Source organism: Pseudomonas sp. 1 R 17, from assembly GCF_900067035.1.
GTDB classification, from domain to species: Bacteria; Pseudomonadota; Gammaproteobacteria; order Pseudomonadales; family Pseudomonadaceae; genus Aquipseudomonas; species Aquipseudomonas marginalis.
The window spans coordinates 24,189-75,409 of sequence record NZ_FKLB01000065.1; the positions used below are offsets into that span (position 1 = coordinate 24,189).

38 protein-coding genes are annotated in these 51,221 nt (G+C 60.9%); 13 read left to right on the forward strand and 25 right to left on the reverse strand.

Annotated features, from left to right (window positions below; all coding sequences use genetic code 11):
• Positions 1 to 42: 42 nt before the first annotated feature.
• The 4 genes from BFP99_RS27360 to BFP99_RS27375 all read right to left on the reverse strand — a co-directional run bounded on the left by BFP99_RS27360 (position 43) and on the right by BFP99_RS27375 (position 4,112).
• Entirely contained in the window at positions 43 to 1,629 is a 1,587-nt protein-coding gene (locus BFP99_RS27360) for an ABC-F family ATPase (RefSeq protein WP_074846575.1), read from the reverse strand.
• Positions 1,630 to 1,850: 221 nt separating this feature from the next.
• A complete protein-coding gene (locus BFP99_RS27365; protein ID WP_065948677.1) occupies positions 1,851 to 2,177 on the reverse strand; it encodes a DUF2388 domain-containing protein in 327 nt (108 codons plus the stop codon).
• 71 nt (positions 2,178 to 2,248) lie between these two features.
• Positions 2,249 to 2,824 carry a hypothetical protein gene (locus BFP99_RS27370; RefSeq protein ID WP_065948678.1) on the reverse strand — a complete coding sequence of 192 codons (576 nt, stop codon included), beginning with the start codon at positions 2,822 to 2,824 and terminating at the stop codon, positions 2,249 to 2,251.
• A 49-nt stretch (positions 2,825 to 2,873) separates the two neighbouring features.
• Positions 2,874 to 4,112: an MFS transporter gene (locus tag BFP99_RS27375; RefSeq protein WP_065927753.1), complete on the reverse strand. Its 1,239-nt coding sequence runs from the start codon at positions 4,110 to 4,112 to the stop codon at positions 2,874 to 2,876.
• 154 nt (positions 4,113 to 4,266) lie between these two features.
• Here BFP99_RS27375 and BFP99_RS27380 point away from each other — a divergent pair, with 154 nt between their 5' ends.
• Positions 4,267 to 5,079: a class I SAM-dependent methyltransferase gene (locus BFP99_RS27380; RefSeq protein ID WP_065927752.1), complete on the forward strand. Its 813-nt coding sequence runs from the start codon at positions 4,267 to 4,269 to the stop codon at positions 5,077 to 5,079.
• Positions 5,080 to 5,216: 137 nt separating this feature from the next.
• On the opposite strand, the gene BFP99_RS27385 is transcribed toward BFP99_RS27380, so the two are convergent.
• Complete coding sequence (locus BFP99_RS27385; RefSeq protein ID WP_065927751.1) at positions 5,217 to 5,603, reverse strand: TIGR03067 domain-containing protein; 387 nt, start codon at positions 5,601 to 5,603, stop codon at positions 5,217 to 5,219.
• Positions 5,604 to 5,937: 334 nt separating this feature from the next.
• On the opposite strand from BFP99_RS27385, the gene lpxO reads away from it, so the two are divergent.
• Positions 5,938 to 6,837 carry a lipid A hydroxylase LpxO gene (lpxO, locus tag BFP99_RS27390; RefSeq protein ID WP_065948679.1) on the forward strand — a complete coding sequence of 300 codons (900 nt, stop codon included), beginning with the start codon at positions 5,938 to 5,940 and terminating at the stop codon, positions 6,835 to 6,837.
• A gap of 18 nt (positions 6,838 to 6,855) precedes the next feature.
• Here lpxO and ligD read toward each other — a convergent pair whose 3' ends face one another.
• On the reverse strand, positions 6,856 to 9,333 hold the full coding sequence (ligD, locus tag BFP99_RS27395; protein ID WP_065948680.1) for a DNA ligase D: 2,478 nt from the start codon (positions 9,331 to 9,333) through the stop codon (positions 6,856 to 6,858).
• 24 nt (positions 9,334 to 9,357) lie between these two features.
• Positions 9,358 to 10,197, reverse strand: coding sequence for a non-homologous end joining protein Ku (locus BFP99_RS27400; RefSeq protein ID WP_065948681.1), 840 nt, complete (start codon positions 10,195 to 10,197; stop codon positions 9,358 to 9,360).
• A 184-nt stretch (positions 10,198 to 10,381) separates the two neighbouring features.
• On the opposite strand from BFP99_RS27400, the gene BFP99_RS27405 reads away from it, so the two are divergent.
• A complete protein-coding gene (locus BFP99_RS27405; protein WP_065927747.1) occupies positions 10,382 to 10,696 on the forward strand; it encodes a hypothetical protein in 315 nt (104 codons plus the stop codon).
• A gap of 12 nt (positions 10,697 to 10,708) precedes the next feature.
• Positions 10,709 to 11,866, forward strand: a complete 1,158-nt coding sequence (locus BFP99_RS27410; RefSeq protein ID WP_065927746.1) for a PQQ-dependent sugar dehydrogenase — start codon at positions 10,709 to 10,711, stop codon at positions 11,864 to 11,866.
• A gap of 42 nt (positions 11,867 to 11,908) precedes the next feature.
• On the opposite strand, the gene BFP99_RS27415 is transcribed toward BFP99_RS27410, so the two are convergent.
• On the reverse strand, positions 11,909 to 12,388 hold the full coding sequence (locus tag BFP99_RS27415) for a nuclear transport factor 2 family protein (protein WP_065948682.1): 480 nt from the start codon (positions 12,386 to 12,388) through the stop codon (positions 11,909 to 11,911).
• Positions 12,389 to 12,442: 54 nt separating this feature from the next.
• Positions 12,443 to 13,006, reverse strand: a complete 564-nt coding sequence (locus BFP99_RS27420) for a TetR/AcrR family transcriptional regulator (RefSeq protein WP_065927744.1) — start codon at positions 13,004 to 13,006, stop codon at positions 12,443 to 12,445.
• A 125-nt stretch (positions 13,007 to 13,131) separates the two neighbouring features.
• On the opposite strand from BFP99_RS27420, the gene pssA reads away from it, so the two are divergent.
• The gene (pssA, locus tag BFP99_RS27425; protein ID WP_065948683.1) at positions 13,132 to 14,475 is read left to right on the forward strand and encodes a CDP-diacylglycerol--serine O-phosphatidyltransferase; all 1,344 of its coding nucleotides are present in this window, start codon (positions 13,132 to 13,134) and stop codon (positions 14,473 to 14,475) included.
• Positions 14,476 to 14,624: 149 nt separating this feature from the next.
• Positions 14,625 to 18,233: a hypothetical protein gene (locus tag BFP99_RS27430; protein ID WP_218064742.1), complete on the forward strand. Its 3,609-nt coding sequence runs from the start codon at positions 14,625 to 14,627 to the stop codon at positions 18,231 to 18,233.
• A gap of 36 nt (positions 18,234 to 18,269) precedes the next feature.
• Here BFP99_RS27430 and efeO (BFP99_RS27435) read toward each other — a convergent pair whose 3' ends face one another.
• Genes efeO (BFP99_RS27435) through efeU form a run of 4 tightly spaced genes read right to left on the reverse strand, consistent with a single transcriptional unit; the run spans position 18,270 to position 22,491 of the window.
• Positions 18,270 to 19,088, reverse strand: coding sequence for an iron uptake system protein EfeO (efeO, locus tag BFP99_RS27435; RefSeq protein ID WP_027607887.1), 819 nt, complete (start codon positions 19,086 to 19,088; stop codon positions 18,270 to 18,272).
• Positions 19,089 to 19,113: 25 nt separating this feature from the next.
• Complete coding sequence (efeB, locus tag BFP99_RS27440) at positions 19,114 to 20,418, reverse strand: iron uptake transporter deferrochelatase/peroxidase subunit (protein WP_065948725.1); 1,305 nt, start codon at positions 20,416 to 20,418, stop codon at positions 19,114 to 19,116.
• 14 nt (positions 20,419 to 20,432) lie between these two features.
• Positions 20,433 to 21,635, reverse strand: a complete 1,203-nt coding sequence (gene efeO / locus BFP99_RS27445; RefSeq protein ID WP_027607885.1) for an iron uptake system protein EfeO — start codon at positions 21,633 to 21,635, stop codon at positions 20,433 to 20,435.
• Positions 21,636 to 21,645: 10 nt separating this feature from the next.
• On the reverse strand, positions 21,646 to 22,491 hold the full coding sequence (gene efeU, locus BFP99_RS27450) for an iron uptake transporter permease EfeU (RefSeq protein WP_027607884.1): 846 nt from the start codon (positions 22,489 to 22,491) through the stop codon (positions 21,646 to 21,648).
• Positions 22,492 to 22,659: 168 nt separating this feature from the next.
• On the opposite strand from efeU, the gene BFP99_RS27455 reads away from it, so the two are divergent.
• The 3 genes from BFP99_RS27455 (at position 22,660) to BFP99_RS27465 (ending at position 27,612) form a co-directional block, all read left to right on the forward strand.
• A complete protein-coding gene (locus tag BFP99_RS27455) occupies positions 22,660 to 23,676 on the forward strand; it encodes an AraC family transcriptional regulator (RefSeq protein WP_065927739.1) in 1,017 nt (338 codons plus the stop codon).
• A gap of 100 nt (positions 23,677 to 23,776) precedes the next feature.
• Complete coding sequence (locus tag BFP99_RS27460; RefSeq protein ID WP_141690834.1) at positions 23,777 to 25,945, forward strand: hypothetical protein; 2,169 nt, start codon at positions 23,777 to 23,779, stop codon at positions 25,943 to 25,945.
• 62 nt (positions 25,946 to 26,007) lie between these two features.
• A complete protein-coding gene (locus BFP99_RS27465; protein WP_141690835.1) occupies positions 26,008 to 27,612 on the forward strand; it encodes a hypothetical protein in 1,605 nt (534 codons plus the stop codon).
• A 107-nt stretch (positions 27,613 to 27,719) separates the two neighbouring features.
• Here the strand turns inward: BFP99_RS27465 and BFP99_RS27470 are convergent, their stop codons facing one another.
• The 4 genes from BFP99_RS27470 to mexE all read right to left on the reverse strand — a co-directional run bounded on the left by BFP99_RS27470 (position 27,720) and on the right by mexE (position 35,115).
• Positions 27,720 to 28,967: an MFS transporter gene (locus tag BFP99_RS27470; RefSeq protein WP_065948687.1), complete on the reverse strand. Its 1,248-nt coding sequence runs from the start codon at positions 28,965 to 28,967 to the stop codon at positions 27,720 to 27,722.
• Positions 28,968 to 29,266: 299 nt separating this feature from the next.
• Positions 29,267 to 30,682 (reverse strand): efflux transporter outer membrane subunit, encoded by a 1,416-nt coding sequence (locus BFP99_RS27475; protein WP_065927736.1) that lies wholly within the window; start codon positions 30,680 to 30,682, stop codon positions 29,267 to 29,269.
• A complete protein-coding gene (locus BFP99_RS27480) occupies positions 30,679 to 33,858 on the reverse strand; it encodes an efflux RND transporter permease subunit (RefSeq protein WP_065927735.1) in 3,180 nt (1,059 codons plus the stop codon). Before BFP99_RS27480 ends, BFP99_RS27475 begins: the two co-directional genes overlap by 4 nt.
• Before the next feature lie 15 nt (positions 33,859 to 33,873).
• Complete coding sequence (gene mexE / locus BFP99_RS27485; protein ID WP_065927800.1) at positions 33,874 to 35,115, reverse strand: multidrug efflux RND transporter periplasmic adaptor subunit MexE; 1,242 nt, start codon at positions 35,113 to 35,115, stop codon at positions 33,874 to 33,876.
• Positions 35,116 to 35,458: 343 nt separating this feature from the next.
• Here mexE and BFP99_RS27490 point away from each other — a divergent pair, with 343 nt between their 5' ends.
• The gene (locus tag BFP99_RS27490) at positions 35,459 to 37,153 is read left to right on the forward strand and encodes a hypothetical protein (RefSeq protein WP_141690836.1); all 1,695 of its coding nucleotides are present in this window, start codon (positions 35,459 to 35,461) and stop codon (positions 37,151 to 37,153) included.
• Between the two features lie 175 nt (positions 37,154 to 37,328).
• Here the strand turns inward: BFP99_RS27490 and BFP99_RS27495 are convergent, their stop codons facing one another.
• Genes BFP99_RS27495 through BFP99_RS27505 form a run of 3 tightly spaced genes read right to left on the reverse strand, consistent with a single transcriptional unit; the run spans position 37,329 to position 41,415 of the window.
• Positions 37,329 to 39,542: a GMC family oxidoreductase gene (locus BFP99_RS27495; RefSeq protein ID WP_065948689.1), complete on the reverse strand. Its 2,214-nt coding sequence runs from the start codon at positions 39,540 to 39,542 to the stop codon at positions 37,329 to 37,331.
• Positions 39,539 to 40,051, reverse strand: a complete 513-nt coding sequence (locus BFP99_RS27500; RefSeq protein ID WP_065927731.1) for a sorbitol dehydrogenase — start codon at positions 40,049 to 40,051, stop codon at positions 39,539 to 39,541. Before BFP99_RS27500 ends, BFP99_RS27495 begins: the two co-directional genes overlap by 4 nt.
• The gene (locus BFP99_RS27505; protein ID WP_065948690.1) at positions 40,048 to 41,415 is read right to left on the reverse strand and encodes a cytochrome C; all 1,368 of its coding nucleotides are present in this window, start codon (positions 41,413 to 41,415) and stop codon (positions 40,048 to 40,050) included. The genes BFP99_RS27500 and BFP99_RS27505 overlap by 4 nt, the downstream gene beginning before the upstream one ends.
• Before the next feature lie 262 nt (positions 41,416 to 41,677).
• On the opposite strand from BFP99_RS27505, the gene BFP99_RS27510 reads away from it, so the two are divergent.
• Together BFP99_RS27510 and BFP99_RS27515 are read left to right on the forward strand one after the other, a co-directional pair.
• The gene (locus BFP99_RS27510) at positions 41,678 to 43,690 is read left to right on the forward strand and encodes an McrB family protein (protein ID WP_065948691.1); all 2,013 of its coding nucleotides are present in this window, start codon (positions 41,678 to 41,680) and stop codon (positions 43,688 to 43,690) included.
• Entirely contained in the window at positions 43,687 to 45,018 is a 1,332-nt protein-coding gene (locus BFP99_RS27515) for an McrC family protein (RefSeq protein ID WP_065927728.1), read from the forward strand. The genes BFP99_RS27510 and BFP99_RS27515 overlap by 4 nt, the downstream gene beginning before the upstream one ends.
• Here BFP99_RS27515 and BFP99_RS27520 read toward each other — a convergent pair.
• The 5 genes from BFP99_RS27520 to BFP99_RS27540 all read right to left on the reverse strand — a co-directional run bounded on the left by BFP99_RS27520 (position 44,982) and on the right by BFP99_RS27540 (position 50,242).
• The gene (locus tag BFP99_RS27520) at positions 44,982 to 45,509 is read right to left on the reverse strand and encodes a sterol desaturase family protein (RefSeq protein ID WP_065927727.1); all 528 of its coding nucleotides are present in this window, start codon (positions 45,507 to 45,509) and stop codon (positions 44,982 to 44,984) included. The two genes, BFP99_RS27515 and BFP99_RS27520, sit on opposite strands and share 37 nt — an antisense overlap.
• Positions 45,510 to 45,620: 111 nt before the next feature.
• Positions 45,621 to 46,091 carry a response regulator gene (locus tag BFP99_RS27525; protein ID WP_065927726.1) on the reverse strand — a complete coding sequence of 157 codons (471 nt, stop codon included), beginning with the start codon at positions 46,089 to 46,091 and terminating at the stop codon, positions 45,621 to 45,623.
• Positions 46,088 to 48,403, reverse strand: a complete 2,316-nt coding sequence (locus tag BFP99_RS27530; RefSeq protein WP_065948692.1) for an ATP-binding protein — start codon at positions 48,401 to 48,403, stop codon at positions 46,088 to 46,090. Before BFP99_RS27530 ends, BFP99_RS27525 begins: the two co-directional genes overlap by 4 nt.
• A 10-nt stretch (positions 48,404 to 48,413) precedes the next feature.
• Entirely contained in the window at positions 48,414 to 49,067 is a 654-nt protein-coding gene (locus tag BFP99_RS27535) for a response regulator (protein WP_065927724.1), read from the reverse strand.
• On the reverse strand, positions 49,064 to 50,242 hold the full coding sequence (locus tag BFP99_RS27540) for a sensor histidine kinase (RefSeq protein WP_065927723.1): 1,179 nt from the start codon (positions 50,240 to 50,242) through the stop codon (positions 49,064 to 49,066). The genes BFP99_RS27535 and BFP99_RS27540 overlap by 4 nt, the downstream gene beginning before the upstream one ends.
• Positions 50,243 to 50,406: 164 nt before the next feature.
• On the opposite strand from BFP99_RS27540, the gene BFP99_RS27545 reads away from it, so the two are divergent.
• A complete protein-coding gene (locus BFP99_RS27545; protein WP_065927722.1) occupies positions 50,407 to 50,925 on the forward strand; it encodes an SgcJ/EcaC family oxidoreductase in 519 nt (172 codons plus the stop codon).
• The last annotated feature ends 296 nt before the right edge of the window (positions 50,926 to 51,221 follow it).

Here is a 51,221-nt window from a genome sequence, read left to right on the forward strand (position 1 = left end):
TCGCCACAACAAGCATGCTCCCAGGGTTTCAGGTCGCTACTGTTAGAACACCACGCCTTGGCTGCGCAGGTAGTCGTCGTAGGTGCCGCTGAAGTCGATCACGCCGTTGGCGCTCAACTCGATGATGCGGGTGGCCAGGGACGATACGAACTCACGGTCGTGGCTGACGAAGATCAGCGTGCCTGGGTAGTTCTCGAGCGCCAGGTTCAGCGCCTCGATGGATTCCATGTCCAAGTGGTTGGTCGGTTCGTCCATGATCAGCACGTTCGGCTTTTGCAGGATCAGCTTGCCGAACAGCATGCGGCCTTGCTCACCACCGGAGATCACCTTGACCGACTTGAGGATCTCGTCGTTGGAGAACAGCATGCGCCCCAGGGTGCCACGGATCACTTGCTCGCCTTGAGTCCACTGGCCCATCCAGTCGAACAGGCTCATGTCGTTTTCGAAGTCGCTGGCGTGGTCCTGGGCGTAGTAGCCCAGTTCCGCGGCGTCGGTCCACTTGATGCTGCCGGCATCCGGGGTCAGTTCGTTGACCAGGGTGCGCAGCAGGGTGGTCTTGCCGATACCGTTCGGGCCGATGATCGCCACGCGCTCGCCGGCTTCAACCTGGAAGCTGAAGTCCTTGAACAGCGGCTTGCCGTCGAAACCTTTGGCCATGCGCTCGACGATGACCGCCTGGCGGTGCAGCTTTTTGGTTTGTTCGAAACGGATGAACGGGCTCACGCGGCTCGAAGGCTTGACCTCGGCCAGCTGGATCTTGTCGATCGCCTTGGCACGGGAGGTCGCCTGCTTGGCTTTCGAGGCGTTGGCCGAGAAGCGGCTGACGAAGGACTGCAGCTCGGAGATCTGCGCTTTCTTCTTGGCGTTGTCCGACAGCAGTTGCTCGCGGGACTGGGTCGCCACGGTCATGTACTCGTCGTAGTTGCCCGGGAACAGGCGCAGCTCGCCGTAGTCCAGGTCAGCCATGTGGGTGCACACGCTGTTCAGGAAGTGACGGTCGTGAGAGATGATGATCATCAGGCTGGAGCGCTGGGTCAGGATGTTTTCCAGCCAGCGGATGGTGTTGATGTCCAAGTGGTTGGTCGGTTCGTCGAGCAACAGCACTTCCGGGTCCGAGAACAGCGCCTGGGCCAGCAACACACGCAGTTTCCAGCCGGGGGACACTTCGCTCATCGGGCCGAAATGCTGTTCCAGGGGAATACCCAGGCCCAGCAGCAGTTCACCGGCACGGGATTCGGCGGTGTAGCCGTCCATCTCGGCGAATTCGGTTTCCAGCTCGGCCACGGCCATGCCGTCGTCTTCGCTCATTTCCGGCAGCGAGTAGATACGGTCGCGCTCGGCCTTGACCTTCCACAGCTCCTCGTGCCCCATGATCACGGTGTCGAGCACGGTGAATTCTTCGTAGGCGAACTGGTCCTGGCGCAGCTTGCCCAGGCGCACATTCGGCTCCAGCATGACCTGTCCGCCGGACGGATCGAGGTCGCCGCCGAGGATTTTCATGAAGGTCGACTTGCCGCAACCGTTGGCACCGATCAGACCATACCGGTTGCCGGCGCCGAACTTGACCGAGACGTTCTCAAAGAGCGGCTTGGCGCCGAACTGCATGGTGATGTTAGCTGTGGAGATCAATTACTTTACCTATCAATGGGTTGCGAGCGTGGCGGCAGGAGCCTTCAGGCATGCATCAACAGCGACATCAAGGCGCGAAACCCGGTCGCTGAGCAAAAAATGGGGGATGTGTGTTGGAATTTGGCGCGCATTGTCGCATATGTCAGGCGACAGTTGTATGGCGGTCGACGAGGGATGTTGAGCGCTTTGAATGTGGCAAGCCATTCTCGACGAAGCCGCGCTCAGTAAGTTGTTGCGATTGCCTGCGCGAGCTGCATGTCGGTCATGGGGCGCGTGTGAGGGGCCGAGCGGTAGTGTAGAGATGCCTGCTCAAACTGAGCGCCGCGAATTTCGCCCTCGGAGCCAATGAATGTAAGGGCATCATCCTTCGCTTTTTTCATTACTGAGGGCGAGTAGACCGTAAATGCCGTGGTCCCGCCGAGGACAATGGTCGGGAACAGGGTGGTGGCGCTCAGCGCTCTCTCGACCGGGTTCTCCACATACCATGCCATAGCGTTGGTGCTGATCGATGCCATGAGGGCGATTGCCAGCGTCTTCCAGGAATTCATTCTTCGATGCTTCCATTGCGGTCGAAGGACGCACGATAACAGAGTCGGCTGAGCGCCAGAAACCCGGCCCGTCAGCAATTAAACACAGGCGCATAACGCTCTTCGCGTTTCTTGAAGTGAATCGGGGCCATAGGGACTTTTTCACCGTTGACGAATATGTCCGGGAAGGTAAGCGTGAAATCATCCATGTCGCCTTGGCCCAACGCTGTCCCTTTGAACCCGCTGTGGAATGTTTTCCTGGGGTCGAAACCGGTTTTGAGTTGTTCAATGGTGACAGGATAGCTTTGCCCATTCGCCAGGGTGACCGTGACAACGGGCGACGCTGCACTGACCCAAAGCGTCGGGTCGGCCTGTTTGACGGCTGCTGTGCTATTGGATGGGTAGAGCCGTCCGAACAGGCGCAGTTCAGCAGCGGTTGAGCGCTGGTTACCCGGCCAGCTGGATGTGCCGGGTGGCGCAACATAGACCAGCACATGAACCCAGTTGAGTTCTTCTGCCAGTGGGGCATAGCTCATCGCCGCTTTCGGGCCGGGGCAGGTGCGCGAAAGCAGGGCGTTGCTGCCCACCGTCGACTCCGGATGCAGATAGGGCCCCGTGCTGCATCCTGCGAGCAGAAGCAGTAGCGGATACAGGAAGTATTTCTTCATAGGGGCAACTCCATTTGCTGTTTGGGTTCGGCGCACAGTGTCGCTTATATCAGGCCGCAGATGCGTGAGGCGCGAAGAAGGGTTTGGCCAGCGTCTCCGGCATCGCCAGCCATAACAGCGCCAACGCGACGCCCGCCACCCCGGCCAGGGTGAGGAAGGCCGCATTGTAGCCGGCCTGCTGCACCACAAAACCGGCCAGGCTGCTGCTCAAGGCCGCGCCCAGCCCAAATACGGTGGACAGCGCCCCCAGGCTGACGTTGAAACGCCCGGTGCCCTGGGTCAGGTCCTTGACGATCACCGGGAACAGCGCACCGAAGATCCCCGCGCCGATACCGTCGAGCATCTGCACGGCCACCAGCCAGTAGGGATCGCTGGACAGGGTATAGAGCACGCCACGCAGCGGCAGGATCATGAAGCCGAACAGCAACAGCGGCTTGCGCCCCCACACGTCGGCCTTGCTGCCCACCAGCCAGGCCATCGGCACCATCACCAATTGTGCGGCGACAATACAGGCCGAGGTCAGCGGCGTGGCCATCTGCAGGTTGATCTGCGAGAGCTTCTGGCTGACCAGTGGCAGCATCGCCGCATTGGCCAGGTGGAAGAGGGCGCAGCAGACGGCAAACAGCAATAACGGCCGGTTGGCCAGCAAGACCGCAATGCCGGACGGCTGCTCATGGTCGCTGTGGTGGGCAGGGTCGAAGCCCCGGGCCACCTCATGGTCGATCGCCTTGGCGGAGACGCAACTGACCGCGACGACGCTGGCCACTGCCATAAAGGCCATCAGGTAGAACACCACCACGGGTCCGAACAGGTACGCCAGGCCACCGGCCAACAGCGCCGCCACAGCGTTGCCGGCATGGTTGAAGGTTTCGTTGCGCCCGGTGCGCCGGGTGAACGCACGTGGCCCGGTAATGCCCAGGGAAATCGCGGAGATCGCCGGGGCGAACACCGAGGCAGCGATGGCACTGGCCGCCTGGGTCAAGGCAACCAGGCTGAATGAACTGACGAAGGGCAGCAGCAGGCAACTGCCGGTCACCAGCAGGGCGGCAACGGCAATCACAGCGCGTTTGCTGCGCGTGCGGTCGATCAGGGCACCCGCCGGGCCCTGGGTGATCAGCGCGGCGATACCTGCCAGGGTCATGACTACGCCGATACTGGCCGGATCCCACTTGTGCACCGCCAGCAAGTAGATGGCCAGGTACGGGCCGAGGCCGTCGCGCACATCCGCCAGGAAAAAATTCAGGCTGTCCAGGGACAGGGTATTACGCAGGTCGGCGTGTTTGGCCACGATCAGGACTTCGCAGGGGGCGTTCAAAGGCTGAACACTCATTGCGCTAGTGACCTGCGCGCAGTTCATTTAGTTTCGCCTGCTGCTGGGGTTTTAATCTGCGGGCTTGTGGCTTATTTTCTTTGCCTCGCCGTATGACTTATCTGGAGACGCAATGGACATGCCCTCAGCTCAACAGGCGATTGCCTGCAACAAGGACGCCTGGGATCAATCCGCCGACCTGCATAAAACCACCGAGACCTGGAGCGCCCTGCTTAACGGGGTCCGCGACCCTGGGTTTTCGTGCCTGGACCCCACCCTTACCGGGCTGTTGCAAGACATCGGCGTTGCCGGCAAAGAGGTGGTGCAGGTGTGCTGCAATAACGGTCGCGAAAGCCTGTCGCTGTTTGGCCTGGGCGCGTGCTCGGTGGTCGGTGTGGATCAATCCCGGGCGTTCCTGCAGCAGGCCCGTGAGCTTGCCGACGTTTCGCCCCACAACCCGGAATTCATCGAAAGCGATATCCACCAGTTGCCATCCCGCTTGCACGAGCGCTTCGACATTGCCTTGGTGACCATCGGCGTGCTGGGCTGGATGCCGGATGTGGCGCTGTTCATGCGCCATGTTGCGAGGACCTTGAAACCCGGTGGCACGCTGGTGATGTATGAAACCCACCCGTTTCTGGAAATGTTCGACCCGCGCGCGCCAGACCCACTGTTGCCGGCCAGTTCGTACTTCCAGCGTGAGCCTTTTGTGCTGCAGGAGTCGATTGTCTATGAGGGGCAGGGCGAAGTGGCGGGGCCGACCTCCTATTGGTATGTGCACACCCTGGGGGATGTGGTGAGCGCGGCGATTGCTGCGCAATTGCAGATCGACCATCTGCAGGAATATGCCCACTCCAATCGCGAAGAACTTTACGACCAGTACGAGCACCAGCCTGCCCAGTTGCCCCTGTGCTTCACGCTGGCCGCCACCAGGCGTCCCGCCTGAGCCGATTCGCACCAGGCAAAAAAAAGCCCGCGCACTGGCGGGCCAAGGGATTTACTGGAGTAGGTAGGCTTCACCCTATAGGGCTGAAAGTGAAGGCTTTGTGAAAATGCTGTCGCGCGTTCGGATGGCGCACAGCATCAAGCGCGGCGCACGAAAGTGCGCATGGTTTGGCCTGGGCCGGTACTGAACACGATGGGCCTGGGCATACCTTCATCCGCAGCAATGAACACAAATGAATCCCCCTCAAGGCGATAACTGGCGGGCAGGTGCTTACCGGCGTCATCGCCCAGGGCGTCCACCCAGGTAATGCTTTTGGGAACCGTGCTGCTGTCGAGGAAAAACCGGCCCGCCAACAACACCTCGCCACTGACGGTCTTCACTTCGAAGCGGTCGCCGCTGATGGTGGTTAAAGCACCCGGAGCGCTGTGGGCATCGATGGGATTGAGTACGCCACTGTCTTCGAGTGAGGTTTGCTCCCAGGCGCCTTGAAGGGCTTGACTATCCGGATCTGAAAGGGCTGACATACAAATTCCTTTTTGCTGAGGGGTAATTGCCGGACGTTGCCGGCGGTGCAGCCTTTTACCATCTTTCGCCGTTCGATGATCGGTGGTTGCCGTGCCCCAAGGCCTGCCCGTCAAGGCGTCTGCCTGGCACATTCACTAGACAGGTTTTCACAATTCTTGATTAACTTTTGGTTACAAACTGTGGCTAAATAACTGCCACGGACCACGTATCGGGTCATTACTCAGCCGGTCGTGCCAATTGTGTGAATTGTGATTTCAGACGCTGCTATCCATCCTCAGCCGTTGTGGGCGCGCAGGAGCAGCCTGTTTTCTTCTGACATGTGAACGAAATTCCTTGAAACTCATCATTGTTGTTCTCTACGTTGCCTCCATTGCGTATGTACACCTGCGTGGTCGGGTGCGGCATAAGCTGGGCCGCCAACTCAGTGATCATTCGACCTTCCTGGCCCCGATCAACTGCTTGCTGTACCTGTGCTCCAGGCTACCCGGCCGCCCCTACCTGTCACCCAGTGACTTTCCTGACTTGAGCCCCCTTGAGGCGCATTGGAAGGAGATTCGCGAGGAGGGCCTGAACCTCATGCACATGGGTGAAATCAAGCGCTCGGACCAGTACAACGATGTAGGTTTCAACTCGTTCTTCAAGTCTGGCTGGAAGCGCTTTTACCTGAAATGGTACGGCGAAAGCCATCCTTCGGCGATGAAGCTGTGCCCGCGTACCACCGAGCTGTTGCAGGGCATCGGCTCGATCAAGGCGGCAATGTTCGCCGAGTTGCCACCGGGCTCCAAGCTGGTGCGCCACCGTGACCCCTACGCCGGTTCGTACCGTTATCACTTGGGCTTGGTGACCCCGAATGATCCGGGCTGCTATATCAATGTGGACGGCGAGAACTATTACTGGCGTGACGGTGAGGCAGTGATGTTTGACGAGACTTACATCCACTACGCCGAAAACACCACGCAGCAGAACCGCATCATCCTGTTTTGCGATATCGAGCGGCCGATGAAATATCGCTGGGCTGCCACGTTCAACCGTTGGTTCAGTCGTAACGTCATGGCCGCTGCAGGCTCGCCCAACGATGCAGGCGACAAGACAGGCGGGCTCAATCGCGCGTTTAACCGGCTGTACAAGATTCGCTTGCGTGGTAAAGAGCTGAAAAAACGCAACCGCACACGTTACTACCTGGAAAAATGGGCGATCTTCGCGGCACTGGCACTCATCTTCATACTGATTTGAAGTCGACCCGGGCGTTAGTCACTCCGGTGGATTTGCGCCCAACTTTTCCCACATTTTTTTATTGATCTTCTGCCGATTGGCGTAGCCGGCCCAAGGATCAACCTTCAGCCCGTGCAAGCGTTGGTGCAGGTTGGCCACCGTCCATTGCTGAGCGCCGCGCAAGCCCTTCAATTCCTCGCGACTGACCGGCACCGACACCGGCAGCCCAGGGCGTGCGCGCACCGAATAAGCCGCCACGGTGCTCGCGCCTCGTGCATTGCGCAGGTAATCGATAAAGATCTTGCCTACACGGTTTTTCGGCCCGGAGGTGGCGGTGAAGCGCTCGGGCAGTTGCTCGGTCATGAAATGGGCAATGGCCTTGGCAAAGGCCTTTACGCTGTCCCAGCCATCCCGCCGCGCCAACGGTATGACCAGGTGCAAGCCTTTGCCGCCGCTGGTCTTGACGAAGGCTTCCAACCCCAGCTCGTCGAGTACCGACAAGGTGAGCTGAGCGGCTTCCAGCATGGTTTTCCAGGGCAGCGCCGGGTCCGGGTCAAGGTCCAGCACAAACAGGTCCGGGGTTTCGATCTTGTCCGAGGTGGCGCCCCAGGTATGCAGTTCGAGGGTGCCCATTTGCACGGCCCCAATCAGCGCTTTCGTCGTGTCGATCTCCATCAGGCGCGCATGGCCTGGATCCAGTGCCGGGTCCAGTTGCTTGATGTTCGGAATCGCCAGGCGCTCCGCGTGCTTCTGGAAGAACTGCTCGCCCTCGATGCCTTCCGGAGCCCTGAGCAGGGACACGGGGCGATGGCGCAGGAAGGGCAGGATCCATTCGCTGATGCCTTCGTAGAACTGCGCCAATTGCTGTTTTTGTGTGCCGCTTTGCGGGTCGATGACGCGCTCGGGGTGAGTGATGTTCACGCCGCTGCTGGGCTTCTGGCTTTTCAGCGCTTTGAGGGATTTTGCCGTGCGCGGCTGTTCATGGATGATCTGCCCTGCGGGCTTGTCGGTGCGCAACCCCACGAAGACCGCCTGGCGCACCACGCCTTCGCGGGTCCATTCGGCAAATTGCACTTCGCCGACCAGGCGCGGTTCCACCCAGTGCACACCCCGTGCCTGGGCGGCGGTGAGGGGTTTTTCCAGAGGCGATGCCTTGCGCTCCAGAGGGGTGAGTTGGGCGTAGATGTTTTTCAATGAGGCCTGGTCGAACCCGGTGCCCACCCGCCCGGCGTAGACCAGCCCGCCATCGTCATTGACTGCCAGCAGCAGCGCGCCGAAACCACTGCGCGAACCCTGGGGGCGGGTGTAGCCGACAATCACGAACTCCTGGCGCAGGCGGCATTTGAGCTTGATCCAATCGGTATTTCGAGTGGAGACGTAGGGGCTGCCCTTGCGCTTGCCGATCACGCCTTCCAAGGCCAGGTCGCAGGCGCTTTCGAAAATATCCTGCTGGTTGGCGGCAAACGCTTCGGAGAAGCGCAGCAGTTTGCTGCGGCTGCCGGACAAGGCGTCTTTGAGCGCGGCGCGACGCTCCTCCAGCGGCGCCTGGCGCTGATCGCTGCCGTTTAAAAACGGCGCGTCGAACAGGTAGTAGACAATGTCCAGGCTGCGGCCGATATCAAAGGCATTTTGCAGCGCCTGAAAGTCCGGCAGGCCATCACCATTGAGGCTGACCACCTCGCCATCGAGCCAGCTGTCCTTGAGCTTGAGGGCGTGCAAGGCCTTGGCCTGGCGTGGCAGGCGTTCGGTCCAGTCGTGGCCGTTACGCGTGAACAGGCGAACCTCGCCGTCGCGTATGCGGGCGAGCATGCGGTAACCGTCGAACTTGATTTCGTAGTGCCAATCGCCCTCGGGCGCGCGGTCAACCAGGGTTGCCAATTGCGGCGCGAATTGATCGGGTAAGGCGGCTGTGGCTTTCTGTGTTTTTGCGCGTGGTTTGGGCTTGGTTTTGCCCACGGATGCGCCGCTGAGCACGCTTTTGGGTTGGGCCTGGACAATGTCGTAGTCGGCGGCGGGGCGTGCCTGTTGGTCTTTTTCCTTGATCAGCAGCCACTGCTCCTTGTCGCCGCTGCCCTTGAGGCGCGTACGCACCAGCGCCCAGTCACCCGAGAGCTTTTCACCGACCAGGGTGAATTTGAGTTTGCCGGCGGCGTAGGCCTTGTGCGGGTCGTCGTGGGGCTTCCACACACCGCGGTCCCACACGATCACGTCGCCGGCGCCGTATTGGCCGGCCGGGATACTGCCCTCGAATCCGCCATAGCTGATGGGATGATCTTCAACATGGACAGCCAAGCGTTTCTGGCTCGGGTCCAGACTCGGGCCTTTGGGCACCGCCCAACTAAGCAGCACGCCGTCCAGTTCCAGGCGAAAGTCATAATGCAGGTTGCGCGCATCGTGCTTCTGGATCACGAAGCTCAGTGCCGATGCCTTGCGTTTACGGCCCGGTGAGCTGCCTGATGGCTCGGCGGTGACCTCGAAATCGCGTTTACGGTTGTATTCGCTCAGGGGCTTTGCCATGGGGTTCTCCTGTAGATGGCAGGCTCAAGAGGCCTTTTTGCCGGCTTTTTTTGCCGCCGGTTTTTTCGTCGTCGGTTTGCCGGCCAGGCTGCGTTTGAGCAGCTCGGTCAAATCGATCACATCGGCGGACTTGCGCTCGTCGCTGCCTTCCTGGGATTCGACGTCTTCGATCTTGCCGGCCTTGGCCTTCTTCGCCACCAGCGCCATGATTTTTTCCTGAAAACTGTCGCGATAGTCCTCGGGCTGCCAGTCTGCACTCATGTCTTGCACCAGACGCTTGGCCATGTCCAGCTCGCCTTTGGCCAGGCTCGGTTTGGTCACGTCGCTGGGGAGTTCCAGTTCATCCAGGCCGCGCACCTCGGCGGGCCAGCGCAGCATCACCAGCACCAGCGCCGACTCCAGGGGCATCACTGCCGCCAGGTGCTGCTTGGTATGCAGCACCACGTTGGCCAGGGCGACCTTGCGGGTTTTGTTCAGGGTTTCGCGCAGCAGCGCGTAGACCTTGCCACCGCGTTTGTCCGGGGCCAGGAAGTAGGGGGTGTCGATGTTCGGCAGCGGGATCTGGTCGCTGTCGACGAAGGCGATGATCTCGATGGTCTGGGTCGATTTAGGGTGGGCCGAGCGAATTTCCTCTTCACTGAGCACCACATAGCGGCCTTTCTCAAACGCCACGCCCTTGACGATATTCTCCTTGGTGACTTCCTTGCCGGTGGTCTTGTTGATGCGTTTGTAGCCCACCGGGTCCATGCTGCGCTTGTCCAGCCAGTCGAAATCCACGCCCTGGGCGGACGTGGCCGAGACCAGCGATACCGGAATATGAACCAGGCCGAAACTGATGGCGCCTTTCCAGATTGCCCGTGGCATACGTGCGATTCCTTAACAAGAAGCTGTGTTCTGGTGACTCGAAGGCTGCGTGAAAAGTTTCGCCGGGCAGATGCGCGGACAGATCTCGTTACACCTGATCAGAAACTATTTAGTTACGAAAGCCGAACCCAGGGCGTAGCGTGGTATCGAAAGCACGTACTCCTCGCCCCAGAGAGGCTTTGTCATGAACAGTTGTGTGCGTCATCTCGCGGTGCTGGTGTTGGGCCTGGCACTTGGGCCAGTTGCCCTCGCGCAAAACCTGCCCGGCAGAAGCGATTCCAATACCGGCCCGATCCACCGGGCCAATCCCAACAGCATGCAGGGCACCCAGCCCAATACGCCGGCGGTGCGTGGTATTCAGACCGTGCCGACGCCGCGCGCACCGACCCTGGAAAACGGTGGTATCGGCAATCGCTACCCGCAACGCGATGCGGCCCCCAGCCGCCCAGCCACCGACTCCAAAGCCCCCACCTATGATGCCAACGGCAATCGCCGGTAAGGACGCTGTCTTATGTTTATACGCAAAACCCTGCTCGCCACCCTGTGCGCCACCACCCTGCTTGCGCAGACGGCCGTTTATGCCGCCGATGGGCAGCAGTTCCCCAGTGAACAAGGCAGCATCACCGCGACCCCGATCGCCAAAGGCCTCGATCACCCGTGGGCCGTGGCGTTTCTACCCGACCAGCAAGGGTTCCTGGTGACCGAGCGTCCGGGGCGCCTGCGCCTTGTCAGTCCGGACGGCAAGCTGTCTGCGCCGTTGACCGGCGTGCCTGAGGTGTGGGCCAAGGGGCAGGGCGGTTTGCTCGATGTGGTGCTGTCGCCGGACTTCAAGCAGGACCGCATGGTCTACCTGACGTACGCCGAAGGCGGTGGCAAGGGCGGTACGGCCGGCACCGCAGTGGGGCGCGGGCGCCTGGCTAAGGACATGAGTGGCTTGACCGATTTCAACGTGATCCTGCGCCAGGAGCCGAAACTCTCCACCGGCAACCACTTCGGTTCGCGCCTGGCCTTCGACCGCGATGGCTACCTGTTCGTGACCCTGGGGGAAAACAACGACCGCCCGACCGCCCAGGACCTGGACAAGCTGCAGGGCAAAGTCGTACGGATCTACCCGGATGGCCGCGTGCCCGATGACAACCCGTTTGTCGGTCAAGCCGGGGTACGTTCCGAGATCTGGTCCTACGGCCAGCGCAATCCGCAAGGGCTGGCGCTGAACCCATGGAGTGGCACGCTCTGGGAAAACGAACACGGGCCGCGCGGCGGTGATGAAATCAACATTATCGAGCGCGGCAAGAACTACGGCTGGCCGCTGGCGACTCACGGCATCAACTATTCGCTGACACCGATTCCCGAGGCCAAGGGCAAGACCGCAGAAGGCACCGTAGCGCCCCACCATGTGTGGGAGAAATCACCGGCCATCAGTGGCATGGCCTTCTACGACGCCGACCGGTTCAAGGCGTGGCAGCACAACGTGTTCATCGGTGCGCTGGCCAGCCAGGAACTGATTCGTCTGCAGTTCGATGGCGACAAGGTTATCCATGAGGAGCGCTTGCTGGGCGGCTTGAAGGCACGCATTCGCGATGTGCGGCAGGGGCCGGATGGCTTTCTGTATGTGCTGACGGATGAGGACGATGGCGTGCTGTATCGGGTGGGCCTCAATCAGGATTGAGCAATGAGCCGCAAGCTTGAAGTTTCAAGCTTGCGGCTTCAGTCAAAGCCCGAGTTCGGACAACCCCGGATGATCATCCGGGCGCCGTCCCAGCGGCCAGTGGAACTTGCGTTCGCTCTCCTTGATCGGCAGGTCGTTGATGCACGCGAAACGATTGGCCATCAGGCCGTTCTCGTCGAATTCCCAGTTCTCATTGCCATAGGAGCGGAACCAGTTACCCGAGTCGTCGTGCCATTCGTAGGCATAGCGCACGGCGATGCGGTTGTCGGTAAAGGCCCATAGCTCCTTGATCAGCCGATAATCCAGCTCCCTGGCCCATTTGCGCGTGAGAAAACCCTTGGCCTCTTCGCGGTCATGGGCGAATTCGGCACGGTTACGCCATTGCGTGTCCAGGGTGTAAGCCAGCGACACCCGGTGCGGGTCGCGGGAATTCCAGCCGTCTTCGGCCAGGCGCACTTTTTCAATCGCCGATTCACGGGTAAACGGCGGCAAGGGCGGACGTGTTTCTGCGGTAGATGACATCAGGCGGCTCCTTAAAACCATACAGCGTTATCGAAAGTTGCCAGGCGGGTGCGTTCACAGTCCCAATAACGTTCGCGCCATGCATTGCGCATTATCGGCAGCTGTTGAATCACCCATGACCAGGGCAACGGTAATGGCGCCATCGATCAGGATCAGCAGTTGCGCGGCCTGCCGTTCGGGGTCGGGGGTACCATGTGCTTGGCACAGTTCGAATGCGTACTCGAACAGTTTCTGTTTATGGGCCTTGGCCAGCAGGCGGACCGGGTCGTGCGGGTCGCCGGTTTCGCCACTGGTGTTGATAAAGGCGCAGCCGCGAAAATCCGCCGAGCCGAACCAGGCCTTGAGCGCGTCGAACAGCGCCAGCAAGCGTGCGCCGCTGCCATCGACGCGCTCCACTTCGCCGCGCAGCCAGTGCATCCAGCGCTCGTCACGGCGCTGCAGGGCCGCGATCACCAGCTCATCTTTATTGGCGAAGTAACGGTAAATGCTTTTTCTCGAGACGCCGGCGGTTTTCACCAGGAAGTCCATGCCGGTGGCGGCGATGCCGTGGCGATAGATCAACTTCTCGGTGACGTCGAGGATAATGTCGCGTGTTTCGTTATGAGTCATATCGTTCATGGCTTGAAAAGTAGAACGATCGTTCTTCTTGGTCAACAAGAATTTTACTCTCTGCCACTGCGAGACCTGAGCACCCCCATGGTGTAAGCTCGGGGCCTCTTCGGATTCGACCCATTGCGAGCCTTATGCCGTCGTTCTTCAAACGCTCCCTGTTGCCCAAACTGCGCGGTTTTCCCCTGACTCCCGACGCCATTGACGTGCTGTCCGGCGCTGACGCTTTCCGTCGCTGCCTGCTGGAGAACATCGCCACGGCCACCCGCCGCATCTACATCGTCGCGTTGTACCTGCAGCAGGACGAGGCAGGGCAGGAGATCTACAACGCCCTGCACGCCGCCAAGGCCGCACGGCCGGAACTGGACATCGTGGTGGTAGTCGACTGGCTGCGCGCCCAGCGCGGGCTGATCGGCGCCGGCAAGCAACCGGGCAACAGCGCCTGGTACCAGGCCATGACGCAGCGCCATGCCAGTGAAGTGCCGGTGTACGGCGTACCGGTGCAAACCCGCGAGCTGTTCGGTGTGCTGCACCTCAAGGGCTTTGTGATCGATGACAGCGTGTTGTACAGCGGTGCCAGCCTTAACAACGTGTACCTGCACAAGTTCGATAAATACCGCTTCGACCGTTACCACCTGATCCACAGCCAGCCCCTGGCGGACTCCATGCAGCACTTGGTGGAACACGGCCTGGTGACCTCCAAGGCCGTGCACCGCCTCGACCTGCCCAACCCGCCGACCACCCGCAGCCTGCGCAACGACATCGGCGACCTGCGCAGCCGTCTCAAGCACGCGGCCTACGACACCACGGCAGGGCAGTTGCCCAACGGCCACCTGTCTGTCAGCCCGTTGCTCGGCGTGGGCAAGAACAACCCGTTGAACCGCGTGATCCTCGAGCTGATCGCCAGCGCCCAGCACCAACTGACCATCTGTACGCCGTACTTCAACCTGCCGCTGCCGGTGACCCGGGAGATCAACCGCGCCCTGGCGCGTGGGGTGAAGGTCGACATCATCGTCGGCGACAAGACCGCCAACGATTTCTACATCCCGCCCAGCGAACCCTTCAAGGTGATCTCGGCACTGCCGTACCTGTATGAAATCAGCCTGCGCCGCTTTGCCAAGCGTCATCAACCGGTGATCGACAGCGGCCAGTTGAACCTGCACCTGTGGCGCGACGGCGACAACACCTACCACCTCAAGGGCATGTGGGTCGATCAGCGCTACACCTTGCTCACCGGCAACAACCTCAACCCACGGGCGTTTCGTCTCGACCTGGAAAACGCCTTGCTCATCGATGACCCCCAAGGCCAGTGGCTGGAGCCGCGACGCACGGAGCTGGCGCAGATCTTCCAGCACACCACGCGGATCGAGCGTTACCAGGACTTGCAAACCCTGGTGGATTATCCGCAGGCGGTGGGCAAGTTCCTGCGTCGCGTCAGCCGGGTGAGGATTGAGCGATTGCTGTACCGAATCCTTTAAGCCGCCTTGTGAAATCATCAGCAATGCAATCGTAGAGGGTATCGGACAGTTCCTATATCCAGCCTGGGATAAGCGTCTTTACAGTGCCTCTCACCGTTCACGGATGGACGGATCCATTCTTAATGGACTCATCCGAGAGAGCGATGACTATGTTGATGCTACTGCCTCACAGCCGCCCATCCGTTCCGGAGTTTCCCACCCCACCCAGCGCAGTGCCTGCTGCGCCTGATCCCATACCGACTCAACCACCCGCCCTGCGCAAGCGGCGATCCACTGCCGATGCAACGCCGGCCGCGGCTGGCCCGTGGACGCGACTGCCTCCCCGGGATCAGGCCCGCACTGCCGCCGCCGACACTCAGTTGGCTGAGCGCGTTGCCGCCGCTGAAAGCAGCGGCTACACGATGGTCGAGGTGCCGCCGGACAGCAGTCCGGGCATGGCAACGCGCTTGTACCAACACCTGCTGAACCGACCAGCGTTGCAACAGTGGATTGCCGAGCAGCGCCTTGAACCTGCGACCCTGACCTTTCACCGCGATCATATCGAGGGTTATGCCAACCATAATGGTGTACGCAGCGCCGTCAGATTCAGCCTGACCGATAACTCCGGCTGGAACGAAGTTTCCCGCACCCTGAGGCCGATTCGAGAACTGCTGGACCCCTCGGACCAGGGGCTGCCTTTTATCGGGTCAGACGACGCATTGTGGCTGCCGCGCCAAGGGCTCGGCCAGATCACTGCCGGCAACCTTGAGCAGACCTGGCAAGTGATCAGCGAACTGGAGGAGCGCCTTGCCCTGGCCGATCGCCTTGAAGCAGAACTTGAAGAACTGCCGGACACTGCGCGTACGGACTGGTCGGATCATGAGACCGAGCTTTCACCGGCATCGTCATTGCCCCGGCATAGCCAGGCTGCGGTGGAGCGTTTGCAGCGGTTTGTCACGTGCCCGCAAATGGTTCGCCTGCTGGAGCAGGAGGGCTTTGCCTGGGCCGGTGCGCCATTCAGGATGTCTGAAGGCAGGCTTGAGCGCCTGAGTCCGGTAGGCGGTTGGGTGAATCTGACCCGCTATGTGGAAGCCGTACCGGAACTGAACGATGAGCTCGAGGCACTGGCGGCGCTCAGCGTGCCCTTGGGCAACGCCCTGTACTCGACGCCACGCTACGACATGCGCCAGCTCCTGGATTTCAAGGGCTTGGGCTCGGCGCGTACCGTGAGTGAAACGCGCAACCTGGTTGCCTGGTTGCGCACTGCCTTGCCAACGCCGCCGCCATTGGGGGACTACGGCGCGTTGTTGCCCCGGGACTGGAAGCCGGGCACCTTGACCGCAGACGATCAAAAGCACATGGGCACCATGGCCGACATCCGCCTGCGCGGTCCCCTGGCTCGTGGGTTCAGCGCATTGTCCGGGGTCACATTGCAGGCGTTGCAGGCCGACCCGCAGGCTCACCTGGACAGGCTGCTGGACAGCCCGGATGCCTTGGCGTTCGGCGAGCAAATGGCTGGCGCGCTGCGCTGGCAGGTGGGCCAGGGCGCTAACTCGACGCTGCCCAGGACGCTGCTCCAGCAACTGGTAACCGCCGCGATCAAGCTGCACGTCGATCCCTCGATGTCCGACAAGCCCGGGGAAGTGGCTGGCTATTCGATCTACCAGCCAACGAACATGGGGCGCTCGTTCAGTCAGGTACGCCGTGATATCGAGCGCCACCTTCAGCACAACAAAGGCCTGGAACCCAAGCTGGCGGTGTTGGCTGCCCAGGTGTGCCTGGCGCAGGCGGCGCCGGAAATGCTCGTGCGCGACGTGCCCGAGTCCGTGAGTATCGGCACGCCGGCCTGGATGGAGCTGCGCCTGGGCTGCGCATTGGCCGATCACAATGCGCCAGGGACGTCGAGGACGATGAATGAACAGCAGGTCACCGACTTGACCACCCTGGAACCCGTCAGTGACGCGCAGGCGACGCTGATGCAACTCAATGCCTTGAAAGTCATCGCTGATTGGGGGGTGTTGAACGGCTGTATCAGGCAGCGCAGTGACGGTGAATACTCGTCGGGGGATATCCAGGAGGCTGCGCGGGTATTTTTCCGCCAGCGCGAAGACGTCGCCACCGCCTTCACGGCTGCGAGCAGTGAACTGCCGACGCGCAAGGCGCTGGCGATCAAGGAATTGCTGCGCGTGCTTCCTGGTATCACCCAGGCCGAACTGGAAGGCATGACCGTGCATGTGGCCAGTGCAGAGGATCGTCGCAACCTGCCGATCTCGGAACCGCGCACCCGCTCGTTGGTGGAGACCTATATGACCGGCGACCTGGCACCGGGCAAATGGGTGCTCAGTGACGACATGCCTGCTTTCCCGGCGGCGGCGAAAACGCCTTACCAGCACGCGCGGCCCCCCCAGGTAACCGAGGCGGCGCGGGCCAGGCTCGATACACGTATTCGCCGTCTGCCCGAGCTGGATAAGTTGCTGGAAAACTCGGTGCTCCAGCACCGGAAAAAGCTCCAGGACGCGTACGCCACCAAGCTTAAGCTGATGTTTGCCGAGTTGCCTCTGGAGGATCGCAAGTTGCTTGAACTGGGCAAGGTCGAACTTTTCACCTTGCGCCGGGAAACCGGGGAGATCCAGGCCAAGGAGACCGACGCACTCAAAGACGCCAGCAGGGCGCGCCACGGCACCCTGATGCGCGTTGAGCATGGACCCACGGTCGTGCATTTCGAGGTGTTCGCCAACGGCAAGATCATCAAGCGTACGGATCTACCCGACGCGATGGAGTTCGACGGCGTCATTCACCGCGAGGTTTTTCCATCACCCCACGGCCTGGTGTATTTACCGGTGGTGCGCGGCGCGCAGATGAACCTTGATTTGGACGCCTATGCCAACGGCTCCCATCCTGATCCCAACCCAGCGTTCCAGGCGGTGATCGTGTCGGCGTTGGGCGGCGCATTTGCTGCGCGAGAATTACCTCTCAGCCATACGCCGGAATCGTTCGTCCCGGACACCTACAGTTCGCGAAAAACAGCGAGCATCGTCAACAGGATCGCCCAGGACAACTTTTACGAGCCCACCGAAAGCATGTTGCAACGCGCAAGCGAGTCACTGCCGCTGGAGAAGCATCGTGAGGCGCGGGCACGCGATCATGCCTTTCTATTGGGGTTCGTGCCGTTCGTGGGGGCGTATCAGGAGTTCAAACAAGGCAATATCAGCGCAGGTCTGACCAACCTGGCACTGGATGTAGTCGGCGTGGCCATTGGTGCGGGTAGCCAGGCCCGGGCGCTGATCCGCTCTGCCAGGGCCCTGGTGCCCAGCCGCCTGACCCAGCTTGTTACACGACTCAAGCCATCGGCGATTGCAGTGCCCCAGGTGAAAGCTGGAGCGAGTTTCAGCGATCGAGCATTTGACTTCATCAAGCAGTCCGGTTTGTTTACCAGTGCGGCGCTGAACCCGCTGGATGGTTACCCGCAGATGATCAATGCCGCGACCAAGGGACTGGTAAAACTGCCGGCGTTGCTGGCGGGTGGGGCAATGAAGTGGGGCAAGACGGTCCCACACCTGGTGACCGCCGAGGAGAAATTGCGTGCGTATCTGCTGGTTGCAGCCGGGCAGGCGAGCGGCGCGGAGGCGCCCGTGGTGACACCGACAGCGGGCAAGGCGGGGCGTTATCGGGAGGTCGACATGCACGCCACGCCATACAACGGCCGCTGGTATGCGATTGACCCGCGCAGCGGCGCGCCTTTCGGCACGCCACTGAACGGCTTCGAGCCAACCCGTTGAGCCGACGACCTCCCGCGCCAGGCGCGGGAGGTCGTATCAGTTCAGGCCCAGCTTGCCGCGCAGGGTCGACAGGTCTTCGGCCAGGGTGTTGACCGGGCCCACCAGCGCCTTGCGGTCGTTTTCCTTGACCTTGTCGTAGGTCTGGAAGCCGCCGTCCTTGGTCTTGTACTTGGCCAGGATCTTGTCCACGCTGGCGAAGTTCTTGTCGACCTTGGCCAGGAAAGCCTTGTCCTGTTTCTCGATCTGGCCACGGAACAGGTCGACGATTTTCTTCGCACCGTCGATGTTGCCCTGGAAGTCATACAGGTCGGTGTGGCTGTAGCGGTCTTCTTCACCGGAGATCTTGGTGGCGGCAACTTCTTCCAGCAACGCAGCGGCCCCGCCGACGACTTTCTCCGGCGGGAAGGTCAGGCCGTCGACACGGGTTTTCAGGTCGTTGACGTCAGTGTTGAGCTTGGCCGTCAGGGCTTCCAGGCCTTTGGTGGTGTTCTGGGAGAACAGCGCGTACTCGATGCGGTGGAAACCGGTGAAGTCTTCGGCGGTCACGCCTTTTTCGTGGTCATCGACCCGGGAGTCAATCGATGCATCCAGGTCGCTGAACAGCTCGGCGATCGGCTCGATGGACTCATAGTGCACACGGGTCGGCGCGTAGAGCTTCTTGGCGGTGGCCAGGTCGCCTTGGTTGATGGCGTCGGTGAACGCCTGGGTCTGGGTGACCAGTTCGCCGATTTCTTCGGTGACGTAGATCTTGTAGTCCGACACCGGGCCTACCAGGTCCAACGGCGCGGTAGCGGCAAACGCTGCCAGCGGCGAAAGGGTCATTAACAACGACAACGCGATAGTCGACTTCTTCATGGGACGTGTTCCGCTCTGGTTTGTTTTAGGTGTGGGCAGTGGTTTGAAAAGGCGTTGCAGCGAGCAGCGTGCGCCCGATGAAATCCTTGGGCCCCGTGACCCCCGGCAAGGTGAAGAAATACCCGCCGCCGACCGGCTTGAGGTATTCCTCCAAGGGTTCGCCGTTGAGCCGGGTTTGCACGCTGATAAAGCCTTTCTCCAGGTCAGCCTGGTAGCAGATGAACAACAGCCCCATGTCCAGCTGACCGTTTTTATTGACGCCGTTGGAGTAGTTGAACGGCCGACGCAGGATCAGGTTGGCCTGGGTCTGCGGGGTGCGCGGGTTGGCCAGGCGGATATGGGCATCGAGCTTGGTCAGCTTGCCTTCCGGGTCCTTGCTGTAGTCGGGCACCTGGGATTCTTTCTGGCCATCCATGGGCGCGCCGCTGGTCTTCACACGGCCGATGATGCTTTCCTGCTCTTGCAGCGGCGTGCGGTCCCAGCGTTCGACGAAGTTGCGGATGATGCGCACCGCCTGATAGCTGCCATGGGCCGCCCAGCTCGGTTCGTCGCTGCCGGGTTGGACCCACACAATTTGGTCCATGGCCTTGTTGTCGTTGGAGTTGGGGTTGGCCGAGCCGTCGCGGAAACCCAGGAAGTTGCGCGCGCTTTGTGCCGGTTCGCCGGGCTTGGCCGGTGCCTGGGGCGGCACGCTGCCTTCCTGCTTCCAGCGCACCAGCAGCAGGTCGGGCAGGTTTTTCACGATGTCGCGCAGGGCGTGGATATTGGTGTCCGGGGTGTTGGAGCTGAATTGCAGGCTCAGGTCGCCGTGGCACTGCGCCGGTTCCAGCGCATCGTTGGGGAAGCCCACCATGCGGATCAGGCGCTTGGGTTTGACGGCGGCCAGGCCGAAGCGCTCATCGAACAACGATGCGCCGACGGACACGGTGATGGTCAGGTTATCCGGCGTGACCACCGGGCCGAGGATGCCGGAATCGGTGGGCGGCAGCTTCGGGTCGACCTGGGGTACGGTGCCGCCGGTCATCAGGAAGCCGATGCGCTCGTTCAAGGTGCGGAACAGGCGCTCCAGGTCTTCGCGGTCGTTGGCCAGGACATCGAACGCCACGAGCATGCCGCAGGCTGGGCGTGGGGTGACGATGCCGCTCTGGTGCTGGCCGAAAAAATCGTGGTGGTCCTGGGTCTTGTCGCTGCGCGGTGCGGTGGTGACTTGCTCGGCGGCGGCCGCCATGGCCGGGCAGGTCAGGGTGCTGCCGGCGATGGCGGCACCGGTGGCGGCCATGCCCAGGAGGACACGGCGACGTTGTGCTGAAAACTGTTCTGAATCACTCATGTGTGCGGTCGTCTTCACTGCAGGCCGGAAAGGCCAAGGGCGGGGTCGATTCCATCGAGTGCGGCGGCCAGAGCCTTGGCCTTGTCGGCGATCTGCTTGCGCTGATCGGCGGTAACGCTGTCATACGTGGCGTAGCCTTTGTCGAGCTTGAAGCCCTGGAGCTCGGCATCGAAGGCGGCGAGGGCGCTGTCGACTGTCGGCAGCAGGTCGGCGGCGGACTTGGTCAGCAGCGGACGCATCAGTTCGACCACCTTGTGCGCGGCCTCCAGGTTGGCGGCGAAACCATTCAGGTCGACATGGCTGTAGCGCTCTTCTTCACCGCTGATGGCGCGTACATCCGCCAGGCTGTTGAGGTTGCGCACCACGATGCTCACCAGTTGTTCCGGCGGCAGCGACTGCGCCAGCAACTGCTGTTTGAGGCGGGTGACATCGGTGACCAGGCGCTGCGCAATCGGCCCCAGGCCATCAAGGCTGCGTTGCTGGAACAGGCTGTATTCGAGGCGATGGAAGCCGCTGAAGGCCGGGTCTTGCTCACGTTTTTCAAAGTAATCGGCCCGGGCGTTGATGGCGTTGTCCAGCTCGGCCAGGCGCTGCGAGGCCGGGGCCAGACGTTGGTAAGCCTCACGGGCCGGCACGTACAGCGCTTGCGCCTGGGCCAGGTCACCGGCATCGATCGCCTGTTGCAGGGCGGTCACGGCCTTGACCAGGGCACTGCCCTGGCTGCTCAGGTACACGCGAAACTCCGACAGCGGGCCGATAAACGCCACCATCGACGGCTTGGCCTTGGCCTGGGCGTCGGATTCTGCGGTTGGCGTCACATGCAGGGTGCCGCGCGGGTTGCTCAGCAGGCCGCACGTGATCGCATAGTCGCCTGGCAGCAGGTTGGCGTTGATCACCTGGCTCAGGCCGGGGGCGATGTTTTCGCGTTCTTCGACCACCAGCACGCCGTCGAGGATTTCCCACTCCACCGCCCGGTCAGAGCGGTTGATGATGCGAAAGCTCGCACGGCCGGCCGGCACCGTCAGTGCATTGGGCTCGCAGGCATGGCCATGGATGGTCACGGCGATTTCATCGTGGTTGGTCTGGCGCTTGCTGGCCGCCAGCTGCGAGGCGTAATAGAACAGGCCACCGGCGGCGATCATCACGACCACCGAGCCGGCTACCGCCCAGCGCAGGGCGCGGGGGGGCGAAGCGGGTTGAGGCGTTGGGTTGGACAAGAGACGGTCCTTACTGGCTGGAAACGGAAGAAGGGCTGGCGGCAGGCTTGGGCGGTGCCGCGGGCAGGAAAAACATCACCAGCGCCACCACCAGATACATCAGATAGGCGCCCAGGGTGCTGACGGTCGGCGCTTCCTGGTAGCCGAACATGCCGGCCAGTACCGAACCGAGCGGGCTGTCCATCGGCAGCTCGGCGCTGAAATCGAACAGCACGGTCTGCCAGTGGTTCCACACGCCCGCTTCATGCAGGGCTTGCACCGAATTGGCGAGGATGCCGGCGGCGACCACGAGGATGAACAGGCCGGTCCAGCGGAAAAACGCACCGAGGTTCAGGCGCATGCTGCCGGTGTAGATCAGGAAGCCGACGATGATCGCCAGGACCAGGCCGAGCAGGGCGCCAATCGGTGCGCCTGGGCCTTCGCTCTGTTGGAACACAGCCAGCAGGAAGAACACGGTTTCCAGGCCTTCACGAGCGACGGCAAAGAACACCATGAGGATCAGCGCCGTGACCTGGTGTTTGGAACCGGTCAACGCCTGGTCAAGGGAGGCGTGCAGCGAATGCTTGATGGAGCGCGCGACCTTGCGCATCCAGAACACCATGGAGCTGAGGATGCCCACGGCGACCAGGCCGACGATGCCCTCGAACAATTCCTGCTGCTTCTGCGGAAACTCGGCACTGACCAGTTCCAGGCCACCGCCCACCAGCAAGGCCAGGGCCGCGGCGAGGAACACGCCGATCCATACGGCGGGCATCCACTGGCCGCGGCCGGTTTGTTGCAGGTAACTGGCGATGATGCCGACGATCAGCGCCGCTTCAATGCCTTCGCGCAGCATGATTAAAAAGGGAACAAGCATCGGGCACCGCAGCTTAAGTAGGTAGGAAGCTAAGTTGTAACATAATGATACTCATTGCTAAACAGGAAAACTTGACGTTTGCTGAACAATGGCTGAACGGTGGTGGCGAATCGCAACCCACCTTATGATGCACGGCATCTCGAGTGCCGCCGGATTGCCCAACCTCCCATGTCGGAAAAAGACACCATCTCCATCCATCTCGTGCGCGAAGCCTTGTTGCAGAGCTGCGCACCGGGGCCGGCCACCGTCGAAGCCTTGAGCAAGGTCGGGATCGATCCGGCATTGCTGGAACAGCCCGTGGCCCGCGTTCCGGCCACCGCCTACGCCCGTTTGTGGCGTCTGCTGGCCAGGCGCATGGACGATGAGTTCTTCGGCATGGACCCGCGCAAGCTCAAGTCCGGTAGCCTCGAGTTCCTTTGTCGCGCCGCCATTGCACAGCCCAGCCTGGCAGCGGGCCTGCAAACCGGCCTGGGGTTCCTCTCGCTGATGCTGGAACACCTGCCAGCCCAGCTGGTGCGCCAACAGAGCCTGGCGGAAATTGTGTTGCAAGAACCCGAGCCAGCGCCCAAGCGCGCATTCACCTATTTCACCTACTGGATGATCGTGCACGGCGTCGCCTGCTGGCTGGCAGGCCGGCGCATCCCGATCCTGGCCATCGAACTGCGCTGCCCGCAGCCGGACTTTTGCGATGACTACCAGGTGATGTTTTCCGACAACCTGCGTTTTGATCGGCCACGCACGCGGATGATCTTCTCCGCCGACTGCCTCGACCTGCCGATCAAGCGCAGCCCGGAAGAACTCAAGCGCTTCCTCGGCCATGCGCCGGCCAACATCCTGGTCAAATACCGCAACCCCGACAGCCTGGCTACACGCATCAAGCACGACCTGCGGCAAATGCCTCCCGACACCTGGCCTGAGACCGAGGGCCTTGCGGCCACGCTGTGTATCTCCGCTTCCACGCTGCGCCGCCGCCTGGCGGAAGAAGGGCAGAGCTACCAGGGGCTCAAGGACAGCGTGCGCAAGGAGTTGGCGATTGTGTGGCTGGCCGAACCGCAGATCAGCTTTGCCGAGATCGCGGCCCGGTTGGGGTTTGCCGATACCAGTTCGTTTTATAAGGCGTTTCGCAAGTGGGTGGGGTCCAATCCTGGGCATTACCGCAGTTTGATCCTGGGGGAACCTCGTTGAGTCGCGCACAGGCTGCTGGCGGCCAGGACTTTTCCGATCCCATCCATTCGTTTTCCGGGGCAGGGTAGACACTCTTCAATCGTGAAAGCGAGTTCTCCTGATGTCCAAGGTCGTTGCTACGCCTGAACCCGTTGCAGTGGGTTTTCCATCCACGGCCACCGGGATTCAGCCAGATCGTTCCCCAGAGGTCATCCGTCCGGAGCCTTTGCTGCGCCCTTCGACGCTGGTTCATCACATCCCCGGCCAATTGCAGGGCATCAGCGATTTTTCGCAAGCCCTGCTCGACACGGCGATACTGGAAGCCAGAAATAAGGAACGCTGGATCGCTGCCTTGGAGCGCCACGTGCAGGGCAAGGCGGATCAGGACACTATCGACCTCGCCGAGACCCGCTTTTCAAGCGTCACGAGATCCACGCTGGCGACCGATGTACAGCGTGGGCGCAAGGCCCTGGCCGCTTTGGCAAATCGTCCAGGCATGCAGGCGGCCTGGGAAAAATATGGAATCGACAGCCAGACCGCCCATCTACGCATCTTCGATGGACGCTTGGAGGTATTGGACAGTGCAGGGCGCTGGATCGATTTGAGCGAGCCTGTATCCGCCCGGCCAGGCTTGAAGAAACGCTTCGACACGCTGTTGGACATGGCGCAAACCACCGGACATATCCTCCATTCCACGGGCGAAGTCGATGCATTGCAGATGCTGCGCGTGACGCTACCCAACGCCGACGGGCAGGATGTCCCGCGCTCGGCCAAGGTCATTCGCAACCTGATTGGCTGGCAGCGCCATCCGCTTCCCTCCAGCCCGCCGATGGGCAACTATACCGGGCCCTGGCTGGCGCTGGACTCGCCGCTGAAACTGAGCCAGCAAGACCGCCAAACGCTGGTTGGGTCCTTTGAACGCTTCGTCGGCCCGCAGTGGCTGGATAAACAGCAGCCTCTTTCCGGTGATGTCGATGCGCACATCCTTGGGCGGTTACGCAGCCAGAAGAATCTCAAGGTGTACCGCCAGCACCGTTTGCTGGAAGGGCTGAACGCTCCCCACGATGGTTTGCGCAAACAGCAGCTCAATCAGTTGCAGGTCACCGCCCATCTGTTGCGTATTGATCCGCACCTGGGGCAGCAGAGAAATCACGTGGCGGGGTATGACCTGTACTCGCTGCAAAATGCCGGGCTCAAGATGGCCGATGCACGCAAAGACCTGCACATGCACCTGGTGCAGAACAAAGGCGTGAGTCCGGACGCCGTGGAGGTTGTCAGCCATCTATTCCTGGCGACTGTCGCGCCGGAGTTTCTGGTGCGGGATATCCCCGACACCGTGCATATCGGTTCTCCCGCCTGGCTGGTGTTGAGGAAAACCGTTGCCCTGCTTGAAGCCCTCGCGCCAGGATCGAGTCGGACCCTGACCTATGCTCAAGTGCTGGAGCGCGCGGCTCTCCAGCCTCCAACACCCACACTGGTGCCGTTGTTCCAGGCGGCCGAGGCAGATCCGTTGCTGGATTGGGGCGTGCTCAATGGCGTGATCGCGGGCCGTGCCGATGACCGTTACACCGTGGAAGATCTGCGCAAGAGCGCGGGCAAATACAAGGACTATATCCAGACCACGCAAAAGGCCACTGCGGTCCTGCAGACCCCTCCCGTGACGCGCAGAGCCTTGGCCCAGGCGGACCTCAAGGCGGTGTTCCCAGGGCGAGACTTGGATAAGCCCGTGCAGAGAGATACCTATCCGATGCCTTTTTTCATGGCTGATCCCTCCCATGAATTGAGCTTGATCGACCTGCATATGATGGGGGCGTTGAAGAACGGTGAGTATGCGCAAAAAGTGGCCAACGGTCCCTTTGGCGGGACTACGGCAGAAACGGGCGGAGAGCTCGCCGACCTGCAGGCGGGTTTTAATCGGCTTCGGTTTACCAAAGACATGCTCGACCGTTCGGTAAAGTCGGGGGGCGACACGTTCACCTCAGCCATCACCACACGTCTCAAGGAACTGTTCAGCAAAATGCCCTATCAGGACCGACAGCTGCTTGAGCGAGAAGAACTGACGTTTTACCGGGTCGAGGGCGAGTCCATCACCGCCGAAGGAAAGGCCATCAGCGATGCGGCGGAACAAACGGAGCGGGTAAAGGGGCGCTATGGTTTTATCGTCCAGGCGGGACAGGGTGACAATGCGAAATGTTTTGAGTTTTGGCCCTTGAGGGGCGAGTACTTCGAGCGTCCCGATTTCCTCAAGGCACTGGCCCGAGGCGAAGCGCAGGTGCCCGTGTGTGGGTGACGAAACTGCAATCCCACGCGGACGGCCATGGGGCCGGGGAGTCCGAGGTACAGATACGCGCCTTGCGCGAAACCCTGCCGGCCGGCAGCGGGCGCGGATCATTGGCAGACGGCGGATACTTTTCGCAGAAAACCAGGGATTTTGCCGCCTATGTACGGCGCCATGACATGGTGCTCAATCGCCAGGAACTCCTGGACTCCGCCATGGGCACGACGCCGCGTGAGCGTTTCGAGGCGCGCACGCAGGAAGCGGTCAAGACCATTGAAGACCTGCTTATTCCGTTCAAGGGATGCTACGACGACATCGCCTCCGGGCGCGTGAAGACCGAGCTGGGCGCGCTCACCGGCTGTGCGCTCGACGCTGTGATGATCGGCTCCGTGGTCGCTGGCGAGGTTGTGGAAGGGGCGCAGGCTGTCAGTCGGGCAGAGACTGCCTTGTCCAAGATGTCGGCGGCCACCAGAGCGTTTGGTGCGCTGAGCAATAACCTGTTCAACCCTGTTGCGGGTTTGGAGCAGCCGTTACAGGCAGGCTACGAATGGTTGAGCAGCCGCCCTGTTTTTCGTCTTGGCAGGCCGCTGGGGGAGCTCCGTGCGACCTGGAAGACCGCGATGAAGGAGCAACTGGGCGCGCCGCCTTTTGCCACCGAGCGTCCCCGGAAAATGCGCAGGCCTTCCGTTGACGGTGAGCAACCACGTCCTCACGACCCGGCTCAACTGCCCACTCTGGAGACCGCCGGGACGCCCGCCGCGACACCCCTCCTTGAGCAAAGCCGTCAAGCCATTGAACGAGCACTGCCCATCGCCCGGGAGCGACTCAATGGTGCCTTGAGTGCGTTGTCCGATCCTGAGTTCGAGAAAGACCTCAAATTCGTGTGCAAAACCTTCTTCGGCGCGGATTCCGAGGAGGTCGTGGCTGCCTTTACACGCAAGCAGCGCACCATGAAAGTGGATTTGGACAAGCTGGATCTTTCCAACATCAACTTCCTCGAAAACGAAGGCTCGGAGTGGCAGGCCCAGCTCCTGCCGTCGTCCTATAGCCGTTACAAAGCAGGCTATCGCCAGGAAAAATACATAGAGGTTAATGTGAACGGCGCCACGGACTATTACCGCAGCATGGGGAGTAGCGACGATGCCATGGCCAACACACTGATCCATGAGCAGGCCCATGGTTTTCCCGGTGATGAGGATTATGTCTATTCCGGCGCGATCAAAGGCGGACGCGAGGACATTGCAGACTTGCTCAACCTGGGCAACACCACGGACCCCAAGCACTTTCGCCACTTGGGGGACGAGGTGCAGGAGGCGACCTTGAGCTTGTTCGCCAAGGCGCCCCAGGCGCATAACGCCGATTCGACCCTGTTCGGCATTGCGTTGCTGGACCAGGCTAAAAACAACCGGGCGTTGTACGAGGAAAATGTGGAGGCGATTCAACAGGCACTGGACAAGGCCAAGGCCAATGGCGGCGTGATTACCGAACACTTGCCCGTCAGAATCATTCGCAAGCGTGCAGTCAGCAGCGCTCCTTTGCCGCGCTTTGTACTGATGCGCCACGACCAGACGGGCAAAATCGTCCAGGTGCTGGAGCGGGTTCCCCGGCCTGGGAGGCACGGGCCTCACGCTCCACGGTCTGTCAGCGATGTCGTTCAAGAGGTGTTCAAGTGGCACTGAAGCGCATGTTTGAATGCACTTGGGGAAGCAACGGCTTGGCTGAAATTTGCCGTTTAAAACCACGATAGTTCAACGACTCGACGGCCCCGTGGAAAACCTGGGACGATTCAAGCTTCTTGTTTTTTTAAATGGTCTTTTTGCCCACTTGACAGCAATGTTGTACTTACACCCAATAAACCAACAAAACAGGAGACTGCAACGATGATCAACGTCACCGAAAAACCATATGCATCCAACAAACCGCCGAAAACAGTATAGGAGATGCCGATAATAACTGAGTTAACCAGGTTCGCAACAGATAGGCACGATGCTCGGATGTGTGACTCAATATTGTCATGAATATAGGTTTCGTATGAGGTTTCATATATGGCAGGGAGCGACATGATTAGAAGGAAGCTTGCGACCGAAGTGGTTGTACCGATATTCAATGAAAGAATGAAAAGAAGAAAGGTGGCAATAAGGGTGGTAGAGAAAGCAATTATGCCGAGAGAAAAACGAGAACAAAAAAAGCCAGCAGCCATGAACATTAATGCCGACAGGGCTTCAACAGCAGCATAAATGCCAGCGATGATAGGTACCTCTAAACCCTGCATGGAAAAAAAGGGTTGGCCATAGATGAACAAGGGGATCGTTGAAAGCTCGAATAAAGCATATCCAATAAACAAAGGTATAAGAAATGCGCCTTTTTTAGACCGAAAAAAATTAATCAGCGAGGTGAGATGTCCCTCCGTTTTTTCATTAATTTTGTGACTTTTTTTATTCAAATTCAGTGAGAACGCCGGGAGCTTCATTTCGGGAATGAATGTCACAACAACAGCTCCAATGAGCTTTGATGCCGCAAAACAAATATAAACACTGTTCCAAGACCATGTGTCTTGTAATACGCCACCAAGCAGCATAGATAAGCCTAATGAAATCGCACCAATGGCACGGGCGCGTGAGAGTATTTTAGGATACTCTTCGGCGCGATGCTGGGCCAGTAAGTTATCATACAGTAATGCCCTGTCCGAACCGGAGCCCATGGCAATGCCGGCGCCGAACAGACAAAATATTATGGCGAAAGGAATAAAGGAGGAAAATAGCAGAAATCCAATGCCGCTTATAAATAACCCTAAAAAGCCGAGTATGAGAGAACATTTACGACCATATCGATCCGCGAGCAAACCGGATGGGATTTCTAACGCTACGGAAGAGAAGAATAAAAAAGATTGAAGAATGCCTATTTCTCCTTGTGTGATTCCAAGTTGCAGCAGATAAAGTACAAACAGGCTTCTTTGGACATCAAGGTTCATAAAGATTGATAAGGAGTAATATAGGTTGTCGTGCTTGTTTTTGAGTGGGTTCAGGGTGCTCATTTTTATTTAAATATCTGTCTTTTTAAGCTGACGATATTTAAAGTTTAAGGTGCATCCATTTTTTTAGAAGGCCTCATTTTCTGTGTTGTAGAAAAAATGGCAGCCGCAATAAAAAGCATGTACTCCTGATTGCCAGGCGCAGCGCGGTATTAGGAAGTGACCTACGAAGGACTTCTTGTTTCGCTTACAGAAGTAACTTTCAACATTTTAGGACGCTCCAAACAAAAAAAGCCCCATGACCAAATAGGCCACGGGGCTAAAAATTGGCTGGATGCGACCAACCAAAGGAGCTCTTTACGTTACTTGGCAGTCGCCACGACGGTGTCTGGCTTCCAGCCACCTCCCAGCGCCTTGTAGATCGCCACAATCCCGCGATACAGGTCCACTTCGGCCTGGGCCTGGGAGTCTTCGGCGGCCAGGCGTTCGCGTTGCGCGTCGAGCAGGACGAGGAAGTCCACGGTGCCTTCGCGGTAGCGGATCGCGGCGAGGTCGGCGGCGGCGCGGCTGGATTCGCTTTGGCGGATCAGCGAGACCAGGCGTTGCTGACGCTTGCCGTAATCGCTGAAGGCATTCTCGGACTCTTCCAGCGCCAGCAGCACTTGCTGCTCGTAGGTCGCCAGGGCGCCATCGGCTTCGGCGTCTGCACCCCGCAGGCGGGCGCGGACGCTGCCCAGGTCGAAGGCGGCCCAGGTGATGCTCGGGCCCAGGGCCCAGGCATTTGCGGCGGATGAACCGATCTGCGAACCGCGCCCGGCGGTGAAGCCGAGGAACCCGCTGAGGCTGACCCGTGGGAACAGGTCGGCCTTGGCTACGCCGATACGCGCGGTGGCGGCGGCCAGTTTGCGTTCGGCGCTGAGGATGTCCGGGCGCCGTTGCAGCAGTTGCCCCGGGTCGCCGATCGGCAACGCCTTGGCAATCGCCGGCAGGTCTTTCGGGCCCAGGTCCACGGTCAGCTTGTCGGGGCGCTGGCCGAGGAGGGTGGCGATGCGGTTGCGCTCACGCACCTGTTCGGCCTGCAGTTGCGGCACGCTGGCCTCCACTGCTGCGAGGCGTGCGTCGGCACGCTCCACGTCGAGTTGGTCACCCACACCGGCGTCGCGCAGGCTGACGGTGATGGTGCGCGAGTCCTGCTGGTTCTTCAGGTTGTCGAGGGCGATGCGTTCACGCAGTTGCGCGCCGCGCAGTTGGCCGTAGGCGTCCACCAGTTCGGCAATCAGGGTGACTTGCAGCTGGTACAGGTCGGCCTCGGCGGCTTGCTGGTCGGCGTCGGTGGCTTCCAGGTTGCGCTGGATGCGCCCGAACAGGTCCAGTTCCCAGGCCATGTCCAGGCCCAGGTCGTAACGCTCGGTCTTGACCCGGCGGGTGGTCTGGCCGGGGATCTGGCCCTTGCCCTGGTCGCTGCTGACGCGGCTGGTAATGGTCGGCATGGCGTCGTTGCTGGCGTCATCACGAATCGCCCGCGCGGCCCGCAGACGGGCAAACGCCACGCGCAGATCACGGTTGCCTTGCAGCGATTGTGTGACCAGCTGGTTGAGGGTCGGGTCGTCGAACTGCTGCCACCAGATGCCTTCGAACTTGGCGTGGTCATACTGCTTGGCGTCCGCGGCGGCGGTGATGTTCGCCGCCTCCGGGGTCTGGGTCTTGTAGTCCGGGCCCACGGCACAGGCGCTCAGCGCCAGGACCAGCAAGCTCGGCAGGAATACTTTCACACTCATTGCTGTGTCTCCAGCTTCAAGGCCTTGGCCGCTTTGCGCGCTTCGCTGCGCTCCACATAGCGACGGATCAGTACGTAGAACACTGGTGTCAGCAACAGGCCGAAGAAGGTCACCCCGATCATCCCGGAGAACACCGCCACGCCCATGGCATGACGCATCTCGGCACCGGCACCGCTGGACAACACCAGTGGCACCACACCCATGATGAAGGCGAACGAGGTCATCAGGATCGGCCGCAGACGCAGGCGGCAGGCTTCCAGTACCGCAGCGAGCGGGTCGAGGCCTTCCTGCTGTTTGTCCTTGGCGAACTCGACGATCAGAATCGCGTTCTTGCACGCCAGGCCCACCAGTACGATCAGGCCGATCTGGGTGAAGATGTTGTTGTCGCTACCGGAGATGATTACCCCGGTAATGGCCGACAGCAGCGTCATCGGGACGATCAGGATCACCGCCAGCGGCAGGCTCCAGCTTTCGTATTGGGCGGCCAGGACCAGGAACGCCAGCAGTACGCAGAGCGGGAACACGAACAGCGCAGTGTTGCCCGAGAGGATTTGCTGATAGGTCAGGTCGGTCCACTCGTAGGTCATGCCGTTGGGCAGTTCATCCTTCAACAGTTTTTCAATCGCCGCCTGGGCCTGGCCGGAGCTGTAGCCCGGTGCCGCGTTGCCGTTGATCTCGGCGGTGATAAAGCCGTTGTAGTGCATCACGCGGTCCGGCCCCGAGGTGTCGCTGACCTTGATAAAGGTCGCCAGCGGGATCATCTCGCCCTTGTTGTTGCGTACTTTCAGCTGGCCGATCTGGTCGGCGTCCTGGCGGAACTGTTGTTCAGCCTGCACGTTGACCTGGTAGGTACGCCCGAAGCGGTTGAAGTCGTTGGCATACAAGGAACCCAGGTAGACCTGCAGGGTGTCGAAGATGTCGCTGATCGCCACGCCGTGGGTCTTGGCCTTTTCGCGGTCGATGGCGGCATCGACCTGGGGCACGTTGACCGTGTAGCTGGTGAACAGGCCGAACAACTCGGGCACGCCACGGCTCTTGGTGATGACGTTCTGCACTTCTTTGTACAGCTCGTCATAGCCGAGGTTGCCACGGTCTTCGATCTGCAGGCGGAACCCGCCGATGGTGCCCAGGCCCTGTACCGGCGGCGGTGGGAAGATCGCCATGTAGGCTTCTTCGATGTTGGCGTACTGGCCATTCAACGCACCGGCAATTGCCCCAGCGGACATGCTCGGGTCTTTACGCTCATCGAACGGCTTCAGGGTCACGAACACAATGCCGCTGTTCGGGCTGTTGGTGAACCCGTTGATCGACAGGCCGGGGAAGGCAATCGCAGCTTCCACACCGGGCTGCTTCAGGGCGATCTCCGACATGCGCTTCATCACGTTTTCGGTGCGGTCCAGGCTCGCAGCGTCGGGCAGTTGGGCGAAAGCCACCAGGTATTGCTTATCCTGGGCCGGTACGAAGCCGGTCGGGGTGTGGGCAAACCCGAAGAAGGTCAGCACCATCAGGCCGGCGTACACGAACAGGGCAATGCCCGTGCCGCGAATCACCCGGCGTACGGTACTCACGTAGCCATGGCTGGACTTTTCGAAAAAGCGGTTGAAGGGACGGAACAGCCAGCCACCGAGGAGCTTGTCGAGGACCTTCGAGAAACGATCCTTCGGTGCGTCGTGACCGCGCAGCAACACGGCGGCCAGGGCAGGGGACAGGGTCAGCGAGTTGAACGCCGAGATCACCGTCGAGATCGCAATGGTCAAGGCGAACTGTTTGTAGAACTGCCCGGTCAAGCCACTGATAAACGCCGCTGGAATGAACACCGCACACAGCACCAGCGCCGTGGCGATGATCGGCCCGGTCACTTCGCTCATGGCTTTTTCAGTCGCCGGGAACGGCTCCAGGCCCAGCTCGATATTACGTTCGACGTTCTCCACCACCACGATGGCGTCGTCCACCACGATGCCGATGGCCAGTACCAATCCGAACAGCGACAGCGCGTTGAGCGAGAAGCCGAACAGGTGCATCACCGCAAAGGTCCCGATCAACGAGACCGGCACCGCCACCAACGGAATGATCGAGGCGCGCCAGGTCTGCAGGAACAGGATCACCACCAGCACCACGAGGATCAGCGCTTCGAACAGGGTGTGCACCACCGCTTCGATGGAACCGCGCACAAAGATCGTCGGGTCATAGGCGATGCGGTAATCCATGCCGGCCGGGAAGCTCTTTTTCAGCTCGGCCATCTTGGCGCGCACATCGTTGGAGATGTCGATGGCATTGGAGCCGGGGCGCTGGAAAATCGGAATCGCGACGGCCGGCTGGTTATCGATCAGCGAGCGCAGTGCGTATTGGCTCGATCCCAACTCGACCCGGGCGATGTCCCTGAGGCGCGTGATTTCACCGTTGGCGCCGGCGCGGATCACAATGTTCTCGAACTCTTCCTCGGTGACCAGGCGGCCCTGGGTGTTCACCGATAACTGGAAGCTGGTGTCAGACGGTGCAGGCTGGGCGCCCAGGGCACCGGCTGCCACCTGGCGGTTCTGCTCGCGGATCGCGGTGACCACATCGGTGGCGGTCAGGTTGCGCGAGGCGGTCTTGTTCGGATCCAGCCATACACGCAGGGAGTAGTCGCCCATGCCGAACAACTGCACGTCGCCGACGCCGCCCAGGCGGGCCAGCTCATCCTTGATATTGAGGATCGCGTAGTTGGACAGGTACAGCATGTCGTAGCGCTGATCCGGGGAGGTCAAGTGCACCACCATGGTCAGGTCGGGGGAGGCCTTGTCCACGGTGATACCGATGCGCGTCACTTCCTCAGGCAGTTTTGGCTGAGTCCGTGTCACCCGGTTTTGCACCTGCACCTGCGCATTGTCCAGGTCGGTGCCCAGGGCGAAGGTGATGGTCAGGGTCAGCTTGCCGTCGGCCGTCGATTGCGAGGACATGTACAGCATGCCCTCGACGCCGGTGATGGCTTGCTCCAGCGGCGCGGCCACGGTTTCACCGATGACCTTGGGGTTGGCGCCCGGGAAGTTGGCGCGCACCACCACGGTCGGCGGCACCACCTCCGGGTATTCGCTGATCGGCAACTGGAACAGCGAGATCGCACCGGCGATCAGGATCAGCAGCGACAGCACCGCTGCGAAGATCGGCCGTGAAATGAAGAACTTGGAAAAATTCATCTTGAGTCGTATCCCTTAACCGCGTGGAGACGCAACGGCTGCGAGCTTGGGCGCGGTTTTTTCCGGCGCCACTTGCTCCAGGTTGCTGGCTTCAAGCGCTTGTCGTTGTTGGGCCAAGGCGGCGAGGGTTTCCTTGCTGGCCATCGGGATGGTTTCCGGGGCGACCGGCGAGCCGGGGCGTGCGCGTTGCAGGCCCTTGACGATAATGGTGTCGTCCTTGTTCAGGCCGCTGCGCACGATGCGCAAGCCTTCGATCTTCGGCCCCAGTTCCACTGCGCGATACGCCGGCTTGTCGCCTTCCATCACCAGCACGAACTTCTTGCCCAGGTCGGTGCCGACGGCCTCGTCGTTGATCAGCACGGCGGAGTAGGTGCCGCTGCCGACCAGCTTCAGGCGCGCATACAGGCCAGGGGTGTATTCGCCCTTGCTGTTATCGAACACGGCGCGCCCACGGATGGTGCCGGTGGCCGGGTTGACCTGGTTGTCGACGAAGTTCATCTGGCCCAGGTGCGGGTTGCCGGTTTCATTCGACAGGCCCAGGTACACCGGGGTGGTCGCGCCACGGCGGCCTTGACGAGCGAGTTCGGTGTACTTGAGGTATACACGTTCATCGGCGTCGAAGTAGGCGTAGACCTTGTCGGTGGAGACCACGCTGGTCAGCGCGGTGACGTCGGCGGTCACCAGGTTGCCGGCGGTGATTTCGGCACGGCTGACGCGGCCGCTGATCGGCGAGGTCACGCGGGTGAAGCTCAGGTTCAGCTTGGCCAGGTCCAACTGCGCCTGGATCCCGGCGACGGCGGCGCGGGCTTCCTGGGCGGCGGTGGTGCGCGAGTCGGCCAGTTCGGCGGAGATCGCATTGCTCTGGCGCAGGCGTTCGCCGCGCTGGGCTTCGTTGTCGCTGCGGGTGGCGGCGGCTTTGGTTTGAGCCAGTTGGGCTTCCAGGCGGCGCACTTCGGCCTGGAACGGACGCGGGTCGATCTGGAACAGCAGGTCGCCTTTCTTGACCAAAGCGCCTTCGGTGAAAGCGACTTGGTCAATCTGGCCAGAGACCCGTGGACGAATCTGTACGGTTTCGGGCGCTTCCAGGCGACCGGTGAATTCATCCCACTCGTTGACCGGCTGCTCAAGCACCTTGGCCACGCTGACTTTTGCCGGTGGCATGGCGGCCGCTTGTTCCGGGGTCTTGCCGCACGCGCTCATCACCACCACGGCCAGGATCGCCAGGGGGAAGCGCAAATGTTTGAGTGACTGTTCCATGAGGTGCATCCGCCAATGTATTTGAGATGGGCGGATCATGCGCGGCGAGGCGGTATGTCACGAATCGAATGAAGCAAAGGTAACTATCATTCGGAATGATATAAGCGCGGGGTTAGCCCTCTAGCATGGGGGTTTCGTTAGGGGGCTATCAATGGGCGTGATGACAAAGGACTGTTGCGGCCGGCGCAACGACGATTGCCGATGACCCTTACGGCATCCTGGGGATATGGGCTGGTATGCGGTTTTCGACGCCAGTATCCTGCACTCCAAGGCGCCTGGCGCCGGAAAAATTGCGCCGCCGCGCCTATGTATTGACCACCGCCTTTCGACAGGGACGTCATTTATGAGCTCGCTTCACATACTTAACCGTTCAAACACTACCCAGATAGCCAATGACCTCTGTGCCTATATCAGGACGAAGATCGCTACGCTGAAGCAAGAGATTACCAAGGGTGAGCGAGAGATTGAGGGCATTGACAAACTCACTCCACTTCGCGCCTCAACTGAGCGGTTGGAGGCCTTGAAGCCTACCCAGGAAGCGCTGGAAGGGCATCAACTGGACGTCAATGAACTCGCTAAAGAGTATTACGGGTTTGGTTGGTTATTTAATCGAAAAAATACTAAAGCGGCGCAGGCGCTACGTGATGCGGCAAAGGAACACCATAATCAGGTGATAGCAGACTGGGATGCATCTGTCGCTCAGGCACAGCTCACGAAGAAAATTACTCAGCACAATCAATATGTCAGCGCGCGGAAAGACGAAAAGCCTGAAATAGAGCGGAAGTTGGCCGGCTCGAAGCAGCTTCTGAAAGCGTTTGAAGTATTCGAACGGGCTTCGAACGACGCGCTGTCTGCGGCGTCCGGCAAGGCATGGCTCGCAGGCACGTTCATGGCTACGTTATCGCAAATAGAGGGTTTGGTAAGGCAAGACCAAGTATCAAAGGCAACGGCCCTACTTGAGACATTGGTGTACCAGAAACGACCCACTGATACGGATTACGCCACCTTGCAAAACGAGGCCGAGCGCATTCGTGAAGAGGCTTATCGTGATCACTGCGGCGTGCCTGTTACGGGGGGCTTCGGTGAAATCGTAGACGCATCCGCCAAGCTGGCTGCCGCCAACATGGAATCGCCTTGGGACTTGCAACTGCTCAGCCATACAGAACCGGCGATCCAGTGGCAAGAATTGACGCAAATCCTCACGTCGCCACTGACGTTCTCGATTGATGTGCTTTGGTCCATCTATTGGGCAATGCTCCAATGTGAAGATCAAATGGCGAAGTTCCTTTCCAGCGCCGTCGTCAAGGAAGATCCACTGAATGGCAGGTTCAGCGCGTATGTCGATTCATGGCTGTCCCAGTGGGCCAGTAAACAGATACCGAAGTTCGGTTATCCGGCCTCCCAGTCTTACCTGGGCACCTTTCATTTAGCCGGGACACCGGAGGAATCGCGGGTCGCAGCCGACATCGGGCTGATTATTTCGCTGAATGTGGGTGGCCTGGTTTGCAGAAAAGTAGCATTGCTTCAAGCAAAGCGCGCAAAGGACTGGGTGGCTGATGTCGGCAGCAAAAAGGGCCAACTGACCACTCTGTCGAGCCAGGAACTCACCGGTTATTACCTGTTCTACCATGAGTCGCCAGGGTTCAAGTTAGCCCCTCCCGTGCCCACCGTAAGTTCGGCGCTTGCACTGCAAAGCTTGCTGGTCGCCGCTAACAGGGGGACGTTGGGGAAAAAAATCCTGCTGGATGTGAGCAAAAGTGGATGGGACTGGGCCAGCTTTATCGCTTTCGGTCTATGTGACCCGGTATCTGCGGTGGGACAGAGTTTCGATACGATTGATCATGCGTTCCAGATTCTAGGGAACGACGAAACCGGCGAGTTGCCTCAACATTTGTTTCTGTTGGCGATTGAAGACGAAGGTTATGTGCGCGATCTGCAATTGCAAGTGCGCGCACGCTACCCCTCGGTTGATAAACCGAAGGTAAAGCGCAGAAAAAAAATCGATAAAGATGACCTGGAGAATGGCCAGACGCTTTGAATATAAGCAGGACACAGGGCTGCATGGCCATGGGTATCTACACAACTTTCAGATCCTGACGAATCTCCCTGTGGCGAGCCCGCTCGCCACAACAGCCCTATCTGCCGGGCGTTCAGCGTTGAGCCGAAGTTGTGCAGATACCTATGCTGAAATGGCGGCGGCCCTTTGCCAAGGCTCAGACGGTACCGAACCCCACCTGCACCGTCAGCGCCCCCTGGTTATCCCCCAACCCAATGCCATAACGCCCCTCCAGATCATCGTTGATGCACAGCTGCAATTCCCCGGTCTGCCCCGCCGGAATCTCCGCCAGGTCACCCACCAGAAACGGTGTCCCGCTGCTGCTCACACGGCCAATCAGCGCGCCCTCATTGGCTCCCGGCAAGGTGTAGCCCGCCTTGGCGATCAGCCCGGGGCTGCCGTTGCCATCGACCATGCCGCCCACCGGGCTGGCCAGCCACTTGCTGCTGACATACCGCACCAGGCGCGGGCTCGGGCCGCTGATCTGCACGCCAGTGCCTTGCCATGGCTGGTTGGCCTGCACCTGTACTGTCGCGGCCTTGAGCTCGTTGCACAGGGTGTCGCCGGCCTGGATCGACAGCGCGGCGATGGTCAGGCTTGGGTTGGAGGTGCCGGTGGTGGGGAACACGCCATCACCCACCAGGAACAGGTTGTTGTGGTCCCAACTGCGTTGGGTCTTGTCCACCACCGAGGTCTTGGGGTCGTCCCCCATGCGGTAGGTGCCCATCAAATGCCCGGCACCCTGGAACGAATAGGATTGCCCTTGGTAGGTGAACACCCCGGGCGGGATGTCGGCAGTCAGTTCGGTAGCCCCGAGCAGTTCGGTGATGACATGGCTGGCCAGGATCCGCGCCTGTTTGAAGCCTTCCTTGGTGTAGTCGGACAGGTCGTAGTGGATTTCCGGGCGGGGTATGCCCAGGCGGTCCTTGTATTGGCCGGAAGGCACGATATAGCAGTTGGCGTTATTGGGATCTTCCTCCACTTGCTCCACCAGGAAGCCTATCCGAAATTGCCGCGTGAGCAGGTTGTTCAGCTGTTGCACCAGCGCCGTGCCGAACAGCACCTGGGGCGCGCCCGGTGTGTTTGGCAGCGGGTTGGTCTTGCTGACGTTGGTGCCATCAATCAGGTCGGCGACGGTGGTGTAGGGATCGCCGATCGGCCAGTTGAAGCCCTCGTTGCCGATCTCGATCCGCCAGGCCGCGCGCTGGCTGCGGAACGCGCCGTCGCGCAGGCTTTCGATGCCGGAGGTGGACACCGGGCCGCGATACGGGAACACCGTCTTGCCCTCGGGCATCAGGCCCCAGGCCAGGTAGATCGGGTGGTCCGCCAGGCTGCGCCCGACCTGGCCGCTGCTGTTGGCCACGCCGTTGGGCCAGGCGCTGCTGGTGGAATTGAGCAGCAACTTGGGCGTCTCGATGGCATGGGCGGCGATCACATAACGTTGCCCCACCGCAACGCCGGTGCCGGTCGGTGGTCCGTCACCAAGCTGGTACTGGATGAACTCGATACCGCTGATGCTGTTGTCCGCCCCCACGGTGACCTTGCTCGCCACGGTCTTGTACAGCACCCGCACATTGCCGGTGTTGAGCGCGTTGTTCATGGTCACCGTGGCATCGTACTTGGCCTGGATCGGGCAGATCGGTGTGCAGTTGGTGTTACCCGCGCACACCCGTCGCCCGGCATACGGCTGCGAGTTGCGCCCGGCCGGCGTCGGGCTGACCACCAAGGGCAGGCCCTCGAACGACTGGCCCTGCACCGCGCTGACGAAGCTGCCATCGACCAGCGACAGCGGGATGCTGGTCATCGGGTATTCATAGTTGGCCGGGAAGGTGATGCCCAGGTACGCCTGGTCGGCCACGTTCGCCGCCACACCGATCTCCGCTTCGGCACGGCAATAGGCGCTTTGCAGGTCGTTGTAGCTGATCGGCCAGTCCACCCCCACGCCGTACAGGGATTTCATCCGGAAATCATTCGGCAGCATGCGCAGGCAGGTGGCGACCCAATGCCAGGTGGTGCCGCCGCCCACGCGCTCATAGGTACTGGTGAACGGCAGCGGGCCTTTTTGCACCAGGTAGCTGACCTCGGGGTTTTTCCAGTTGTCATTGATCAGGTCGGCGATGGTCGCGCGCGGTGCGTTCTGTTCGGCCGGCTTGCGCAGCGGGCTCAAGGTGCTCACCGGCGGGTAGGGTGATTCGGGCGTCTTCAACGTCGCGGTATAGAAACGCTCCAGGTACTGGTTGCGATTGGGCGGGATCTCCGGCCCCGATTCCAGCACCAGCACTTGCACCCCGGCCAGGCCCAATTGATAGGCAATGAGGCTGCCCGCAAGGCCCGCACCGACAATCACCACATCTGCTTGTTCGCTACTCATGACGATGCTCCTGGCTGCGTGCTGGCGTTAACCCCGGTGAAGTCTTCCAGGCTGGGCGGCGGGCTGTTCCAGTAGCCGAAGAAGAACTCGCTGTAGCCCATGGGGTGGGCCTGGGCAATACTCCACGCCCAGCTCTGGGTGTAGGCTTCGTCACTCACCACGGTTTGCTCGCCGAGCGGGAACGCGCCCTGGGTATACGGCTGGTACCACACGCCCAGCAGCCAGAGCTTCATGATCGCGCGTGCCACCTGGGCGGTTTGCGTCGGTGCCGGTTGGCCGTTCTGCATCAGGATCGCTGTGCCGATTTGCTGCGGTGTCGCCTGCTCGGCCGCCAGCGTGGCGTACTGGGCCAGCAGGGCGCTGAGCACGCTTTGCCCGACACGCGGGCCGATGAAGTTGAGAAAGGTGCTGGGCAGGCCGATGGGGTCTACCGACGGCGCCAGCAGTTCCTGATCGATGCCGGTGAGCACCACGCTCAGGCCGGTGAAATTGTCCAGGTCGGTACTCATGGCTGACTCCTTGTCACACCGGTGGATTGGGCGCGTTCGAGCAGGTAGGTGAAGTCCGCGAAGCTGGTGCGCGGCGACTGGGTCACGTGGGTGACGGCATTGCCGTGACAGGCGATGCAACTGGACGACGCCTGGGGTACGGTGCCCTGGATATAGGTCTCCAGCGTGGCATTGGCGAGGAACGACGGCGCCGGGTTGCCCAGCGGCCGGGTTGCGGAGATCTGGCACGGCGGCTGGCCGCTGAGCGTCGGCCACTGGGTGCTGATCAACTGGTAGTTGGCCCATACACTGTTGGGATTCACCGTGCGCAGCAGGGTCTGGTAGGTGGTGTTGAGGGCCTTGGTTTCATCCGTCAACGGTATCTCGCGCACGATCTGCGAGGGCGTGGCCTTCACCGCCGGGTTCCATGGCCGGGGCGGCGGCTGGTTGACCTCGGCCTGGCTGCTGGCGTTGTAGAACAGGTACGGGCCTTTGCGCTCGGCGGGCGGCGTGGTCTTTTCCGGCACATTGTCGACGTGTTCGAAGGTCGACCACACCCACTGCGGCGCGCTGGTGGTCTTGTGCACGATATGCAGGCCCACCAGCCCGACCGGCTCGGCCACGCAGGACTCGGCCACCACCGGCCCCTTGCTCGGGTCGCTGTTGCCCGGCGTATACACCAGGGCATCGACACTATGGAAGCTGGCGGGATTGTCGTTGCCGTCCAACACCTTCCACGCGGCCTTGACCATCAGCGAGCCCACCTCACTGGTGCTCGGGTTACCGCAACTGAACGCCACGGCATTGGTCGGGCTGGCGGCAAAAAACGCCTGTTGGCCCTGGATGCTGTAGAGGCCGTTGTTGACGATGCCGTCGAACATGGCTTGGTTGACCACGATTTCATTGCGCGTGTACACGCCGCTCTGGTCCACCAGGGGGCCGCTTTCAAACGGCTGGATAAACTCGTCGAGCACATCCGGAACCTTGCCCATCTGTTGCAGCAAGCGCCCGGAACCCTTGCCTTCACAGGCTTTCGGCACGCTGGCGGGCGCATGAAAGGGCAGCGGCTTCTGCCCTTGGGCCAGGAATATCTGATAGCTCTCCTTATAGCTTTCCCACACGGTGGCCGCGTCCTGCTGGCCGATCTGCACAGCGCTGTTGGGTTGACCCGTGTCCAGGGCCGGCCAGTTCAGCGCGATGAACGTCTGCCACGACATTTCATCGAAGTTGGCTTGCAGGCTGGACAGGGAAAAGGGCGGGGTCGCCGTGACATCGAAGGGTATTTGCGTAGACAACGTGGGGGCCGCGACGACCAGGGGGCTCAGCAACGCGCCAAACAGCGCACAGCCGAACCCGGGCCGGGGGCGATGGGTTTCCATTCTCATCGGTATCTCCTAGGCATCAGGCGCCGGGAGACAGTGGGTCCGTCATGGACTCTTCAATGCGCCTCCTGGCACGGGCTAGAGCGTAGATAAGGTTGGCAGCGCAGGTGTATGGGCGGCTAGATTTGTTCGTAATAAAAACAATCGCCAAGCAGGCTGTGGAGCAGACGCGCGACTTTCCGTAAACATTTTGACCTCGCTACTATCCAAGCCTTAAGCACTGATGGCAGTATGAAATCACTTTCAAGGGAAGGAATTTCAGCACGTGGTACCCACCAACTTTACCCGTGACCAATTCGCATGCCTGAGCGAATGGCACGAAAAGGTCTTCGACAAGACCGATACCACCCATCGCGACGCTTACAGCCAACTGCGCAACGCCTATGACATCACCAAGCGGTGGGCTGAGACTTTACAGGAGCGTCTCTTCCCCCAAGGCACCACTAAAACCATTCGCCGACCCATAGACCAGTGGAACAGAAAGTTCGTGGCCTACAACTGGTCGCGTATCTATCCGTACGCGGATGCTCCCCTGGCGCTGGCCTACACCGTAGGCATCGACGCTGTTGACGGTTTCTTCGTCAAGATCGATCTGGTCGACGCCAAACTCGACGATGCCTCCCTGCGCAGGCGCTACGACGAAATCCGTGGGCCTTACCACGACTCGCCGATTGTTGCGCTCATGTCGGCCGAAGAAGGCCTGGCGATAGGCTTCTCGGGAATCATCGAGTGGAGCGCACACGCCATCAACCATTTCCCAATCGGGTACAACCAAGTGGCCGAACAACTGGGTTTGATTACAACGCCGAACGCTGCGCAACTGTTGCAGCATTTTCAGTGCTGCAAGGATTTCAGAGAACGGCAGCCAAAGTGGAGCAGCGAAATGACGCAGTTGTTTGTGCGTCTTGCCATCGCGGTTCATGGGTTGGGTTTTGACTGGTGGGCCACGAAAGCCACCAACACGCAGTTGGTATTCGGCGGGAAAGAAAAAAGCGCCATTCGGGGATCGACGATGGGGGCACTGTTTGTGCGCTTTGATTGTGTCGAAGTCCGATGGTTGGCGTTTCACGGCCTGGATGCCGTGCCGCTGAACCAGAAGTTGAGCCCTGAACTGGTGGCGTTGGTTGAAGCGGCCAATGCGCAGAAACAGGGCGTTTCGGCAAAACGAGGCCAGCGTTCCAGCCGCATTGGCTATTGGCCGGATCAGTACCGCATCGAAGAGGTTGTCGCCATGGAAGAGGACGTATTGCTGGGTGACAGTGCGCTGTCTGAGGCCAATATCATCACCCGCAATCAAATCTATTTCGGGCCGCCCGGCACGGGCAAAACCTGGACCTTGCAACGTCTGCTCGAGGCCGACTACCCTTCGCAACGCTTCGAATTCGTTACCTTCCACCAGTCTTACGGCTACGAAGAATTTGTCGAAGGGCTGCGTCCGGTGATTTTCGACAGCACCGCTGCTCATGCGGATGCGACCACCACCGGCGACGTTCGTTATGAGATTAAACCGGGTGCTTTCTTGCGCCTGTGCGAGCGGGCCAGGAAGGACCCTGCGCATCAGTACGCGATGGTGATCGACGAAATCAACCGAGGCAACATCAGCAAGATTTTCGGCGAACTGATCACCTTGATCGAACTCGACAAGCGTGAAGGTGAGGTCAATTCGGTGACACTGACGCTGCCCTATTCAGGCAAGCCGTTCAGCGTGCCTTTGAACGTCGACGTGATCGGCACGATGAACACCGCCGACCGTTCGTTGGCGCTGGTCGATACCGCCTTGCGCCGCCGCTTCGAGTTCATCGAACTGATGCCGGATCCCCGTGTATTGAAGGGTGTCACGGTGTCCAAGGGCGATCACCAGATTGACCTGGAACAACTGTTGACCGCCCTGAACATGCGCATCGAAGCGTTGTATGACCGTGAACACACCATCGGGCATGCCTATTTCACGCCATTGAAAGGCATGTCCTCGGAGCAGCGTTTCGGGGCCTTGGCCACGCTCTTCAGAACCCGGATCATCCCGCTGCTGGAGGAGTACTTTTTCGACGATTGGCAGAAAATAAGGCTGGTACTGGGCGACAACCAAAAGAAAGCGCCTGAGCTCCAGTTTGTACGCGATGTTGAGTCGGGCAGAGGGGCCACGAACCTGTTTGGTTCGAGTGATGAGTGGGACGAGTATGCGCTACGGCCACGCTATAGCCTGAATGCTGACACCTTCAACATACCGCAAGCGTACATCGGTATCTATTCGACGCTATTCAAGCCTGTCGCCGAATGAGTGCCGTACAGATCTTTGAGTACGGCAGGCTGGTGGAGTCTGGCGACGGGGTGAGCGCAACGGTAATCCCCGGGCGCGTATTTGCCTGGCTGGAAGAGCAATGCCTGAAAGCCGACGAGCACGCACCTGCCTGGCTCAGACTGACCAGCCGCCGAGGGCAGCGCGTTATCCAGGTGACCAGCTATGTGGGCGTCCTGCGTGCACCTTGCGGTTTCCAGATCGAGATCCTGCCCAAGATTGGCAGCGAAACATCAGCGTCCCTGGCGCGCCGGAAACTGATCGAGATGCTCAAGTGCCTGCGCGGTTTTCGTCACCTCAAGACGCTGAATGCCGATCTTCAGGCTGACCGAATGCCGCTACTCGAGGTGTTCCTGCAACAGTTTCTGGAGACGGTCAGGCATGTCGTCAGGAAAGGGCTGCGCAGTGATTACACCGCCCGGCAAGCCAACTTATCCAGCCTGCGCGGCAAGCTGGTGATGGCGCGTCACCTCTCGGAGAATCTGGTGCGGCGCGACCGGTTCTTTACCGAGCACGATGAGTTCACTCCGGACCGTGCTGAAAATCGCCTGATTCATGCGGCCCTGCGCAAAGCACTGGGTATGTGCAGCGCGCCCGCCAATCAGCGTCTGGCGCGCGAGTTGTGTTTTGTTTTCGCTGATGTGCCGCTGCCCACCGATGTGGCGCAGGACTTCAAACGCATCCGGCTGGACCGGGGCATGGCATATTACGAACCTGCCCTTGAATGGGCGCGGCTCATCCTGCAGGGCAACAGCCCCGTACCGGGCGCCGGCCAGCATCACGTGCCGTCGTTGTTGTTTCCGATGGAGGCGGTTTTTGAGGCCTATGTGGCGAAGCATCTGGCGCGCCAGTTGGAGGACGGCTTTGGCCTGAAAACCCAGGTCAGCCGCGAGCACCTGGTGGTGCACAAGGACGAGAACTGGTTCCGCCTGAAGCCCGACCTGCTGGTTCAAGAGGGCACGCAGCCGCGAATGGTGCTCGACACCAAATGGAAGTTATTGGATCGCGCCAAAGGCAACCGTTTCGAGAAGTACAAGCTCAGCCAGGCCGACTTTTACCAGCTCCATGCGTACGCCCACCTCTACTTGAAGGACGCCGGGCACGCCGTTCTGATCTATCCATGGACAGAGTCGTTCTGCGAACCCTTGCCCGTTTTCGATTTCAAGAGCGCCGAGGGCTTGAAACTCTGGATCCTGCCGTTTTGCCTTGAGCGCAGTAAATTGCTGCTCCCCGAGGCATCCCCCCTGGGGAGATTTATCAGCACTGAGGGGGCTCAGGCCGGCTCTGCATCCGCCTCAACCCGAATATAAGTGCGAAACACATGGTCCCACAGCGGCGAAGACACACCGAAGTTCTTCTCGATGCCTTTGCGGTGATGCAGGTCGTGATTGGCCACCAATCCCGGAATAAAGGCGTAGGCCCAATGCTGCGGGCGGTGCATCACGTAGTGCAGCGAGATGTAGACGAAATAGCCCGTCACCGCGCCGATAAACGCCGAGGTGAGGCCGATGGACCAGGCGAGCAACAACAGCACGGCGAAGGTCGAACTGGTTTTCCAGCTGGACACGCCGATGTAGGCCAGCACGTCGATATGGTGGGTCCAATGCTCGCGGCGATACAGCGAATGGAACAGGAAACGGTGCGCCGAATACTCCACCAGCGTCCAGGCCAGCAGGCCCGACAGTGCCAGCCAGGGCTCAAAGGGCGCCAGATAGAGGGCAGCTACCACAAACAGCGGAACGGTGAAGAAATCGAGGTAATAAGCAACCGATGACATCAGCCATTTATTGGAAGCAGCCATGCGCGGAATATCCCTGTAGTGCGAAATGGACGGGCGCGGGATTGTCCGGTGTCGGGCCGCCGTATACAACATCCCGGCGTGGCGACGTGGTGGATTTGTGAGCCAATCGCCCTAGCAGCGTCGAATAGCCGTTGATCCGCTACGTTGCAACAACTCAATCCGGTCCGCCGGCACCAGCGTACGCAAGGTCTTGTACAGCACCCGGGTTTCCAGCAGGTTCCATACCCGCAGCATGGTTTCCAGCGCGTCCAGGGGTTTGCTGATGAAGTCCCGGGCGCCCAGGGCCAGGGCACGCAGGCGCGTGTCGCGGGTCGCGTCGGCAGTGAGTACCAGGATCGGCAGGTATTCACCCTGGGGGATGCGCCGGTTGAGTTGCTCCAGCACCGCAAAGCCGTCGAACTCCGGCATGTGCAGGTCGAGGATCACCAGGTCCGGCTCGAAGCTGTTGAACAACTCCAGGGTGCGCAGCGGCTGGGTGCTGCTCAGCACGTTGGTCAGCCCTTCGCGCGCCAGCAGTTGCTCCACCAGGTCGAGGTTCGGGCGTTGGTCGTCGATGATCAGAATACGCAGGTCGAGGTTCACGCGGGCTCCGGAAAAGCTTGGTCGAGGTGGGCGAGAAAGGCGGGCACGTTGATCGGTTTGTTCAATACGGCAGTGGCGCCGGCTTCCTGCAACGCCTGGCGGGTAAGGTCGCTGGCGTCGGCGGTGATCATCAGCACCGGCGTGTCGCGGGTGATCGGTGACTGACGCAGGCGTTGCAGCACCTTCAAGCCATTCATGTCCGGCAGCGACACATCCAGCAGAATCAACTGGGGTGCGTGCTGCGCGGCGAGGTCAAGGCCCAGTTGGCCTTGCATGCTCGACAGCAGTCGTATGCCGGGCCGGCGTTGCAGCAGGGTTTCGATCAGCGCCAGGCTGGAGAGGTTGTCTTCGATGCACAACACCTTGCCCTGGAAGGGGCTGGCGACGGGGGCAGGGCGCTTCAATTCGGTGTCGATGCCGGGCGTGGCAATACTCTGGGCGTGGGCCACGCGCACGAAGGGCAGTTCCAGGGTGAAGCGCGAGCCGACGCCGGGCTGGCTCTGCACCTTGAGTCGGCCGTCCATGTTCTCCAGCAGGCTTTTACTCAGTGCCAGGCCCAGGCCGCTGCCTTCCACATTCGGGTCGGCCCCCAGGCGTTCGAAAGGCTTGAACAGTTGCCCCATATGATCGGCTGCGATGCCGTTGCCGGTATCGCACACAGCCACGCTGACTCGTTGTCCACGGATATCGACCTCAAGGCTCACCTGGCCATCGCGCCGGTTGTATTTGATCGCATTGGACAGCAGGTTCAGCAGCACCTGGGTCAGGCGCTGGCGGTCGGCAACGATGCCCGTATCCGCCGCCAGTGCCGGCAGCGGCCGCAACTGCACGCCTGCGTCGGTGGCCATGGGCGACACCAGCGTCAGCGCCTCTTGCAAGGTGCCCGCAAGCGGGATCGGCACGATATTCAACGCCAGGCTTCCGGCCTCGATCTTGGCGATGTCCAGCACTTCATTAATCAGCGTGAGCAGGTGCTGGCCGGCGCGCAGAATATGACCGACATCGGCCTTTTGCGCCTTGGGCGCGTCCATGTCCAGCAGTTGCGCAAAGCCCAGGATCGAGTTGAGCGGGGTCCGCAGTTCGTGGCTCATGCGCGACAGGAATTGGCTTTTGGCGCGGCTGGCGCGTTCGGCTTCCTCGCGGGCGGTGCGCAGGGCGATCTCCGCCGCGCGGCGGTCGGTGATGTCGCGGGTGATCTTGGAAAAACCGCGCAGGGCGCCGGTGCCGTCGTATTGCGCCGTGATCACCACGCTGGCCCAGAACCGCGTGCCGTCCTTGCGGCAGCGCCAGCCTTCTTCGGTGTAATCACCGTTGCGGGTGGCCTCGCGCAACGCCATGTCCGGGTGCTGCGGGCATTCCTGGGGCAGGTAGAACAGCGAGAAATGCTGGCCGATTATCTCTTGTTCGGTATAGCCCTTGATCCGCTCGGCGCCGTTGTTCCAACTGGTGACATGGCCCGCCGTGTCGAGGGCGAAGATCCCGTAGTCCTTGACCCCATCGATGATCAGCCGCAAGCGTTCTTCGTTGTCGCGCAAGGCGCGTTCGCGTTCGGCCAGCAACAGTCCGGCCTCCACCAGGCTGGTGCCCAACTGGCCGATTTCGTCTTTTTCCGGCGGCTGTGGCAGCAGCGGCGAGCCCAGGGCCAGGCGTTGGGCATTGCGCTGCACATTCTGCACCCGGGCGACAATGCCCTTGGACAGAAACAGCACCGCGACAATCGCCCCGAACAAGCCGCAGATCGCCGCCAGCCAGGTCGACAGCAACAAGCGTTGGCGGGTTTCGGAGGCGGCGGCGCTGCGCTCGGCCAGCAACGACGCCTCAAGGGTGAGCATGGTGCTGATGTGTTGGCGCAGGGCGTCGAGGATGTGCTTGTTGCTGATCAGGATGGCACTGATGGACTCCGGTGTGGCGTCGCTGTCCTTGAGCATTTCCTCCAGCCCGTCGACCTTGCCGTCGATCAACGGCTTGATCGCGCTGAGCTGCTCGCGCACCCGTTGATCGCGTACGTTGCGGTCCAGTCGGCGCAGGGCCGACTCGATCTGGGGCTTGGCGTTCAGGTAGCTGGGCAGGAAGTCTTCGCGGCGGGTGAGCAGGTAACCGCGCACACTGGCGGCGGCTTCCGCGAGCAGGGTATGCACGGCCTGGATATCGCCTTGCACGCGTAAAACCCGGCGCACATCCTCTTCGGCACGGGCGGTCTGGCGTTCCGTGGTGTAGATCAGCACCAGGGACAGCAACAGCACCACCAGTGGCAGTGAAATCACCACCAGCGCCTTGCCGCGCAGCGGCAGGTCGGCCCAACGCTTTCTCATTTGGGCCGCCTCATGTGGGTGTCACCAGGCCCAAGGCGATGCCCCGCACGGCGGCCTGGGTACGGTCAGCCGCGCCGAGCTTGCCGATCACCCGCTCGACATGGGCCTTGGCCGTGCCGGTGGTAATGCCCAGGTGTTCGCCGATGGCGCGGTTGCTCATGCCGTTGGCGACCAAGCCGAGGACCTGGCGTTCCCGTGGGGTGAGCGGTTCGCCGGGGGCGGCACCGCTGGCCTGGCGTTCGGTCATGCGCCGCAACAGCCGGGCGCTGACCGCCGTGTTGAGCGCCTCGCCACCGGCGGCCACTTGTTGTAGCGCATGGATCACCTCGGCGCGGCTGGCGTCTTTGAGCAAGTAGCCCACCGCACCGGCATTCATGGCCGCCTCCAGGTACTCGGGGCTGTCGTCCATGGTGAACATCACCACCTTCACCGCCGGCAGGCGTTGTTGCAGCAAGCGTGCGGCGCCAAGGCCGTTGAGCCCGGGCATGCGGATGTCGAGGATGACGATATCCGGCAGAAGCTGTTCGCACAGTTCCACCGCCTGCAGGCCATCACTGGCCTGGCCGACCACCTCGAACTGCGGGTGGCCGGCCAGCAGGGAGACAAAGCCGGTGCGCGTGACTTCATGGTCGTCCGCCAGCACCAGGCGCAGGACGTGGGTCATTGCGGGACTCCAATCAAGTGCGCAGGCACGCGGGCGTGCAGCCGGGTACCGCCGTCGACGGTGCTGACGCAGGTGAAGCTGCCGCCCAACAGGCTGGCGCGCTCCTGCATGGTGGCGAGGCCCAGATGCTGGACGTCATCTGCTGATGGCTCTGCCTTGAAGCCTCGGCCATTGTCGTCCAGCCGCAGGGACGCCTGGCCGTCGTGCAGCGCCAGGACCAGTTGCACTTGGCTTGCGCGCGCATGCTTGAGCACATTGTTGATGGCTTCCTGGCCGATCCGGAACAAGGCGATTTCCACCTGGCTGGGTAAGCGCGTCTCACAGTGCGCCAGCCACACCACGTTGATGCCGGCGTCACGCAGGCGGTCGGCTTCCTTATCGAGGGCTTTGAACAAGCCGAAATCATCCAGCACCGTGGGACGCAGGCCCGCAATCAGTTGCCGGCCCTCGCCAACCGAGTGTTGGGCCAGGGTAAGAATCGCCTCCAGGTCGGCGGCCAATGCCTCCGGCAGCGGCGGGCAGCGCCCGGCAAAGCCTTGCAGCCGCTGGTGCAGGCCCGCCAGGGTTTGCGCCAGGCCATCGTGGAGGTCGTAGGCGACGCGTTTGCGTTCGTCTTCCTGGGCGCGGAGCAAGCGGTTGACCAGGTCGGACAGGGTTTTGTCGCGCAGCTTGAGGGTGCTCAGCAGCCGGTCGTTTTCCAGGTGGGCGGCCAGTAATGTGGCGAGCAGTTGCAGGGACTCGCTGTCTTCGTGCTCCGGCGCCCGCAGGCTGACGCTATTGCCCAGCACCAGTACACCAAAGGCATCGCCGTCACCGGCGCGCAACGGCACTTGCAAGACGCTGGGCACGTCCTCGGATGGACGCTCCTGCCAGCACGCCGTGCGCAGGCTGCGGTCGGCGAGGGCGGCCAGGCTGCCCAAGCGCGACGGGGTGCCATGGCGGGCGCTGGTATAGGCGATGCCCTCGGCGTCCCACTCCTGCAGCAGCCCGTGGTCCATGGCCAGAAACGCGCAGGCCCGCGCGAGCACGCGTTCGCGCATGGCGTCGGGGGCCAGTTGGCGCAATTCCTGGCCGGTATCCACCAACAGGCGCAGGCGCGCCGTACGACTTTGCGATTGGCGAAAGTGCGCGCGCATGGCCAGGGCGCTGCCGGGATCATGGGGCGTGTCATGCATGGTTGATGCTCCATTGCTGCGGGCGCGAGGGGGATCTATTAGACATGGTCGGACCCCTTGGGCGCTATCTGCCAAATGGCATAGGTAAATACCTCCGGTTGGCCGATGGCGGCTGGCGGGCAGGTTGGCAAAGTGGCCTCAACGACGACCACTGGAGTAATGCAATGAAATTCGATATCGCCCCGATCGCCCTGATGTTTGCCCTGAGCGTACCGTTTGTTCATGCCGCCGAGACGGCCCCGTATGTCTACCGTGAAGTCGCCCAGGCGCCGGCCAATGTCAAAGACCGCGAGATTGCCGGTTTATTCGACCGCTGGAACAGCGCCCTGCAGACCGGCAACGCGAAATCCGTGGTCGACCTCTACGCGCCGGGCGCTGTGTTGCAGCCGACCGTTTCCAACCAGGTGCGCACGACGCCGGAGCAGATCACCGACTACTTCGACCACTTCCTGGCGCTCAAGCCGGTGGGCCAGATCAACTACCGCGAGATCCGCCAGCTGGGCAGCAACGTGGCCATGGACAGTGGCGTCTACACCTTCACCCTGACCGAGTCGGATGGCAAGGTGCGTCAGGTGCAGGCGCGCTACACCTTCGTCTATGAGCAGGTGGGTGGCCAGTGGAAAATTCTTAACCATCATTCTTCGGCGATGCCTGAAGTACAGGCCAAGCACGCCAAGCAGTAATGGTTGGAGGGAAAATGCCCATCCCTTGGCGGGGGGGGCATTTTTTTGTTGGGGCTGGGAGATTGTTGCTGTGACGGCTCGGGATCCGGCGCCTATCCAACTGATGCCCTGCGAGGGAACAAGTCCACTACACAACTTTCAGAGGTCTGTGGTTTGCTTCCGTGGCGGCCTTCGGGCCGACCATGTCGTTGGATTTGACCGAGTACATATCCGTTGCTGCGGTAACGGCCACTTAGGGTTCCGCTCTTACAGCGGGTCACTTTTGGAAGAGCGCCAAAAGTAACCAAAAACGCTTC

What these genes read in the sequence shown, in the direction of transcription:
- BFP99_RS27365 (WP_065948677.1), bottom strand. Translation starts at nt 2,177, where the DNA reads ATGAATTCCTGGAAGACGCTGGCAATCGCCCTCATGGCATCGATCAGC.
- BFP99_RS27370 (WP_065948678.1), bottom strand. Translation starts at nt 2,824, where the DNA reads ATGAAGAAATACTTCCTGTATCCGCTACTGCTTCTGCTCGCAGGATGC.
- BFP99_RS27380 (WP_065927752.1), top strand. Translation starts at nt 4,267, where the DNA reads ATGGACATGCCCTCAGCTCAACAGGCGATTGCCTGCAACAAGGACGCC.
- BFP99_RS27385 (WP_065927751.1), bottom strand. Translation starts at nt 5,603, where the DNA reads ATGTCAGCCCTTTCAGATCCGGATAGTCAAGCCCTTCAAGGCGCCTGG.
- ligD (WP_065948680.1), bottom strand. Translation starts at nt 9,333, where the DNA reads ATGGCAAAGCCCCTGAGCGAATACAACCGTAAACGCGATTTCGAGGTC.
- BFP99_RS27400 (WP_065948681.1), bottom strand. Translation starts at nt 10,197, where the DNA reads ATGCCACGGGCAATCTGGAAAGGCGCCATCAGTTTCGGCCTGGTTCAT.
- BFP99_RS27405 (WP_065927747.1), top strand. Translation starts at nt 10,382, where the DNA reads ATGAACAGTTGTGTGCGTCATCTCGCGGTGCTGGTGTTGGGCCTGGCA.
- BFP99_RS27410 (WP_065927746.1), top strand. Translation starts at nt 10,709, where the DNA reads ATGTTTATACGCAAAACCCTGCTCGCCACCCTGTGCGCCACCACCCTG.
- BFP99_RS27415 (WP_065948682.1), bottom strand. Translation starts at nt 12,388, where the DNA reads ATGTCATCTACCGCAGAAACACGTCCGCCCTTGCCGCCGTTTACCCGT.
- BFP99_RS27420 (WP_065927744.1), bottom strand. Translation starts at nt 13,006, where the DNA reads ATGAACGATATGACTCATAACGAAACACGCGACATTATCCTCGACGTC.
- pssA (WP_065948683.1), top strand. Translation starts at nt 13,132, where the DNA reads ATGCCGTCGTTCTTCAAACGCTCCCTGTTGCCCAAACTGCGCGGTTTT.
- BFP99_RS27430 (WP_218064742.1), top strand. Translation starts at nt 14,625, where the DNA reads ATGTTGATGCTACTGCCTCACAGCCGCCCATCCGTTCCGGAGTTTCCC.
- efeO (WP_027607887.1), bottom strand. Translation starts at nt 19,088, where the DNA reads ATGAAGAAGTCGACTATCGCGTTGTCGTTGTTAATGACCCTTTCGCCG.
- efeB (WP_065948725.1), bottom strand. Translation starts at nt 20,418, where the DNA reads ATGAGTGATTCAGAACAGTTTTCAGCACAACGTCGCCGTGTCCTCCTG.
- efeU (WP_027607884.1), bottom strand. Translation starts at nt 22,491, where the DNA reads ATGCTTGTTCCCTTTTTAATCATGCTGCGCGAAGGCATTGAAGCGGCG.
- BFP99_RS27455 (WP_065927739.1), top strand. Translation starts at nt 22,660, where the DNA reads ATGTCGGAAAAAGACACCATCTCCATCCATCTCGTGCGCGAAGCCTTG.
- BFP99_RS27460 (WP_141690834.1), top strand. Translation starts at nt 23,777, where the DNA reads ATGTCCAAGGTCGTTGCTACGCCTGAACCCGTTGCAGTGGGTTTTCCA.
- BFP99_RS27470 (WP_065948687.1), bottom strand. Translation starts at nt 28,967, where the DNA reads ATGAGCACCCTGAACCCACTCAAAAACAAGCACGACAACCTATATTAC.
- BFP99_RS27475 (WP_065927736.1), bottom strand. Translation starts at nt 30,682, where the DNA reads ATGAGTGTGAAAGTATTCCTGCCGAGCTTGCTGGTCCTGGCGCTGAGC.
- BFP99_RS27480 (WP_065927735.1), bottom strand. Translation starts at nt 33,858, where the DNA reads ATGAATTTTTCCAAGTTCTTCATTTCACGGCCGATCTTCGCAGCGGTG.
- mexE (WP_065927800.1), bottom strand. Translation starts at nt 35,115, where the DNA reads ATGGAACAGTCACTCAAACATTTGCGCTTCCCCCTGGCGATCCTGGCC.
- BFP99_RS27490 (WP_141690836.1), top strand. Translation starts at nt 35,459, where the DNA reads ATGAGCTCGCTTCACATACTTAACCGTTCAAACACTACCCAGATAGCC.
- BFP99_RS27495 (WP_065948689.1), bottom strand. Translation starts at nt 39,542, where the DNA reads ATGAGTAGCGAACAAGCAGATGTGGTGATTGTCGGTGCGGGCCTTGCG.
- BFP99_RS27500 (WP_065927731.1), bottom strand. Translation starts at nt 40,051, where the DNA reads ATGAGTACCGACCTGGACAATTTCACCGGCCTGAGCGTGGTGCTCACC.
- BFP99_RS27505 (WP_065948690.1), bottom strand. Translation starts at nt 41,415, where the DNA reads ATGAGAATGGAAACCCATCGCCCCCGGCCCGGGTTCGGCTGTGCGCTG.
- BFP99_RS27515 (WP_065927728.1), top strand. Translation starts at nt 43,687, where the DNA reads ATGAGTGCCGTACAGATCTTTGAGTACGGCAGGCTGGTGGAGTCTGGC.
- BFP99_RS27520 (WP_065927727.1), bottom strand. Translation starts at nt 45,509, where the DNA reads ATGGCTGCTTCCAATAAATGGCTGATGTCATCGGTTGCTTATTACCTC.
- BFP99_RS27530 (WP_065948692.1), bottom strand. Translation starts at nt 48,403, where the DNA reads ATGAGAAAGCGTTGGGCCGACCTGCCGCTGCGCGGCAAGGCGCTGGTG.
- BFP99_RS27535 (WP_065927724.1), bottom strand. Translation starts at nt 49,067, where the DNA reads ATGACCCACGTCCTGCGCCTGGTGCTGGCGGACGACCATGAAGTCACG.
- BFP99_RS27540 (WP_065927723.1), bottom strand. Translation starts at nt 50,242, where the DNA reads ATGCATGACACGCCCCATGATCCCGGCAGCGCCCTGGCCATGCGCGCG.
- BFP99_RS27545 (WP_065927722.1), top strand. Translation starts at nt 50,407, where the DNA reads ATGAAATTCGATATCGCCCCGATCGCCCTGATGTTTGCCCTGAGCGTA.